The following is a 57,539-nucleotide window of genomic DNA, read 5'->3' on the forward strand; positions in this document are numbered from 1 at the left end:
GCAATCTCCGATCTTCACGTCGCCTATGGCCAGAGCGAGGTGCTGCACGGGCTCAACGTGTCAGTCGCGGCCAACGAAATCGTGGCGATCATGGGCCGCAACGGCATGGGCAAGACCACGCTGATGAAGTCGCTGATGGGCATCTTGCCGGCCAAGAGCGGCTCGGTGACCATGGATGGCACCGAGCTCAACAAGCTCGAAAGCTATGAGCGCGTGGCCAAGGGCCTCGCCTATGTGCCGCAAGGCCGCATGATCTTCTCCACCATGACGGTGAAGGAGAACATCGAGACCGGCCTCGTCGTGCACGGCGAGTCCGAAGTGCCCGGGGATATCTACGAACTATTCCCGGTGCTCTTGGAGATGAAGAACCGCCGCGGTGGCAATCTGTCCGGCGGCCAGCAGCAGCAGCTCGCGATTGCGCGGGCGCTCGCGACCAAGCCGAAAGTGCTGCTGCTGGATGAGCCGACCGAGGGCATCCAGCCGTCGATCATCAAGGAGATGGCGCGCACCTTGAGGCGCATCCGTGACGAGCGCGGTCTCTCGATCGTGGTCTCCGAGCAGGTGTTGAGCTTCGCGCTCGACATCGCCGACCGTGTGCTTGTCATCGAGAACGGCGAGATCGTCCGCGACGATCCGCGTGATGCTGTCGATGCCGCGCAGATCTCGAAATATCTGTCCGTCTAACCAAGGCAAGTAAAAAGGGGAGCTTTTGATGCCAGAGACACTCATCAAGGTCGATCTCACCAAATCGGCTTACGACAACGACATGGTGCATAACCGCTGGCACCCGGACATCCCGATCGTGGCGTGGGTCAATCCCGGCGACGACTTCATCATCGAGACCTATGACTGGACCGGTGGTTTCATCAAGAACAACGATTCCGCCGATGACGTGCGCGACATTGATCTGTCGATCGTGCACTTCCTATCCGGCCCGATCGGCGTCAAGGGCGCCGAGCCGGGTGACCTCCTGGTCGTCGATCTCCTCGACGTCGGTCCGCTCAAGGAGAGCCTGTGGGGATTCAACGGCTTCTTCTCCAAGCAGAATGGCGGCGGCTTCCTCACCGATCATTTCCCGCTGGCGCAGAAGTCGATCTGGGACATCAAGGGCCTCTACACCTCGTCGCGTCACGTGCCCGGCGTGAACTTCGCCGGCCTGATCCATCCCGGCCTGATCGGCTGCCTGCCCGATCCAAAACTGCTGTCGACCTGGAACGCGCGCGAGGCCGAACTGATCGCGACCAATCCGACCCGCGTTCCTGGGCTCGCCAATCCGCCGTTTGCGCCGACCGCGCATGCCGGCCGCGCCAAGGACGACGTCAAGGCCAAGATCGGCGCGGAAGGCGCGCGCACCGTGCCGCCGCGCGAGCATGGCGGCAATTGCGACATCAAGGATCTCTCGCGCGGCTCGAAGATCTACTTCCCGGTCTATGTGCCCGGCGGCGGCCTCTCGATGGGCGACCTCCACTTCAGCCAGGGCGACGGCGAGATCACCTTCTGCGGCGCGATCGAGATGGCCGGCTGGCTGCACATCAAGGTCGATGTCATCAAGGATGGCGTGGCGAAATACGGCATCAAGAATCCGATCTTCAAGCCGTCGCCGATCACGCCGAACTACAAGGACTTCCTGATCTTCGAAGGCATCTCGGTCGACGAAGCCGGCAAGCAGCATTACCTCGACGTTCACATCGCCTATCGCCAGGCCTGTTTGAACGCGATCGAATATCTGAAGAAGTTCGGCTACTCCGGCGCGCAGGCCTATTCGATCCTCGGCACCGCGCCGTGCCAGGGCCACATCTCCGGGGTCGTCGACGTGCCCAATGCCTGTGCCACGCTATGGCTGCCGACGGAGATCTTCGACTTCGACGTGATGCCGTCGTCGGCCGGGCCGATCAAGCACATCACGGGCGACATCCAGATGCCGATCTCGCCGGACAAGTAACTCCCTGCGCAACGAGGTGCGGGACGGCGCGTATTTGCCGCCCCGCATCCGCCGCGAGTTTTCAAGTTTGATCGCGCAAGGAGGAAAAATGCCTGTCTACGAATATCTCTGCAACGAGTGCGGTCCGTTCAAGGACATGCGGCCGATGTCCGAATGCGACCTGCCGCAAGACTGCCCGCAATGCGAAGCGCAATCGCCGCGCGTCATCCTGACCGCGCCGAGCTTCTTCTGCATGCCTTCCGACAAGCGCAAGGCCCATGTCGTCAACGAGCGCAGCGCGCATGCACCGAAAACGCTCGACCAGTACAAGGCCTCACACGGCCCCGGCTGCGGCTGCTGCACCGGCAAAAAGCCGGCGCGCCTGATGACCAAGAGCAAGACTGGCGCCAAGGGCTTTCCAACCGCGCGCCCCTGGATGATCAGCCATTAGAACTCGGTTAGTGGCGCGTAGCGCGCAGCTCCAGTGTCGGTTGGGTGATCCTGGCGACGAACCCTTCGAAGCCCACCACTCTCTGCCTGGCCAGTTCGCCGTGGAGTTTGCGGATCTTCTCCGACTCGGCGACGAAGGTCTCGAAAGCCTGCTTCGCAAATTCCGTCTGAAGCTCAAACACCTTGTCGAGCGAGCGGACGGCCGCGAGCTTCTCCAGGAAGCATAAGGTTTGGTTCAGCGATTTCCTGGTATAGTCGCTGTAGGCATCGGCGATCGTTGCTACGCTGACGGCGACGGGCTCGGCCGCTACGATGGGAAGGGCGGGGACGGTATCAGTTGCGGAAGCCTCAACCGACGCGCTTTCGATCGACGCGACCGGTGTGCTGATCGGCTCGTTGAACTGAATCTCCTCGCTGATCTGCTCAGGTTCATTGATCTGTTGTTGGGCGCCCTCCAGTTGGACCGCCACGGGCGCCGGCTCGGGAACTTGTTGTGCGCGGGCTTCCTTGCTCGGCACAGTCTTCTTGCGCTGCTGTCCTGTCTTCCCCTTGCGCTGGCTGGATTTTCCGACCGGCTTATTCCCATCCGCACTCAACATTGGAATCGCTCCGGATATCAAATATCAATTGATCAGCAAGCCTCCGTCGTGTTTGCGCTGGATTCGCGGTTGGGCTTTGTTCTTCGCGTGGCAGTCATGTGGTGACATTTGGAAGGAGGGGCGCCGGCGGCCATCTCGTGCCCATTTCCGGCTGCGTTGGGGCACGGGAAGGTTTGTTCTCTTAAGCACGGCTCATATACTGGGCAGCCACCGCGGCGCCGTCACCGGAGCCCAATAAGAGGTCGCGCGAGTTCTCCGTGGGTCAATGGTCCAGTAGGGGAGTTGGTAATGCGGCGATTGAGGGGTCGGCGAAGGTTCAAATCTTTGACGATGCTGGCGGTTGAGGCCAATCATGTGATTGCGCTGCGGCTGATGAAGCTGATGTTGGGTGGCAGAGGAGCCCGGCGCGAGGCCGAACTCTTGATCAGCGAAAAGATCGATGCGGCCGTCGAAGCCGGCACAAGGTTAATGTCTGGAGCTTCGGGAGATGAAATAGTTCGTCGTTATCGACGGCGCGTAGCAGCGAATGCGAAGCGTCTCGGCAAATCGAACTTGGGTCCCCTAAAGCGAACACGGCGCCGACGAAAGTAGCCGACCAATCGCCGCCATGCGCGTCTGCGCCGGCCGCTGCTGTGAAGGGTTTCGGATGCCGGCCGCCGAGCACGCGGCGCCGTCCTTCACGCGGCCGGCATCCGAAACCCTTCACAAAGTGCGACTTGGCGGAAGGCAGCTCGTGGCGCAAACCGGATTTCGCAAACCGACCCACTGCTGCAAGGGCTGAAAGCGATGTTACAGTTACGATAGCGTTGTGCCGTCGCGCCGCGCTACGATCCGCCGATGGACTGATGGTAGTCAGCAGTTGGGAATGTCAGGAGCGGGAGCATGAAGGCAATTGCACTGGCGGCCGTCCTGCTCACTGCTTCACTTGCGCCGGAAATCGTACGCACCACGGCCCAGCAAGTCGCGAGCTGGCAAATGTCGCATTTTCATGAAGTACCCCAGGCGCCTGAAACAGATTGGACACGCGCCGCCTTCTATATCGGTCTCGCAAGATGGGCCGCGACACCAGGTCAGATGAAGTACTTCGACGCGATCCGCGAGCTTGGAGAACGCACCGGTTGGCAGATCGGCAACAGCGACTGGGCGCCCCCGATCTACCTTGCGGACGATCATGCCATCGGGCAGGTCTACATCGCCGCCTATGATCATTTCGGCGATCGGCGCATGATCGAGCCGACCGTGCAGCGGCTGGAATATATCCTGCAGCACCCACCACAGGTCTCGCTCGAATTCGACAACGCAGAGTGCCTGCAGCGATGGTGCTGGTCTGACGCCATCTTCATGGGGCCGGCGACATGGTTCGGCATTGCGCGCATCCAGAAGGACCAGCGCTTCCGCGATTATGCCGACAGGGAATTCTGGGCCACGAAGGACTTCCTATTCGATAGCCAGGAGCACCTGTTCTACCGCGACAGCCGCTTCATCGGGAAAACTGGCGCACATGGCGAAAAGATATTGTGGGGCCGCGGTAATGGCTGGGTGCTCGCTGGGCTTGCCAACATCCTGCGAGAGCTTCGTCCCGGCGACCCGCTGCGCGAGAAATACGTCAACCTGTTCGTCGAGATCGCAGATCGCGTAGCGAGCCTGCAGCGCCCGGATGGCTTCTGGTCCACATCGTTGCTCGCTCCGCCCGAGGTAGGCACCCCGGAATCCAGTTGCACTGGATTCCTGACCTACGGCCTTGCCGCCGGGGTGCGGATGGGACTTCTCGACGCAAAGCGGTTTAGTCCAGTAATTGAACAAGGCTGGCGGGCTCTGGCATCGGCGACGGTCAACGGCCGGCTCGGCCGCGTGCAGCAGATTGGCGACAGGCCGGACGCCGTTCAGATCACGGACACCCAACTCTACGGGTCTGGCGCTCTCTTGTTGGCTGCATCTGAACTAGTCCACTAACATCACATCATCAGAAGGCGGCATGTGCACGACGTGTGCACCGGGAAATCAACAGAAATCTACTCTCGGCCAATTTGAAGCAGTGGCGCTCTGCATGTTGTGTATCGGCTGTTCTCGCGCGCGATTGGCGTGTGAAGATCGATCGCGAGACCAGGTCGTGTCCCCTCTCAGGGGTCTCATCCCGCAAGAAACCCGCCGTCCACCGCGACCACCGTACCTGTCGCATATTGCGAAGCCGGCATGCAGAGGAAGGCGACTGCACCGGCAATATCTTCCGGCTGCCCCCATCGCTTGAAAGCAGTGCGGTCGGCAATGCGCTGATAATGAGCGCGATCGGTGCGGCCGGCGGCGTTGATCGCTGTCTCGACGTAGCCGGGCGCAACCGCATTGACACGAACGCCGTCCTCAGCCCAGGCCAGGGCCAGCGCCTTGGTCAGCATCACGACGCCGCCCTTGCTAGCGCAATAAGCGGGAATCCGCGGCAGCGCCAGCGTGGCGTTCATCGAGGCGATGTTGACGACCGATCCCTTGCTGTCCGCGAGCAGGGGGCGGAATGCCAAACAGGTCCGGAACGTGCCGGTGAGATTGACATCGAGCACCTTCATGAAGGTCTCGATCTCATATTCCTTGTCGCGCGCCAGAATGCCGGCGCAATTGACCAGCGCATCGACGCGGGTGTGTCGTTGGGCGAAGGACGTCACCTCGGCATCATTGGTCACGTCGAGCGTCGCGAGCGTGAGGCCTGCGCGCGGCTTGAGGAGGGATCGCGCGAGATCGGCGTCATTGACGCCAGTTGCGGTCACCGTCGCGCCGAGATCGCAGAACTGGTTGCTGATGGCGGCGCCGATATCGCCGGCGCCGCCGATCACGACGGCATGGAATCCGGGGGCCAAATCAAAATTGGAATTCATCGGGATCATCATTCTTCAGGGGTTTGAAGGCGGCGCCGTGGACTCGCGGACCACCAGCGAGTAGTCGACCTCGTGGTGCATGATGGTCTGCTCGCCCGCGAGACTTCGGACCAGATATTCGCCGGCGCGCTGCCAGGTTTCGCCGGTGGGAACGTGAATGGTGGTCAGGCTCGGCCGCAAATGGCGGCTCCAGTCGAGATCGTCGAAGCCGACGACCGACAGGTCACGCGGCACCGAAAATCCGCTGCGCTCCGCCTCGAGCAGAACGCCATAGGCGATGACGTCGTTACCGCAGACGACGGCCGTGGGCCGGTCCTCCAGACTGAGGAGATAACGCGCCGCTTCCCGCGCATCGTCGAGCGTATAGGGCACCTCGACATGCCATTGCGAAGGCAGCGCCAGCCCGGCCTCAGTCAACGCGCGGCGAAAGCCGGCAACGCGCGCGCTGGCGCGGTCATTGTTGCGCTGGAGCGCGGACACTATTCCGATCCTGCGATGGCCAAGCTCGATGACATGCGTTGCGGCACGATGGGCGGCGGCTTCATTGTTGGTGCCGACGCAAGGGTAGGGGCGGTCCGGCTGATAGATGCCGACATTGATGAAGGGCACCGCATTGTCGGCAAGCAGCTTGCGCAGCCCTTCGTGATGGCAGTCGCCGCGAAGCACGAGGCCATCGACGCCGCGGCCGATCAGATTGCGCGCCTGTTGCAACTCGACGTCGAGATCATAGCCACTCGTGGTGAGGAACAGCATGTAGCCCACCGACGAGAGATATTTTTGCAACGAGGCGATGCCGCGCGCGAACATGGTGTTGTCGATCGTGGGCACGATTGCGCCAAACGTACGCGATCGTCGCGACGACAGGATGCGGGCCGGCGCATGCGGGATGTAACCGACGGCTTCGATCGCCTGCGCGATGCGCGCACGCAAGGACGGACTCACCGCGTCGGGATTGTTGAGTGCACGCGAGACGGATGCCGTCGACACGCCGGCTCGTGCCGCGACGGCGCGGATGCCTTGCTTCGCTAATCTGGCGGCCGGCAGATCCATGAATGTAACGTTACAGTCGTGGTTCAGGGTGGCAGAGAGAAATTTCTGCAATGATGTCCTACGTTGGGCGAATTGTCCATTGCTTGACAGGAGTGAGATGAGGCTTAGAATGTAACCGTTTTCAGAAAGGCGCTTCAGAAGGGGCGCTGCCGGGTGGGCGGACAAGCCGGGTCAGGGAGGAGTTCAAATGAACGCCAGGATGTTTGCGGCGCGCGTCGCGTTGCCGGTTCTCGCGGTCATCGCTGTCAGCAGCGAGGGGCGTGCGGCGGATTTCGACTGGAAGAAATTTCAAGGCAAGACCGTAACCTTTCTCGTCAACAACAATCCCGTTGCGCAGGCGCTGCTTGCCTACAAGGCCGATTTCGAAAAGCAGACCGGCATGACCTTGAAGGTCGACGGCTACCAGGAACAGCAGATGCGCCAGCGCCTGGTCACGGTGATGAACGCGCATAGCGATGAGGTCGACGTGTTCATGACGCTGCCGTCGCGCGAGGGTGAGCAGTTCGCCGCGACCGGCTGGTATGCCGATCTCTCGGCCATGGCGAAGAACGACGTGGCGAAGGAGTACGATCCGGCCGGACTGAGCCAGGCCCTGCTCAAGGCGGCGACCTTTGGCGGCAAGCTGACCAGCATGCCGATGAACATCGAGGGGCCGATCTTCTATTACCGTACCGACATCTTCAAGAAGTGCGGCCTCGAGCCGCCGAAGACCATCAAGGATGTCGAGGCGGCTGCGGCGAAGATCAAGGCTTGCGACAGCTCGGTCACGCCGTTCGTCTCGCGCGGGCTGAAGCCGGCCGTCGCCTATACGTTCAGCAACATGCTGCACAATATCGGCGGCAGCTATATCGCCGGCGGCAAGTCAAACCTCTGCTCGGTCAAGGGCAAGGAGGCGCTCGACACCTACAGCCGGCTGCTGCGCGACTTCGGCCCGCCCGGCGTCGTCAACTACAGCTTCCAGCAAATTTCGGCGCTCTATCGCGGCGGCCGGGCCGCCATGTCGTTCGAATCCTCCAACGAGCTGCGCACCGTGATGGACGGCGGTGCTCGGCTCAAGGATACCGCCCTGATCCCGTTCCCGGCCGGCGAGGCCGGTCAGGTGCCGACCGTGATCGGTTGGGGCATGGCCGTCTCCTCGCACAGCAAGCAGCCCGATGCGGCCTGGTACTTCGTGCAATGGGCGACGAGCCCGGCCGTTCAGAAGAAGATGGCGCTCCAGGGGATTGCGCCGCCGCGGCCGTCGGTCGCCAACGATCCTGAATACCGCAAGTGGATCGACGAGGAGCCGGTGCGGAAGGAGTGGCAAGCGGCGCTCGACGTGCTCGCAACGAAGGGCTCTTCCGAGGTCGGCTATCCCATCGTCGCCAACCCGGAATCGCGCGAATTCATCGGCCAGGCTGTGCAGGATCTGATCCTGAAGCAGAAGACCGTCGACCAGGCTTGCGCAGACGCCGACAAGGCGCTCGACGCGCTGATCGCGCAGAAGTAACGGCACGGAACGCCTGCCGCCTTCACGCGGCTGGACCCTCATTGGATCAAGGAATGTAGGCATGTCGGACGCGGCTGCGACATTGACGCAGGACCGGCAAAGGCTGGAACTGTCGGCGCTCTCGGCGCCGGCGGTGATCTTCACCGTCGCGATGATCGCGTTTCCGGTGATCTATACGGTGTGGCTCGGCTTCCAGAGCTTTTCGTCGACCGGCAAGCAATCCTTCGTGGGCTTGGCGAACTATGCAAAGCTCGTGTCCGACCATGAGTTCTGGAACGGGCTCTGGGTGACCATCGCGCTTTATGTGCTCTCGCTGGCGCTGCAACTCGTGTTAGGCGTCTGGCTGGCGCTGGTCCTGTTCCACGCCAAGCGCCTGCCGGGCATCGTGCGCTCGCTGTTCATTTCGCCCTTCATGATGCCGCCGGTGGTGGCTGGCATGATGTGGATTGTCATTCTCGATCCGTCGTTGGGGGCGGCCAACTATATCCTGCAATTTCTCGGCCTGCCGCCATCGGAGTGGCTAGCGTCGCCGACCTGGGTCATTCCGACCTTCGCGCTGATCGATACCTGGCAGTGGACGCCTTATGTGGCGTTGATCGTGCTTGGCGGACTGCAGTCGCTGCCGCCCAGCGTCTACGAGGCCGCGCAGATCGACGGCGCGTCCGCATTCAAGACCTTCCAGCGGATCACGCTGCCGCTGCTGTTGCCGACCATCGTCACCGCGGCGATCCTGCGCAGCGTCGATTTGCTGCGCTTCTTCGATATCATCTACATCACGACGCAGGGCGGCCCCGGCAATGCGTCGAACACGCTCAACATCTATGGCTTTCGGGTCGGCTTCGAGTTCTTCAACATCGGCTATGCCAGTGCGCTGATGCTGACCTTGACCGCGATCGTGTTCGGCGCAGTGCTCGCCTGCAACCGCCTGCGCGGCGCGGTCGCCTGGTAGGTGAAGCGATTATGGATGCGTCCACCACCGACCGCTGGATCCGCTGCCTCAACCTGCTGCAGCTTGTGCTGGCGGGCATCATCATCATGACGCCGACGGTCTGGATGGTGTTGTCGTCGCTCAAGCCCTCCTTCGAGGTGACGGCCTATCCGCCGACATTGGTCTTCACGCCGACGCTGAGCAATTACGTCGAGCTCACGAAAACCACGCCGTTCCTGAGCTACGCCCTCAACAGCCTCATCGTCACCATCGGTTCAACTGCGCTCGGATTGTTGTTCGGTATCCCGGCGGCCTTCGCCGTCTCGTGGACGCGGATTTCATGGCCGGCGATCCTGACGCTCGCGGCACGCATGGCACCGGGTACGCTGTTCCTGCTGCCCTGGTACGTGATGTTCCGGCAGGTCGGCATGATCGGCTCGTACACCGCACTGATCCTCAGCCACGCGGTGATTACGCTGCCGATCGTGATCTGGATCCTGCTGCCGTCGTTCGACGCCATCCCGCGCAGCGTCTTCGAGGCGGCACAGGTCGACGGATGCAGCGTGACGCGGATTCTCTGGCGGATCGCGCTGCCTCTGGTAGCCTCCGGCATCGCCGTCTCGGCGATCCTCGCCTTCGTGTTCTCGTGGAACTACTTCCTGTTTGCGCTGGTGCTCTCCAACGGCGACACCAAGACGCTGATCGCGGCAGCCTTCAATTTCATCGGTGAAGGCTCGACGCAATGGGGCGCGCTCATGGCCGCGGCGACGCTGATCGCATTGCCGCCGCTGGTGCTGGCGGCTCTCGTTCAGCGCTGGCTGGTGTCCGGGCTGACGCTCGGTGCGGTGAAAGGCTAGGTATCTCATGAACGTATCACCACGTCCGAATTCGATCATGCAGGCGGCGGTCTTCCATGGCCACGACCGCATCACCATCGAGCGTGTGGCGATGCCTGATGTCGGGGCAGGTGAGGTGCTGGTGCGGGTCTCCCGCACGGCGCTGTGCGGTTCGGACTTCAAGCTCTGGCACAAGGGTGCCGAGTTCACCGCGGGCCACGAGATCTTTGGCGTGGTCGAGCAGCCCGGCCACCGCCTGCATGGGCGCCGCTGCGCCGTTTACATCCCGCTGCACTGCGGCCACTGCGCCGCCTGCAAGCGCGGCGATACGCAAATGTGCTTGGAGGTCTCAAGCCTGATCGGCTGGAACAGGCCGGGGGGCTATGCCGAATATGTGCCGGTGCCGGAAAACTGTCTGCTGCCGGTGCCCGATGACATCGAGGATAGCCTCGCGCCGCTTCTGCTCGACGTGATTGGCACGTCCGGTCATGCCGTACGGTTTGTCAGTCGCGTCGTGCCACCGAGCGATGCGGGGCCGGTTCTGGTGATGGGCGCGGGCCCGGTCGGACTAGGAGTCGTGCTGGTGCTTCGCAGCCTTGGCTACGACGAGGTTTATGTCGCAGATCCGAATGTGACGCGCTTGAAGATCGCGCAGTCCTTCGGCGCCAAGGCGCACCCGGTCGGCGAGACGTCGAAGCGCTTCGCCCTCATCATGGAGTGCTCCGGCGCGCATGTGGCACGCAATCTCGGGATCGAGCTCGTGTTGCCACGCGGCGCGCTGGTGCTGGTCGGCGAAAATGCGGCGCCCTGGACCATCGAGGAAGGCAAGGTGTTCCGCCGCAAGGATTTTTACATGATCCGGACCTTCTATTTTCCGGTCTCGGATTTCGAGCCGAACATCGCGCTGTTGCGGCAGTACAAAGACGAGTATCGCGTGCTCGTCGATGGGGAGTTCGGTCTTTCCGCGCTGCCCGAGAATTTCGCGCGCTTCGCCAGGGGCGAGCTCATCAAGCCTGTGCTGGCGCTGGACTAGTGATCATGGCCTCGATCTCGATCCGCAATCTCGTCAAGCGCTACGGCAATTTCACCGTGATCCCGGATCTCAATCTGGAGATCGCGGACCATGAGTTCGTCGTCTTCGTCGGCCCATCCGGCTGCGGCAAGTCAACCCTGCTGCGGATCATCGCGGGCCTCGAGCCGATCACGTCCGGAGACCTCTACATCGGCGACAAGCGCGTCAACGGCGTGCAGGCCGCGCAGCGCGACATCGCCATGGTGTTCCAGGATTACGCGCTCTATCCGCACATGCGGGTCTACGACAACATGTCGTTTGCGTTGGAGTTGCGGGGAACGCCGAAGGCGGAGATCGACGCGCGGGTGAAGCGCGCTGCGGCGCTGCTGCACATCGAGCCGTACCTCGATCGCAAGCCGAAAGAGCTGTCCGGCGGGCAGCGCCAGCGCGTTGCGATGGGACGCGCGATCGTGCGCAATCCCAAGGCGTTTCTGTTCGACGAGCCGCTGTCGAACCTCGACGCGAAGCTGCGCGGGCAGGTGCGTGCCGAGATCAAGGCATTGTCGCAGGAGCTCAAGACCACGATGGTCTTCGTCACCCACGACCAGATCGAAGCCATGACCATGGCCGACCGTATCGTGGTCCTGCAGAGCGGCACGATCCAGCAGTACGACACGCCGGAGACGGTTTACGAGCGGCCGGCCAACCAGTTCGTGGCCGGCTTCATCGGTTCGCCGGCGATGAATTTCTTCCCGGTCGAATGGCGACAGGAGCACGCGATCCTTTCGCAAGGCGGAACGGTGGTGCCGCTAGGCGACGAAACGGCAAACCGGCTGCGGCGTGCCGGCACCGGTGTCCTTGGCATTCGTCCCGAACATTTTGCCGTCGCGGCCGAGACGACCGACGGCATTGCCGTAAGCGTCAGGCTCGTCGAACCGCTCGGCTCGGATACGCTGATTCATTTCGATCTCGCCGGCGCCTCCGCCATCGCCCGGGTCGATCCGTCACTGCGGCCGAAGGTCGGCGATCGCCTCAGCCTCCGTCCGCAACCGGGCAAGACGCATTTGTTCGACGCAGCCAACGGACAGGTCTTGCGGTGAGCTCGCCAGCGAACATCGGAAATCTATCAGCGCTGGCGGACGTCGCGTCCGGAACCCGGCATGTGCAGCTCATTTGCCTCGGTCTGTCCGCGCTCGACCAGGTTTGGCGTGTCGATCGGCTCTTTGCGAGCGGAAGCGAGAAGATCAAGAGCCTGGACTACGCGACCCTCGGCGGTGGCATGGCCGCCAATGCCGCGGTTACCGTTGCGCGGCTCGGCGCGTCGGTCGCGTTCTGGGGGCGGGCAGGGAATGATGCCGCCGGCCACGAGATGCGGTCGGCCTTCGTTGCCGAGGGCGTCGACGTCGAGAATTTCCGGCTGTTTGCCGATGGTCGCTCGTCGGTCTCCGGGATCATCGTCGACAGCTCCGGCGAGAGGCAGATCGTCAATTTCCGCGGCCTCTATCCGGAGGCAGCGGATTGGCTGCCACTGGAGGCGGTCGCACGCGCATCTTGCGTGCTGGCCGATCCGCGTTGGACGGAGGGAGCCGCGACGTTGTTTCGCGAAGCCCGCGCGCGAGGCATTCCGACGGTGCTCGACGGCGACATGGCCGATGCCAAGGTGTTCGAGCGGTTGCTTCCGCTGACGGACCACGCGATCTTCTCCGAGCCCGCGCTGACCTCCTTTGCCGGCTCGGCCAAGGATCAATCGCTCGCTGCACTCGCGCGCTACGGCTGCCGTGCCATCGCGGTCACGCGCGGGGAGGACGGCGTGAGCTGGTACGAGAGCGGCCGCCTGCATCGGCAGGCCGCCTTTGCCGTCGACGTCGTCGACACTACCGGCGCGGGCGACGTCTTTCACGGCGCCTATGCGCTTGCAATCGGCGTCGGCCTCGATGTGCGCGACGCCATGGCGTTTTCGGCAGCGACGGCTGCGATGAAATGCCGCCACGCGGGCGGACGTAACGGAATCCCCACCATCAACGAGTGTCTTGCATTCATGAGGACGAAGCCATGAGAACGATTGGAAAGAACCGCGGCCTGGCGCGTTTGGCTGACCTAGATGGTCACTTCCGCATGGTCGCGCTGGATCAGCGGCCGCCGCTGTTCGATGCTATCGCGAAAGCGAAGGGGATTACGCGGGACCAGGTCGAATACTCCGACGTCACGGCGGCGAAGCGTCTCCTCGTGGAAAACCTCGCGCCGCATTGCAGCTCGATGCTGTTCGATCCGAATTTCGCGGTGCCGGCTGCGATCGATCTCCTGCCGCCACGCTGCGGTCTCATCATGACCCTCGAAGAGCACCGCGTCGAGGAAACGCCGGGCGGACGCAAGTCGAGGGCGATCACCAACTGGAGCGTGGAGAAGATCCGCGCCATGGGCGGCGACGCCGTCAAGGTGCTGGCGTGGTACCGGCCGGATGCCGACCCCGCGGTAAACGAGCATCAGAAGCGCTTTGTCCGCGAGGTCGGGCAGGATTGTGACCGCCACGACATTCCCTATGTCCTGGAGCTATTGGTATACCCGTTCCTCGGCAGTGCCAATCACACCGCCGACTACGTGGAAGCGCCGGGCAAGCTTCCCGGTCTCGTCATCGAGAGCGTGCGCGAGTTTGCCAAGCCGGAATATGGCGTTGATCTCTTGAAGCTGGAGAGTCCGCTTGCCGCCAACAGTCTGCCCGCCCGCGACGGCAGCGCTGCGGCGAAGGCCGCGCAGAAGGAGTTCGATGCGATCGGCGATATCTGCCGCGACCGGGGCATCCCCTGGGTGCTGCTGTCAGGCGGCGCCGCGCCGGAGAAGTTCGAGCGCGTCCTCGACTTCGCCTATGCCGCGGGCGCGGGTGGATTCCTTGCGGGCCGTACGATCTGGCTCGATGCCGTGCTGAAGAACTTCCCCGACCGCGCGGCAGTCGCTGCCAGCCTGCGCAAGGATGGCCTCGCCGTGCTCGAGCGTCTCAACGATCTGACGACGGCCAAGGGAACCCCCTGGAAGGCTCGCTTTCCGGTGTTCACCGACATCAAGCAAGAGGGCGACTTCGCGCGCGCCTACTGAGACTACGACGATTGAGGGCACAGTATTACAGCGGCCGCAAGGAGCGCGTCTCATTGGTATTTACGAGCGCCAGGTCGCGATCGTGGTCTTCAGAGCATCAACGGTACGGAGCACGGTGCTCTCGGAACGCCGCCGCCAACGCCCTTAGGGCTGCCCGCGACCGCTGGTCCGTCAAGGACGAATGGAGCACCACTTCGGATGAGGGAAGCGGAGGAAGGCCAAACCGCTCGCCGACATCGATAGTGCCGGCAGGCGCTATCCGATATGACAGAGGGGCGATTGCCAGCCCTGCCGCGACGGCGGCATGGACAGCGGAAGAACCGCCCCCAAGAAACACTTCGGTCCATGTTATGCCCGCCGCATCGAGCGCATGTGTTGCTATGTTACGGACGCCGCAGGTTGGAGTCAGCGCAGCCAGGCGCAGCGGCTCTCCCTGTCGGTGCTCGAACCCTTGCGCCGCGAACCAGCCAAAACGCTCGTGTGCCAGCGTCTCCCCATCCCGGCGATCGTCCTCGCGCTGGATGATCGCGGCATCGAGCCGTCCCTGATCGAACAGGTCCAGAAGTTTGCGCGAGCTATCGAGTTGTACTTCGATCGTCAGCTTCGGATCGTGGGCGTGGAGCCGTGCCAGCAAGTTCGGAACCTCCGGCCCTGCGACATGGGCAGCAATGCCGAGGCCAAAGTGTCTCGGGGGCGCATTGAGTCCGGCAACGGCGCGCTCGTGAGCCGCGATAAATTCCCGAGCCCCCTCCAGAAAGGCAGCCCCTTGCGCCGACGGCCGCACCGATCGGGGAGTCCGCTCGATCAGCCGATGCCCGATGCGATCCTCAAGCCGTTTGAGCTTCACGCTGATTGCACCCTGCGTGGTGCCCAGAGCTTCGGCCGCGCGCGTGAAGCTCTGCAGGTCGGCCACCATCACGAAAGCTCTTACGGCATCCACATCGAGCGAGAGCATTCCATTATCCGAATTTGTTGTCTCTGAAATCTATATTGATCCGGTTTTGTTGTAGTCAAGGGCCCCCTATGTTCGGCATCTGACGTGGGCGGCGAACCCGAGACCCGAGTTTCTTCGATCGAGCGAACCTCCTGCCTGCATGTCAGCGATCGGCACCAGGCTTGGAGGTGAAAGTCATGACGATTTCAGCAACACAGCGAAACACCGTCGCCCTGGCGGCCGTCTGCCTCGCGTCTCTCATGTTCGGGCTGGAGATTTCCAGCGTTCCGACGATTCTGCCGACGCTGGAGACGGTGCTGCATGCCGACTTCCAGCAGCTCCAGTGGATCATGAACGCCTATACGATCGCGGTCACGACTGTGCTGATGGCGACGGGCACGCTTGCAGATCGTTACGGCAGAAAGCGTGTCTTCGTCGTCAGCATCGTCGTCTTCGGCATGGCCTCCCTGATCTGCGGCTTGGCGCAGGACGCCCTCGTTCTCATAGTGAGCCGGTTTCTTCAGGGCATGAGCGGTGGGGCGATGCTGATCTGTCAGGTTGCCGTTCTCTCCCACCAATTCCGGGGGGGACCGGAGCGCGCACGGGCCTTTGCCGCCTGGGGCATCATCTTCGGGATCGGCCTCGGCTTCGGTCCGATCATTGGCGCGGCGATCGTCGCGATCTCCAACTGGCAATGGGTGTTCTTGGTCCATGCCGTCATCGCCGCGGTCACCACTGTCCTCGCCGAGGCCGGGGTGCAAGAATCGCGCGATCCCGACGCGAAGCACCTTGATATCGTAGGCATCGTGACGCTCTCGACGTCGGTGTTCTGCGTGGCCTTCTATATCACACAAGGGCCCGACCTGGGCTTTTGGAGCCCGACAGGTTTCGCCATCATTGCAATCGCGGTCCTGAGTTTCGCAGGCTTCGTGCTGGCCGAGACGCGCAGCACCCGCCCGATGTTCGACTTCTCCGTTTTCCGGGTTCGGACCTTCTCGGGCGCTCTCCTGGGATCGATGGGCATGAACTTCAGCTTCTGGCCTTTCATGATCTATCTTCCGATTTTCTTCCGAAGCGCGCTCGGTTACGGCAATGTCGCGGCCGGCCTGGCGCTGCTCTCCTACACGCTGCCGAGTCTCGTGGTGCCACCATTTGGCGAGCGGATCCTGCTGCGCTTCGGGGCCAGGATCGCCATCCCGACCGGACTTTTCGTCATCGGCCTTGGCTTCATGTTGATGTGGGCCGGCAGCGGCGTTGAACAACCCAGTTGGTTGACGCTGCTGCCTGGTTGTTTGCTTGCGGGCATCGGGCTGGGGCTGACCAACACGCCGGTGACCAACACGACGACCGCATCGGTATCGAGCACGCGCGCCGGCATGGCGTCAGGTATCGATATGAGCGCTCGGATGATTTCGCTGGCGATCAACATCGCTCTGATGGGCTTCATCCTGATCGCGGGCATATCCTCCTGGCTGAGGAGCGCGCTTCCTGCAGTGCTTGATGCACCGCGCCTGCAACGTCTTGCAGAAAGGATAGCGGGCGCGAGTGCCCATATATCTGACTTCCCGGAACTGAACTCCCTGCCGGCGGCGGACACTGCTGTGCAAGACGCACTGGTTCATGGCTTCAGGTTGGTGATGCTCTATGGAGGACTCTCGGTGTGGATCCTGGCTCTGTCGAGCTTCCTGATCTTCGGCCAAAAAGCGGTTGTTCCGACAAAGAGAAAAACTACTGTAGGTGCAACGTCGGTTTGATGGTCTTGTCGGAATGCGTATTGATTTTCCTCGCAAATTGTACGCTTCTCAATTAGTGGCTCCGTTATGCCGTGCAAGGAATGGCAATAAAAATGTCTCTCCGACGGCAGATCCGTCGAAAAAGAGATTTACTGCTCTCTGGCGCACGAGACGGATGGAAGAATGGTACGTCGAACTGCACTAGCGACGGATCTGGCCTGCGTTCTCGTCGCCTCATTGTTGCTGGCATGGAGCAGCGTGTGCGTGCTCGCCCAGCCGAGGAACGAGACCACGCAAGGCGGCGAGGAGGTGGTCTTTGATATTCCGTCGCAGCCGCTTGCGGCGGCGCTCAGCGCTTATGGGGCAATAGCCGGCGTGCAGGTTCTCTATGAGACGGCCCTGGCCGCGGGCAGGCCGCGAACAATTACAACGCCGATGGCTCGGTGGCCTATGTGGCCGGCGCGGTGTTGCCGGCCGCCGTAACACTGGGGGCCGGTATGCGGCTCGGCGCCGGCACCACGTTGCGGACGCCGGTGGCCGTGGCCGCGCTGATTTGGCCTAAGGCCGTTGCTCTGCCGGTAGAGATGACCGTCGCTGCCCCGATCCAACTCGCGCGCGGATCGTTGATTCCGTCGATGACCTGGATCGAACTGCCGGGTAATCAGCCGGTCAACCTGCGCCCGGTCGTGAACGGGGTACAGGGTCGCAACTGGGCGGTCGCGCCGATGCTGGGCGCAGGCGCGCTGTCATGGGGTCTGCACCTGGTGGCCGGCGCCGACCTCGGCTCGGCAGACCGGCGCGCGCTGAACCCCGCTTCCGCCGGGGCCATCAAGCTGGCCGACACGCACGCTGTCAAAGGGTTTGTGGCGGCGGAGTCGATCGGTGGCATCAAACTCCTCTACCGGTCAGGCAACGGGTTGAACGATGCCTTCGATCCGCGCGGTATCGATCCGTTCATCGCGACATCCTCAGACGCGCGATCCGGCATCACATTGGTGCCCGGCGACTCCGCAGTTTACCTTGAAACCTCGGGTGATCTCGTGCTCGGCGGGGTCGGTGATCCGGGCCGCTCTCAGACACCCAATCAGTCGGCCTTCTCCGTGGGCGGGATGAACTATCCCGGCGGCGGAGTGAACTGGTTCACGCTGTGGACTGATCACACCGCGATCAACCTGATCTCCGCCGGCGGCAACCTCACGCCCACCACCTCGTCGTCCGAGATCCCGTATCGGAACAGCGATCACAACGCTGCGGACGGATCGATCACCTATCCGTCTATTCTCCGCGTGGCGGCGCTGGGCGGCAATATCTATTACGGCGTCAACGCATTGTCCTACATGCGAAACGACCCCAATATCGTTCCGGCCTTCGTTACCCTGGCGCCATCGACTCACGGTGCATTGGAAATGCTTGCCGCAGATTCGATCTATGCGGGGCAATACTCGTTCAACATGTCCGGTTCCGGCGTGGCTTTGCCGACGCCGTTCAATCCGGCCTTTATTGGCAGTGGGGCAGGATTCCCGGTCATCAAGGTGAGCAACACCTTGCCCGGTACAACGCCGTTGGCTCTGTTTGCCTTCGGGCCTAACAGCGCCGTGATCGGCATCAGCCGCGACCCGAACGCGGATGCTATCCGCTTCTACGCGCGGGAAGGAGACATCGTTGGCCTCAGCACGGGCGAGACCCTCATTTCCAGTTCCGTGGAGGCCCGATTTGGTACAACGCCGCAGCCCCCGTCATGGTGCGCGCGGGCCGCGATATCGTCGGCGCGGGCCTTGCGCCCGGCGTAACGAAAATAAGCGCGGTGGGAGGGTTCAATTCGCGCGGCAATCTGATCGTGCATAATAACCCGAATGACATATCGATCGTGTCCGCTGGCCGCGACATCGTGTTTGCCAATTTCGATATCGCTGGTCCCGGCGTGTTGGAAGTCTCGGCGGGACGCAACCTGTATCAGGCCGACAAAGGCTCCATCACCAGCATCGGCCCGATCGCAATTGATGATAAGCGACCTGGCGCCAGCATCCTGATGCAGGCGGGCGTTGGCACGAACGGGCCGGACTATGCAGCACTGACGACATATCTCGATCCGGCCAATCTTGCGGTGACGGGCGTGCCGTTGGCTGATCAGGCCGGCAAGGTCGCCAAGACCTACGAGAAAGAGCTGGCCGACTGGCTCAAGGAGCGGTTCGACTTCGCCGGCACCGTCGAGGAGGCGAGGACGTATTTTGCCGTGCTTGCACCGGAGCAGCAGGGCAGCTTCCTGCGCCAGGTGTACTTCGCCGAGCTGAAAGCCGGTGGCCGCGAATACAACGATCGGCAGAGCTCGCGCTACGGCAGCTACTTCCGCGGCCGTCAGGCCATCGCCACGCTGTTCCCGGAGCGGGATGAAGCGGGCAATGTCCTGCAGCGGGCCGGCGACATCATCATGTTCGGCGGCTCGGGCGTGCGCAGCAATTTCGGCGGCGACATCCAGATGCTGGCCCCGGGAGGCCAGATCGTGGTGGGCGTCGAGGGCCAGGTGCCGCCTGCGTCGGCCGGCGTGCTGACGCTCGGTCCGGGTGGCATCCAGATGTACTCCAAAGGCTCGATCCTGCTCGGCCTGTCGCGCATCATGGCGACCATGGGCGGCGATGTCCTCGCCTGGTCGGCGGAGGGCGACATCAACGCCGGCCGCGGCGCCAAGACGACGATCGGCTATGTCCCGCCGCGGCGCGTCTACGACGATTACGGCATGGTGACGCTGTCGCCGAACGCTCCGTCTTCGGGCGCGGGCATCTCCGCCCGCAGCGTTATCCCCGGTATCCGAAGCGGCGACGTCGACCTGATCGCGCCGCTCGGCACCATCGACATCGGCGAGGCGGGTGTCAGCGGCCGCAACGTCAACCTCGCGGCGTTGCAGATCATCAACGCCGCCAACATCCAGGCGCAGGGCAATGTCACCGGCGTGCCCACGGTGCAGGCGCCGCCGGTCGCGGCATTGTCCACCAGCAGCAACCTGACGGCGGCGACGCAACAGGCTCAACCAATCGCGCCCAGCACCAACGACCGTCCGTCGATCATCATCGTCGAATTCCTCGGGTTCGGCGGCGGCGACGGGACCTCGCCGGATGGCGGTGAGGAGCGCCGTCGACGTGACCAAGGTCGACAGAGCTACGATCCGACGAGTTCGGTCCAGTATGTGGGCGTGGGGCAGTTGACGGACGATCAATTGCGGAAACTGACGCCGGAGGAGCAGCACCGGCTCGCCCGCCAATAGTCGGCGGACCTGCGCACGAACGTGTCGTTGAGGCTGCGGCTCGGCCTCAACGGACGCAACTTCAATTTGTTGTTGAATCGCGGAAGCTGGCTGATATCGGCAAACGGAAGCCAGTCGAACACTCGCTTGGCCGGCCGACATAGCGTCGAGCGCCTTACGCCTTGCACCATGCGGATGATTGAGGAAGGTAACGCAAGTTGGTTCGGTGCGGCGAAGGCGGTAGCGCTCCCGCGCCGCCGAAGCAGACGCTGCGCCCCCATGATGGGCTGGAGCGAGAATTCAAATTTTTCAATTGGTTAGTGGGCAGCATGTGCACGACGTGTGCACCGGGAGATCCCTCGTCCTGCAACCGCCATATCTCGATCAGGCCGCCTGGGTTTTTGCCAAACAGGCAGCCTTCTATCGTGTCGAGCTTCAGCAGGGCCAGCAAGGAGGATGGTGCTGTCGCGTAAATCCGATAGCGGCATCGTTTCCTTGTAGCTGGCCGTTTGCTCGTCAGCGCAAACCATTGGTGGTCCTGGCCGGACACCGAGCAGAACGAATCTGCTTTGCCTGAATCGGCCGTCACCGAACGTGCATTGCAGAAGACTCCGGCGTGTTTCGAATAGGCTCGTCGGAGCCCGACGCCAAAAGGGGCCGTTGTCGTGGGCGAGGCGATCTGTATTTCCCGGCTGGAATCGGGCCTAAATAGTAAAATAATATTACTAGTCAGGGCCTTCCTGGCGTGAAATATTGGCTTAGCTGCCTCAAACGAGCAGCCCGAAGGTGCCATGCCACCGCTACGCCGGCGGAGAGCACCCGGAAACAAGCATTTCGGGAGAACGCGCCTCATGCCTCTCAAAGCCTTTCGTGCAGCTATCGTTACGTCGCCAACCTCGTGGCGCGCATCCTGCCGTTCGCCTCGATCGCGCTGCAGCGGGCAATGACCGCGGTGGCGCATCGCTCGGCGGTCGCCAGTGCTGGGGCAAACCCATGACTTCGCAGCTTGTCGTGATTCCGACGCGGCGCGCCCATTCTAATCATGCCGAGGTGGCCCGCAGCATTGGCACTGACATCATCGCCGGCCGCTATGCGGAAGGGACCCGGCTGCCCGGTGACGCCGAACTCACCGCGATGTTCGGTGTCTCACGCCCAGTGCTGCGCGAGAGCGTGAAGACGCTGGTGGCCAAGGGGCTGCTCAGCACCAAGGCGCGGGTCGGCACTGTCGTGCGGGAGCGCGGCGCGTGGAACATGTTCGATGCCGATGTGCTCGCCTGGCATCTCGACGCGGGCATAGACAAGCGTTTCCTCGGCGACCTCGCGGAGATTCGCCTGGCGGTCGAACCGCGGGCGGTGGCGCTCGCGGCAGCGCGACGCTCGGAAGCCGATATCTTGGAGCTTCAGCGCAGCCTCGATCGGATGCGGCGGGAGGCCTCGGACTCCGTCGGCTTTGCCGATGCCGACCTTGCCTTGCACATCGCCGTCGCCAACGCATCCGGCAATTTGTTCATGCGCTCGATCGGTCATGTGATCGAGGCGGCGTTGCGCGCGTCGTTTCTGCTCAGTGCGCCGCTCGAAGCGGGCGATCGCGAAACCGTGCTGCTTTGGCATCAACGCATCGTCGACGCCATCGCGGTGGGCGATGCTGAAACGGCCGCGGCGGCCATGATCAAGGTCATCCACAACGGCATGCGCCGGCACGAAGGCACGGCAAAGGCGAACTCATCGGCTCAAGAAGCACTGTCAGTTGAAGCGCGGGAAGGACCATGACAGCACCGCGTGTCGCTATTGTTGGCTTCGGCAAGATTGCGCGGGATCAGCATATTGCCGCCATCGCCGCGACCGATGGGCCGGGCCGACGCCGGATCGTCGAAGTGTTCGAAGGCTGAGCCATGGCCAACACAGCCCCACGCATTGCACGGGATGTCTTCGGCACGCTGGCGGACGGTCGTCCGGTTGAGCGCGCGGTGCTTCTGGGTGCACGGGGCTTCGAAGCGCATATCATCACCTATGGCGCGGCACTTCAGGCGCTGATCGTGCCCGATGCGCAAGGTGCGTGCGACGACGTCGTGCTCGGCCATGACGATCTCACCGGTTACTTGAACGTGCGGGGCTTCTTCGGCGTTACGGTCGGGCGCTACGCCAATCGCATCGCCAACGCCCGTTTCGAGATCGATGGCGAGGTCGCGCGGCTTGCGGCCAATGACGGCGCGCACGCTCTTCACGGCGGGCCAGAGGGCTTTGACCGAAGGCTCTGGCAGATTATCGAGATCGAGGACGGCGCCGAGCCCATGGTTACGCTTGCCTATGTCAGCGACCATGGTGAAGAGGGTTATCCCGGCCGGCTCAGTGTTGGGGTCACCTATCGGCTGACCGGCCCGACGGAGCTGTCGGTGCGCTTCGAGGCATGCGTCGACCGTTCGACGATCGTCAACCTGACCAATCATAGCTTCTTCAATCTCGAAGGCGCCGCGTCCGGCCTGGCCATATTGGATCATCGGCTCACGATCGCTGCCGATCATTTCCTCGCGATCGATTCGGGCGCGATTCCGTTGCCGGGGCCGCCGCGCGCGGTTGCCGATACGCCGTTCGATTTCCGTAGCCCCACACCGATAGGAGACCGGATCCGCCGCGACGATACCCAGCTGCGCTACGGCCGGGGCTACGATCACAACTTCTGCCTCGACGGCGCCGGCGAATTGCGCCTTGTTGCGCGGCTCGAAGCGCCGCGGTCGGGGCGAATCCTCGAGCTCCTGACCGATCAGCCCGGATTGCAGGTCTACTCGGGAAACTATCTCGACGGGTCGATTGCCGGGAAACGCGGCCGGCTCTACCGGCAGTACGACGCGATCTGCCTCGAACCGCAGATCTGGCCCGACTCGCCCAACCGGGCAGACTTTCCAAGCGCGCAGCTGGCGCCCGGCTCCGTCTATCGGCACCACAGCGTCTACCGCTTTATTTCAGCAGGCAGCCTGACATGATGGAGCAGGTGCCGACTTCCATCCTATGCGCGGAGCGCTGCCATCTCGGCGAGGGGCCGACCTACGACGCAGCGACCGATACTGCCTGGTGGTTCGATATCCTCGAGGGCAAGCTGTTCGAGGCTCACCTCGTGAGCGGACAAGTGCGCATCCATCGTCTCGGCAAAATGGCCAGCGCGCTTGCACGCATCGATGCCGAACATCAGCTGATCGCGGCGGAAGACGGTCTTTATATCCGCTCCATCCGCGACGGCGCTATGACGCTCTATCGTCCGCTCGAGGCCGACAATCCGCGCAGCCGATCCAACGACGCGCGGGTGCATCCGTCCGGAACGTTCTGGATCGGCACGATGGGGAGAAAAGCCGAGGCTGGTGCCGGCAGCATCTATGCGCTCCATTGCGGCGAAATCTCAAAGCTATTCGCCAATATCACCATTCCTAACGCGATCTGCTTCTCGCCTGACGGCGGGATCGGTTATTTCGCCGATACAGCCAAGAATGAGCTCTATCGCGTGGCGCTCGATCCCGCGACCGGTCTGCCGCGCGGCGCGCCCGAAGCTCTGCTAGAGCATCGCGGCATTGGCGGCCTTGACGGTGCCGTGGTCGATGCCGATGGCTTGATCTGGAACGCGCGCTGGGGCGGCGGTTGCGTCGACGTCTACAGTCCGCAAGGTGAGCACCTGCGCTGCCTGCACGTTCCGGCGCGGCAGGCGAGCTGCCCGGCCTTCGTCGGGCAGGATTTGTCGCGCCTCCTGGTTACCTCGGCCTGGCAGGACATGGATGAGGCGGCGCGTGCCGCCGATCCGGATCACGGGCGCACGTTCGTCCTTAAGGTCGCCGCGCACGGCCGCGCGGAGCCGGATATCAGGCTCGCCCGCTTTTAGGAGATCTTCGACGACCAAAACCGCACCGCAACGAGAAACGTTCCTAAAACCGAAGGGAGTGAAACATGCTCAAGTTGAAGACGACGTTCCGTATGCTCGCGCTGGCGTGCCTCGCCGCCGCGATATGTAGCAGCGGCGCGCTTGCGCAGAAGGCGACGGTCGGCATCGCCATGCCGACCAAGTCGTCGGCGCGTTGGATCGATGACGGCAACAACATGGTCAAGGTGTTGAAGGAGCGCGGCTACGGCACCGACCTGCAATACGCGGAAGACGACATTCCCAACCAGCTCTCCCAGATCGAGAACATGGTGACCAAGGGAGCCAAGGTTCTGGTGATCGCGGCGATCGATGGCTCCACGCTCTCGGACGTGCTGAAGCAGGCCAAGGCCAAGGGCATCACGGTGATCGCCTATGACCGCTTGATCCGCGACACGCCGAACGTCGACTACTACGCGACCTTCGACAATTTTCAGGTCGGCGTGCTCCAGGCGCAGTCGATCGAGCAGGGGCTTGGACTCAAGGAGGGCAAGGGTCCGTTCAACATCGAGCTGTTCGGCGGCTCGCCCGACGACAACAACGCGTACTTCTTCTACAACGGCTCGATGTCGGTGCTGCAGCCCTATATCGACAGCGGCAAGCTGGTCGTCGGCAGCAAACAGATGGGCATGGACAAGGTCTCGACCTTGCGCTGGGACGGCGCGACCGCGCAGTCCCGCATGGACAATCTGCTCAGCGCCTTCTACGGCAAGAAGCGTGTCGATGCGGTGCTGTCGCCCTATGACGGTCTTTCGATCGGCATCATCTCCTCGCTGAAGGGCGTCGGCTACGGCACGCCCGAGCAGCCAATGCCGATCGTCAGCGGGCAGGATGCAGAGGTGCCGTCGATCAAGGCGATGCTCCGCGGCGACCAATATTCCACCATCTTCAAGGACACACGTGATCTCGCGAAGGTGACGGCTGACATGGTCGATGCGGCGCTCAGCGGCAAGGAGGTCCCCGTCAACGACACCAAGACCTACAACAACGGCGTCAAGGCGGTGCCGTCCTATCTGCTCAAGCCGGTGGTGGTATACAAGAGCAACTGGGACGGCGTGTTGATCGACAGCGGCTACTACAAGCGCTCGCAATTCGAGTGAGCGGATGGCGTCCGGCAGGCGTGCAGGGTCACGCCTGCCGGACAACATCTCGCCTGAGGAACTCTGCTGCAGGATTTGATCTGATGACGGCAATGCTAGAAATGCGCGGCGTCAGCAAGAGCTTTGCGGGCGTACAGGCGCTGCGCGACGTCAACTTCACCGTCGAGGCCGGCGAGATTCACGCGCTCGTGGGTGAGAATGGCGCCGGCAAGTCGACGCTGATGAAGGTGCTCAGCGGCGTCCATCCTTACGGCGACTATGAAGGCACCATCGTCTTCGACGGCGAAGAGCGGCGCTTTCGCGACATCAACGATTCCGAGGCGCTCGGGATCATCATCATCCACCAGGAGCTCGCGCTGATTCCGCTGATGTCGATCGCAGAGAACATCTTTCTGTCGCATCCGCCGGCGCGGTTCGGCGTTATCGACCGCGACGCGGTATATCGGCGCACGCGGGATCTGTTGACCCAGGTTGGCTTGCGCGAGTCGCCGGATGCGCTCATCACCGATCTCGGGGTCGGCAAGCAGCAACTGGTCGAGATCGCCAAAGCGCTCTCCAAGCGTGTACGTCTATTGATCCTGGACGAGCCCACTGCCAGTCTCAACGAAGCCGATAGCGCAGCGTTACTGGACCGGCTTGTGGCCTTCCGCGAACAGGGCATCGCTTCGATCCTGATTTCGCACAAGTTAAACGAGGTCGCCCGCATCGCCGACCGCATCACCGTCCTGCGCGATGGCCGTACCGTCGACTCGCTCGACTGCCGGACCGAGCAGGTGGAGGAAGACCGCATCATTCGCAGCATGGTCGATCGCGATCTCGCCCATCGCTTTCCGCCGCGCGAGGTCAGGATTGGGCACCCCGTGCTCGTGGTGGACAACTGGTCCGTGCATCACCCGCTCCATCCGGAGCGCCAAGTGATCAAGAACGTCGGCTTTCACGTGCGGCATGGCGAAATCGTGGGCATCGCCGGCCTGATGGGCGCCGGACGCACCGAATTCGCCATGAGCCTGTTCGGTCGGGCGTGGGGCTACAATATCAGCGGGCGTGTGCAACTGGACGGCCGCGAGGTCAGCCTTGCGACCGTCTCCGCGGCGATTGACGCGGGCCTCGCTTATGTGACCGAAGACCGCAAGCAGCTCGGGCTGATCCTCGCCGACGACGTGCGCAAGAACATCACGCTCGCGAGCCTTTTCCAGGTAGCATCGCGATGGGTCATTGACGACATCAGGGAGCTGAAAGCGGCGAGTGACTATCGCAATCGGATGCGCATCCGGTGCTCCGATGTCTACCAGGAAACCGGCCATCTCTCCGGCGGCAACCAGCAGAAGGTGGTGCTGTCGAAGTGGCTGATGACGGACCCAAAGGTTCTGATCCTGGACGAGCCGACCCGCGGGATCGACGTCGGCGCGAAGTATGAGATTTATTGTATCATCAACGAATTGGCGGAGGCCGGCAAGGGCATCGTGGTGATCTCCTCGGAAATGCCGGAGCTGCTTGGAATTTGCGATCGGATCTGCGTGATGAACGACGGCGCCTTCGTCGGCGAATTCGCCGCCGCGGACGCGACGCAAGAAAAGATCATGCGTGCGATCATGCGCAACAAGGCCGTACAAATCGTCGTCGAACATAACAAGATGCAAGCGGGTGGAATGCAGCCATGACCGACAAGACGGTTTCACTTCCAGAGCAGCGCGGGCACGCTGGATTCATCAAAAACAATCTGCGCAATTACAGCATGCTGCTGTCGCTGTTCGCGATCATGCTGTTCTTCCAGTTCATGACCGATGGCACGCTGCTGCAGCCCCTCAATCTCACCAATCTGGTGCTGCAGAACAGCTATATCGTGATCATGGCACTGGGCATGCTGCTCGTGATCGTCACCGGCCATATCGATTTGTCGGTCGGGTCGGTGGCCGGCTTCATCGGGGCGGTCGCCGCCGTGCTGATGGTTCGCTATCACGTCGATTACCCCGCGGCATTCATCGCCTGTCTGCTGGTCGGCGCGTCGATCGGGGCGGCGCAAGGCTATTGGGTGGCGTATTTCGGCATTCCATCCTTCATCGTCACGCTGGCAGGCATGCTGGTGTTCAAGGGGCTTGCGCTTGCGCTGCTACAGGGGCAATCGGTTGGACCGTTTCCGCCGACCTTCCAGAAACTGTCGTCGGGATTCATTCCGGAGCTGCTTCCCGGGGTCGGGACGCTGTATCCGACCTCGCTGTTTATTGGCGCAGTGCTGGCGCTGGCACTGGTCTATGCCAGCGCGAAGAGCCGTGCGCGCGAGCAATCGCATGGCATTGAGGTCGAGCCTTATGCGTTCTTTGTCGCGAAGAGTGCCGTGCTAGCGGGCGCGGTGCTCTATTGCACCTACTTGATCGCTTCGCATCGCGGATTGCCGAACGTCCTCGTGATCATGACCGCGCTGATCGCGCTCTATGGTTTTCTCACACGGCGAACGGTGATCGGCAGGCAGATCTACGCCGTGGGCGGCAATGCGAAGGCGGCAAAACTGTCGGGCATCAAGACCGAACGGCTCACCTTCCTCACCTTTGTCAACATGGGCGTCCTGGCCGCGCTGGCCGGCCTCGTCTTCGCCGCGCGCCTCAACACGGCGACGCCGAAGGCCGGCGCCGGCTTCGAACTCGACGTCATCGCCGCCTGCTTCATTGGCGGTGCTTCCGCCTATGGCGGTGTTGGCCGGGTCGGTGGCGCCGTGGTCGGTGCTATGATCATGGGCGTCATGAACAATGGAATGTCGATCCTTGGCATCGGGATCGACTACCAACAGGTGATCAAGGGATTGGTGCTGCTCGCAGCCGTTTGCGTCGACGTCTACAACCAGCGCAGGTGAGGACGGACCGTTCTTGGGGCAATGAGCACGCCAAGCTCGACGGAACTTCGTCATGCGGAGCATCAAGGACCGTAGCGCAGGCAAGCCACGATGCCTGGTTTGAAGCGCGGTCGGAATCTCGACAAGATCGGGCAATGGTCGGGTGACACGTCCGAGCTGTTTTTCGAGGATGTGCAGATTCCCACCGAAAACTTGCTCGGGCCACAACATGGCGGCTTCGGCTGCCTCATGGGCGAACTGGTTCAGGAGAGGTTGAGCATCGCGGTCGGAGCTCAGGCAGCAGCGCAACGCGCTTTCGGCCAAATACTGGAACGAGGTTGCGCCGGAATGGATTCACGATTCCGATAGCGAAAACAATGAAGCTGTTGAGCGCCTATTAAAGGCCGACCGCCCCCGGGCCGCCTTCTCCTGCATCCGGTATGAGCCGCAGAAACTCGATGCGCAGGTCCTTTATCGTTTGCTGCTCGCCATGGCGCAGGGCGGCGGCGAGCCGCCCGGGCATTACATGCTGGAACACTACCATGTCGAAGCGGCCTTCAAGAGCCTGAACGGCAGCGCGGCACTGACCCTCGATCAAAAGGCGGGGTTAGAGTTCGCCTACATCGATGCATTGGCGCGGCGTTGGGAGCGAAGGAAAGATGCGTATGGCATCCCGAATCTGGAACGGTATATCGAAGCGCACCCCGAACAATTCGCTCAAGCGATCGCGTGGACTTACAAGCGCAACGACGGGGCTACCGATCCCCCCGAATTGCAGGTTTCGCCCGACCATGTGAAATCGATGGCCGAACGCAGCTATAAACGTTTGGACGCACTGCACCGGATTCCCGGGCACGATGAGCTTGGCGAGCTGAAAGCAGAATACCTGGCGAAGTGGGTTGCGACTGTTCGCCGCCTCTGTGCAGAGCTGGGGCGCGCCAAGGTCGGCGATACCTCCATCGGCCGACTCTTGTCCGCCGCCCCCATCGGCAAGGACGGTGTGTGGCCATGCGAGCCAGTCCGCGATGTCATGGAGGATGTCCAATCCGAAGAGATAATCCATGGCGCTCATACCGGCGTGTATAATTCACGCGGTGTTCATTGGCGCGGCGAAGGCGGCGATCAGGAGCGCGATTTGGCAGAGAAGTATCGCAAATGGGGCGAGGCGCTCCAAGTTTCGCATCCCTTTGTGTCCTCAAAGCTCCTGATGGGACTGGCTGCGACCTACGATCACGAAGCAAGCCGTGAGAACATGGCTGCTGGGATTAGGCGTCGCATGCGCCAATGACTTAGAGGGTTTCCGTGGATCGATGCAGGTAGAAAAAAGAGAGATAGGCGACGATCCCAACTGGGGTGCTACTTTGCATGGGGTTGTTTTCGATATTTTAGTTGGATCAGACGGGCAAGGTTATCAAAAGCATCATGTTGCATTGAACCGGCGTTGTGGGTAAGCAATTGAGATGGAATGGAAATTCTCTGTCGCCCCCATGATGGATTGGAGCGAAGGTTCAGGTTTTTCAATCGGTTAGTAGGGTGCGTGTGCACGACGTGTGCACCGGGAGATCAAGGAAAATCTAGCAACAACCAACGTCAGCTGGCTGAACTGAACGCGCTGCAGTCTCAGCGGCAGGCCGGTCCTGTTCGACGATCATGGCTTGCCGCTTCTGATCGACCTCGTGACGGTGACGACCGACACGCTGTCGTCGAAGCGGCCGGAGCTGCTGAAATTCCTGCAGGCGAGCCGTCGCGGATGGGCCGAAAACTTCGCCGATCCCCTCAAATACCCGCCGCTCTACCATGACACCTGGTTCAAGGGGACGGGATCGACGGTGGGGGCAGAGAACTTCTTCAACGCGATGCAGCCCTCGCTCATGAACCATCCGAAGGGGTTGTTCACGATCACGGAGGAGGTGATCGAGCAGAACCTGAAGTCGCTGAGCAGCGTCGGCATCACCGGACGGAAGGATATGTTCGACACCAGTCTTCTGGCCGAGATCTGACCTTGGCGGCCGAGGGATGACCATGCCGCGTGTCGCCAGCGACCTTCCGGCCAAAGCAGGGATCACGATCCTTTGCACGCTTGGCGTTGCCGTGCCTGGGAGGCCCTGGGGCATGTACCGGTCAGCGGCGTGAGGATTTTCGCGCCGCTTTCCGTGGTGGTCGCGGACGTCGGCGCCAATTCCGATCTGTACTGGGGTCATGTCGCGGCGACGGCCGCGACATCGACCTTCGGCTTCCTGATCGGCACGTCGATTGCGTCGGTCGCCGCACTGGTCTTCTGCCTGTTCCCGACGGTCGAGCGCCTGTTCCGTAGCGTCAACATCGCGCTGTTCGCCGTGCCGGCGATCGCGATCGGACCGCTTCTCGTGCTGTTGCTCGACGGCCGCTGGCCGCAGATCGTGCTGTCCGCGACCATGATCTATTTCCCGACGATGGTCTCGATGCTGGTAGGGCTCCGCGACATCGATCCGCGCCATCAAGGCCAATGGTGGTGGAGAGATCACTTTGCTGCGCTCTATCCGCCTGCGCAGCGCCATGCCGGGCGTATTAGCGGGATTGAGGGTGGCTGCGTCGCTATCGGTATTGGGCGCGATCCTCGGCGAGTTCGGCTCCGGAGAGCGCTGGGGCCTCGGCACCTTCCTGCTCGGCTCGCTCGGTCAGTCCGATGCCGACAGGCTCTGGGGGATCAGCATGGCCGCAGCGGCCCTGGCGCTGACCGGTTATGGGCTTTTCTCGCTCGGGTCTTCGATGGTCGGTGCGACGATCCCGGTCACCGTGGCGGCGGGCCGCATGCCGGACGAACTGCATGGCCAGGACGGCGAGGCCGACTTCAAACGCTATCTTATGGTGATTGCATCGGTGGCGCTGCCGTTCGTGCTGTGGTGGGCCGTGCTGAAATGGGCCGACGTCAGCCCGATCGTCGCGCCGCGACCCTGGGATGTCGTATCCTACCTGACCTTTGCCGACGGATCCGATGAAGCGAGGTCGGCGCTGCTGCATGCCGTGGGGCAGACCATCCCGATGGCGCTGCTCGGCCTGTTCGTCGGGCTCGGCATTGCGTTTCTGCTAGCCGCACTGTCGGTGGTGATGCCGGGATTGCTCAAGGTGATCCTGCCAGCGGCCATGGTGTTGCAGAGCACGCCGCTGGTCGCCCTCACACCGATCGTACTTCTGCTCCTGGGCAGGACCATTTCGGCCTGCATCTTCATGGCCGTGGTGGTGGTGGTGTTCTTTCCGGCCTTCGTCCTTCTGGTCCAGGGATTTGCCGTCGTGCCGCGCGCAGCGCTTGAAACCGTCGAGGTCTATGGCGGCGGTCCGATCCAGAAGCTGAGGTTCATCTCGATCCCGTATTCGTTCCGCTACATCGCGGCGGCCGCGAAGCTGGTGGCGCCGCGGGCGCTGCTCGGCGTCATGATCGCGGAGTGGCTCTTGACCGGCACGGGGCTCGGCAACCTCATGGATGTCTCGCGCGGCTCGCTCGACTACGGCATGGTATGGAGCGGGGCCGTGCTCAGCATCATGATCTCGGTGCTCGCCTATCGCGGCGCCGACCTGCTCGAGCGCTCGATCCACGTCGGTCGCGCGGCATGAGCTCATCTCAACGCCTGTGGCTGCGGGATCCGACGACCACGGATCATCTCTTCGTATTTCCCGCCGACATGCCCGACGCTGTTGACATCGAGGTCGAGGAGGCCCGCGCGCTCGGAATCAGGATGGCGTTGACTCGCGGCGCGATCGATCTCGGTTTCGAGGAGGGCGGCATCGCCGACCGCAGGCTGATGCAGGATCACGACACCGTGCTGGCGGATTACGAGCGCGTCCTCTCGCTCTATCACGATCCGCAGCCCGGCTCGTTTACCACCGTAGCCCTGGCGCCCTGCGCCCCGTTCAACGTCACACGCCGGATGATGGTCGAGACCGCGGCGCTCGCCGCGAAGCATGACCGCAGGCTGCACACGCATCTTGCGGAAACCGAAGACGAGAACGACTACTGCCGGCAGCAATTCCGCTGTACGCCGGTGGAATATCTCGAGGATTGCGGCTGGCTATCGAACCGGACCTGGCTCGCGCACGGCGTTCATTTCAACGAGGACGAGATGCGCCTGCTTGGCGGACACGGAGTCAGCGTCTGTCATTGCCCGACCTCGAACATGCTGCTGGCGTCCGGAACGTGCCGGACGGTCGAGCTGGAGGCGTCGGGGTCTCCGTCGGTCTCGGCGTCGACGGCAGCGCCTCGAACGACAGCTCCAACATGATGGAAGCCGTCCGGCACGCGATGCTGATGGGGAAGCTTCGCTATGGCGCCGAAGCAGTGACGCATCTTGACGCCCTGCGCTGGGGCACCCGCGGTTCCGCGGATGGCCTGGGACGGTTCCTTCTCGACGATCTGAGGTTTTCGGGCGCTGGAGATCCGCTCGCGGCGCTCGTGCTGTGCGGGGCCCACAGCGCCGACCGGGTGATGGTCGCCGGACATCGGCGTGTCGTCGATGGCCGACCGGTCGATATCGATCTCGCACGGCTCCGATCGATGCATGGCGAGGCCGCCAGGGCCTTTCTTTAGGCAGCGTCGCCTGCACTCGCTATCAAAGTGGTCAAATCGCGAGCAAAACTCTTCGTTCCTTGTTGATCTTTCGATTGCTATTGTGGCCCAGATGGGTGCCCACACCACCACGACGAACGCGATCAAATCCGAACGGAAGCGGCCATCGTCAGATTTCTCACGACGAGGGGACCGCTCGGGCCCCTGAATTGCTTGCTTCATTGAACGTTCAGTAAAGTAATTTGATAAACACGTGGCCATGGCCAACCTTCGGGCTCTCCTGTTGTTGGGATGGGCTGGATTGCTCCTGCCGGGCGACATCGGCGATCAAGATCGGCACCATATTTTCGAGCATTTTGCCGCATCGCGGTCGTGCCGCTTGCGCGCGCCGACGTCGCAAATCTTTTCGTTAGGGCTGCGAGAAACCGGCTTGACGGCCTCAAAAATTTAGTAATACGTTTAGCATTATAAAAAAGCTAAACATCGCGCATCGAACCGATGCGTGGGAGGAGCCCAAGCCGTTCCGGGCCCGTTTTCCGGACATGGTCCGTCTCGTTCTCCACCCATCGCTCCTCAAACTCAGGGTCTTGGCGTCGTTCCGGCAGGGCGCGCCGAGCGGGTTAGATGCTTCAACGAGAGAGGAAACGGATATGCGGACATTCAATTGGCTAAGAAGCTCGGCGGCAACCGCGGTCCTCGGGGCGGCGCTGCTGGGGATATTTGGCGGAGGCGAAGCCGCAGCACAGAGCAAGCAGCTCACACTGTGCTGGGCGGCATGGGATCCGGCCAACGCGCTGGTCGAACTCGGCAAGGACTTCACCAGGCAATCCGGCATCGAGATGAAGTACGAGTTCGTCCCATGGACGAGCTATGCCGATCGCTTCCTCAACGAGCTCAATTCCCACGGCAAGCTCTGCGACCTGATCATCGGCGACAGCCAGTGGATCGGCGGAGCCGCCGAGAACAAGTGGTACGTCAAGCTCAACGATTTCTTCGACAAGGAGAAGATATCGATGGACGACTTCGTCCCGGCGACGGTCGTGGGCTATTCCCAATGGCCGAAGAACTCGCCGAACTATTGGGCGCTGCCGGCCATGGCCGACGCGGTCGGCTGGACCTACCGCAAGGATTGGTTCTCGCGGCCTGAAATTCAGTCCGCGTTCAAGGCCAAGTACGGCCGCGACCTGGTGCCACCGAAAACCTACGACGAGTTGAAGCAGATCGCGGAGTTCTTCCAGGGCCGCGAGATCGACGGCAAGAAAGTCTATGGCGCCTATATCTTCACCGAGCGCGGCTCGGAAGGCATCACCATGGGCGTGACCAACGTGCTCTATAACTACGGCTTCAGCTACGACAATCCGAAGAAGCCGTACCAGATGCAGAGCTTCGTCAATTCGGCCGATGCCGTAAGGGGGCTCGAGTTCTACAAGGAGCTCTACAAATGCTGCACCGCTCCCGGCATGACCAATGCTTACATGCAGGAGGGGCTGGATGCCTTCAAGTCCGGCCAGGTGGCGATGCAGATGAACTGGTTCGCCTTCTTCCCGGGCCTCTACAAGGACCCGAATGTCGGCGGCGACAAGATCGGGTTCTTCGTCAATCCGGCCGGCCCGAACGGACACTTCACCCAGCTCGGCGGACAGGGCATCTCGGTCGTCGCGACCTCCGACCGCAAGGACGACGCGCTCGCCTACATCAAATGGTTCGCGCAGCCCGCCGTGCAGCAGAAATGGTGGCAACTCGGCGGTTACTCGGCCCTTAAGGCGGTCGTCGATGCGCCCGACTTCCCAAAGAGCGCAGCGTTCGCACCGCAGTTCCTGGAGTCGATGGGAATCGTGAAGGACTTCTGGGCCGAGCCGTCCTACGCGCAACTGTTGCTCGACATGCAGAAGCGGGTGCACGACTACGTCGTCGCCGACAAAGGCACTGCGCAGCAAGCGCTCGATCTCCTGGTCAAGGACTGGACCAAGGTCTTCAAGGAGCAGGGCAAGCAGGTCGCGTCGCAATAGACACGGCAATCGCATTAACTGAACTGGTTTCCCCGGGGGACGTGCCTCGGGGAAGCCGAACCAGCCAGCCGATGGACCAGATGACGACGATCCTTCAACCTGATCATGCTACGATGGCAGGCATGAGCGAGCCCGCCAAATCTCGCGCCACGCGGCGCGCGCGTGGCCTTTCGGACCGAACCATGGCGTGGCTGTTCGTTGCGCCGACGATCGCCCTTTTGCTGGCGATCAACATATTTCCGCTGGTGTGGATGATCCGACTGTCCTTCACCAGCCTCAACCTCAGCATGTCCTATCTGCCGCTGCGGTTTGTCGGGCTCGACAATTTCACCGACATCCTTACCGACGAGGACGTCTGGTTTCGGCTCCAGACCACGGCGCAATTCGTGATCTGGTCGGTGGCACTACAGGTGGTCATCGGCTATGGCCTGGCGCTGTTGATCAACCGCCAGTTTCGCGGTCACAGCTTCTGGACCACGATCATCCTGCTGCCGATGATGCTGTCGCCAGCGGTGGTCGGCAACTTCTGGACGCTGCTGTTGCAGCCGCAGATCGGGCCGTTCAACTACGTGATCAGCCTGTTCACGGGGGTGCCGCCGAGCTCGTTCAGCATGACCGGGCAGGTCTCGCTCGCGCCCTGGACCATCGTGCTGGTCGACACCTGGATGTGGGCGCCCTACGTCATGCTGATCTGCCTCGCCGGGCTTCGCTCCATTCCCGACTACATCTATGAGGCTGCCGAAGTCGATCGCGCCTCGGCCTGGCGGCAGTTCTGGTCGATCACGCTGCCGATGACGGTGCCGTTCCTGATGCTCGCCGTGCTGTTCCGCGCGATCGAGAACTTCAAGATGTTCGACATGGTCAACCTCCTGACGTCGGGAGGCCCGGGATCGACCACCGAGCTCGTGTCGATCACGCTCAAGCGCGCGGCATTCGAGAAATGGCGCACTGGCTATTCGTCCGCGCTCGCCATCATCCTGTTCGTGACCGTATTCGGTGCCGCCAACATCTATGTCAAAGCGCTCAACAAGGTGAAGCAACGATGACCGCTGCCCTCGCCAAGTCCACCGCTCACTCCATCGTCGAGGCCTCGCCGCGTTCAAAGGCCGTGGCCGGCAGCCTCGTCATTCTCTACGCCGTGATCACTATCCTGCCGCTGCTCTGGATCGTCGCCACCGCGTTCAAGTCGCAGAGCGACGCCATCGCCTACCCGCCCAAGGTGATCTTCGAGCCGACGCTGGAAGGCTACGTGAACCTGTTCACCGTGCGCACCCGCCAGACGCCGGATTTCATCGCCAAGCTACCGCCGCCGGAGACCTGGTACGATAAGCTCGTGCGCCAGCACGACATGGTCATCGCCGGACCGTCGAAGGTCGTGCCGCGCTTCGTCAACTCGCTGATCATCGGGTTCGGCTCGACATTCCTGGCCGTCTTTCTCGGCACGCTCGCGGCGTACGCATTCTCGCGATTCCGCATACCCCTGGCTGACGATCTCCTGTTCTTCATACTGTCGACGCGAATGATGCCGCCGGTCGCGGTCGCGATTCCCATCTATCTGATGTACCGGCAGCTCAACCTGACCGACACCAGGCTCGGCATGATCCTGCTCTACACCGCCGTGAACGTCTCCCTCGCGGTCTGGCTGCTGAAGGGGTTCATCGACGAGATTCCGCGGGAGTATGAGGAGGCCGCCCTCGTCGACGGCTACACGCGGCTCCAGGCGCTGCGCAAGGTGGTGCTGCCGCAGGCCGTCACGGGAATCGCGGCAACCGCGATCTTCTGCCTGATCTTCTCGTGGAACGAATATGCCTTCGCGGTTCTCCTGACCAGCGGCGAGGCGCAGACCATGCCGCCCTTCATTCCCTTCATCATCGGCGAGGGCGGGCAGGACTGGCCGGCCGTTGCTGCCGCGACCACGCTGTTCGTCGTTCCGATCGTCCTGTTCACCGTGTTGTTGCGCAAGCACCTGTTGCGCGGCATCACCTTTGGAGCTGTACGCAAATGAGCGGGTCTGCGGTTGCCAAAAGTGGAGTGTCTCGCTGGTTCAGTCGTGGGCCTTGGGAGGCCGGTGCGATGACCCTGATCGGGGGCGGCATCATCATGCTGGTGCAGCCCTGGTCCATCGATCTGTACAGCTATTCCTTCGTGACGATCCTTGCCGGCACGATTGGCTACGTCATCGTCAGCCATTTTCCGGAATAGGGCGGTCAACATGGCACAAATTCGCGTCGAAAACCTGCGCAAGTCGTTTGATCAGTTCACGGCCGTGCAAGGCTCGAACTTCACGATCGACGACGGCACCTTTTTCGCGATGCTCGGACCCTCCGGCTGCGGCAAGACGACCACGCTGCGCATGATTGCGGGCCTTGAACTGCCGACCGAAGGAAAGATCCTGCTCGACGGCGAGGACGTGACCTTCCGGCGGGCGGCGGCCCGCGACATCGCCTTCGTCTTCCAACTCTTTGCGCTCTATCCGCACATGAATGTCGCTGACAATATTGGCTTTCCCCTGAAATGCCAGGGCATGGGCCGGCGCGAGGTTCGCGAGCGGGTGCAGGAGACGACGCGGCTCCTGCGGATCGAGCATCTCTTGTCGAGCAAGACTTCAAAGTTGTCGGGCGGCGATCGCCAGCGCGTCGCGCTTGGGCGGGCCATGGTGAGGCGGCCCAAGGCCTTTCTGATGGACGAGCCGCTTGGGGCGCTCGATGCCGAGTTTCGGCATCTGATGTGCGGCGAGCTTCGCGACCTGCACGATCGCATCGGCGCGACTACCGTCTACGTAACGCACGACCAGCTCGAGGCGATGTCGATGGCGGACCGGATTGCCGTCATGAACAAGGGGCGCGTCGAACAGATCGGCTCGCCGCAGGAGGTCTATGACCGGCCCGCAAGCATGTTCGTGGCCGATTTCATCGGCTCGCCGCCCATGAACTTTTTGCGCTTTGAGGGCGGCTTGAGGTCTGGTGATCGGGCCATCGCCTTCTATGACGCCAGCATCGCGATCCCGGAAATCCGCGAGGATCGCGCCACTGCTCCGCTGGCGCTCGGGATACGTCCGGAGCATATCCGCTTCGCCGACGCAGCACCCGTCCGTGGCGAGGTGTTCGGCGCGGAATATCTCGGCACCACGCAGATTGTCACCGTCGACACGGCGCATGGACGCGTCGCGGCGCGGCTGCCCTCCAACGCGTCGGTGCGGATCGGCGAGACGGTGGGTCTCGAATTCCACTCCGAAAGGCTGGCGTTGTTCGATGCCAGCAGCGGCCTTGCGATCCGGACCGCCAACGAGGGGAGCGCCTGCCATGGCTGACGTCATCCTGCGCAACATCACCAAGCGCTTCGGTACGGTGGAGGCGGTGCGCGAGCTCTCGCTGGCGATCAATGACGGGGAATTCCTGGTTCTGCTCGGTCCGAGCGGCGCCGGCAAGACCACGACGCTGCGGCTGATCACCGGGCTCGAGACCCCTGACGCCGGCTCAGTCATGATCGACGGCCGCGACGTGACGCATGATCCGCCGGGATCGCGCGATATCGCCTTTGTCTTCCAGCAATATTCGCTGTATCCGCATCTCACGGTCTATGACAACCTGGCGTTCCCGCTGCGCTCGCCCGCGCGGCGCGTGCCGGGGCCCGTCATCCGCAAGCGCGTTGAACAGACGGCGGAGCTGTTGCATATCGGAAGCAAGCTGAACAACCGCGCCACCCGCCTGTCCGGCGGCGAGATGCAGCGGGTGGCGATCGGCCGTGCACTGGTTCGCGATCCCTCGATCTACCTGATGGACGAGCCGCTCTCGTCGCTGGATGCGAAGCTCCGTTCGGAGCTGCGTATCGAGCTCAAGCGCATCCAGCTCGAACTTGGCGCGACCATTCTTTACGTGACCCACGACCAGGTCGAGGCCATGACGATGGCCTCCCGGATCGGCGTGATCAAGGATGGCCAGCTCCTTCAGCTCGGCACGCCGCGGGAGATCTATGAAAGCCCCTCCAGCTCCTATGTCGCCTCGCGTCTCGGCACGCCGCAGATCAATTTCCTTCCCGCACGTCTCTTGTCCGACGTGGCGGTGCCGCCGGAAACGGAGACCGTCGGCATCCGTACCGAGCATCTGAAGGTCGGTGCGCGCAATGGCGGGCGGATGGTCGGCCGCGTCCACCGTGTCGAGCACCTCGGCGAACAGAATCACGTTCATCTGGACTATAAGGGCGAAATGCTGGTGACGCTTGCGGATCCGCATCAGCAGCCGCTAGAGGCCGGTCAGGAGGTCGAATTGCACCTGGTACATCCGCTCTATTTCGATCGCGCGGGGCAACGCATCCCCGCGGTAATTCACTAGAGGGTCAGGTCGATGTCGCTGCAACCCGAGACGTTCAAGTCGTTGATCAGGGTGGCCGCAGAGCAGGTCATCGCCAGTGCGCCGGAGCTGACGAGCCTGGATCAGGCGATCGGCGATGGCGACCACGGAATCAACATGAAGCGCGGATTCGAAGCGGTTCTAGGCAAGCTCGATGCGATCTCCGCGCAACCGCTCGACGAGGCGCTGAAGATGATCGGCAAGACCCTGGTGATGACGGTCGGCGGCGCGTCCGGGCCGCTCTACGGGAGCTTCTTCCTCGCCGCGGGCGAAGCGCTCTCGCACGACAAACACTTGCCGGACGACCTCGCGGACGTCTTCGGCAGCGGCGTGAACGCGGTGAGCGCGCGTGGCCGCTCGCAGGCCGGCGAGAAGACGATGCTGGACGTGCTTGTTCCAGTCCTGGAAACGCTGAAGACGGCGGCCGGTCAGCCGGATCTGATCGCGCGGGTCCGGGCCACCGCCGCTGAAGCGGTCGAGCGGACCGTGCCGATGCAGGCCACCAAGGGGCGGGCGTCGTTCCTTGGATCGCGCAGCATCGGACACGTCGATCCCGGCGCCCGCTCGAGTTGCGTTCTCGTGCAGGCGGTCTGCGCGAGCCTGGAGCGATGCCAATGACGGAAACCGTGGGGATCGTGATCGTCTCGCATTCGAAGGACATCGCCAAGGGCACCGCCGACATGGTGCGGCAGATGGTCGGCAGCGAGGTCAGGGTGGCGTTCTGCGGCGGCAATCCCGACGGCGGATTGGGCACCAGCGTGTCCCTGATCATCGACGCCATCAACGATGCCTGGTCCGCCAAGGGCGTCGCGATTCTCGTCGACCTGGGCGGTGCCGAAACCAACAGCGAAATGGCGGTCGAGATGCTGGAGCCTGCGCGGCGCGATCTCGTTGTCGTATGCAACGCGCCGATTGTCGAGGGGGCCGTGATGGCGGCAGCCGAGGCGGCAGGCGGTAGCTCACTGGCCCAGGTCAAGGCCGTGGCCGAGGAACTCTCTGCCGACTGAGACGTCGGCGAAGAAGAATGGAATTTGAGCATGCTGGACAAAGCGGACGGACAGATCTTCACCGACAATGTGCGCCTGGTGCACGCGGTGGGCATGCATGCGCGCCCGGCGGTCAAGCTGACCAAGCTCGCCAAGAAGTTTCAGGCCCAGATATCCGTTCGGGTCGCAGGCGCGGCGGATTGGATCAACGCCAAGAGCGTGGCCAAGATTATGGCGATGCGCGCGGCGCACGGCAGCACGATCGAGATCAAGGCGTCGGGCAGTGATGCGGAGGCCGCCGTCGCGGCGCTGGTCGATCTGATCGCAACCGATTTTCCAGACGGGACATCGTAGCATGCAGGGTGGCGCGACCGGATTGGCCTACCGCGGCAGAACCGCCTCGATCGGATTTGCCCATGGCCCGCTTGTCCGTGTCGACGCGGACACCAACGGCGAGCGTGTCGCGGGTAACCTCGTTGAAGAAGCGCTTGCCCTTCGCGCTGCGATTGACGCGGCAAGCGGGCAGATCGCGGATCTCGCCGGGATCGCCGGCGGCGAGGCTGCGCAGATTCTCGAATTCCAGGTCGCGCTCCTGGAGGATGAGGATTTTATCGAAGCGATCTTCGCATCGATCGGCGATGGCGATCCGGCGGATGTCGCATGGCGTTCGGCGCTCGACGCGCAGATCGCGGACTACAATTCGGCCGCGGACGAATATCTGAAGGCGCGCTCCTCGGACCTTACGGACCTGCGCGACCGCGTGATCAACATTCTGCGGGGCGGTGGGGGCCAGGCGCTGAAGATTCCGAGCGGTGCCGTCGTTTGCGCCGACGATCTGCCGCCCTCGCGATTCCTGGAGATCGACTGGTCCGGCGGCGGCGGGCTCGCACTCTTGCGCGGCAGTCCCACGAGCCATGTCGCGATGTTGGCGCGCGCGCGGGGCATCCCGATGGTCGTGCAGCTCGGCGCGGTTCCGGATATCGGAGCCACGGCGCTGCTCGATGGTGAAGGTGCGACGCTCGAACTCGATCCCAGCGCCGAGCAGGTCCGCCTGTTCGAGAAGCGGCGCGAAAGCCATCGCAAGAGCAGGGCGTCTGCCCGTGCGATCCTGCGGCGGCCGACGGCATCGTGGCACGGCGAGCGGATCAAGCTGTTTATCAACATCCAGCGCGTCGACGATCTCGAGCATGCCGACGCGCAATATGCCGATGGCATCGGCCTGATGCGCACCGAGTTTCTGCTGACGGAGCGGGGCGGTTTGCCCGATGAGGAGACACAGTTTCAGGCTTACGATGCGGTGCTGCGTTGGGCCGACCGGCGCCCGGTCACCATTCGCACGTTTGACGCGGGCGGCGACAAGCCGGTGCCCGGCTTCACGCTGGATGGCGAAGCCAATCCGTTCCTCGGGGTTCGGGGCTTGCGGCTTTGCCTGGCCCGGCCCGAGATTTTTGCCATTCAGCTCCGCGCGCTGGCACGGGCCGCTGTGCGCGGAAACCTCAAGGTCATGTTTCCGATGGTCACCTCGGCGGGCGAGCTCGAGGCGGGGCGGAAGCTTTTCACCGATGTCGTGCAGTGCTTGCAGGCGGACGGCATTGCCGCGATGCTTCCCGAGCTGGGAATCATGGTTGAAGTCCCGGCGGCGGCCCTGGCTATTACGAGCTTCAAGGCCTCCTTCTTCTCAATCGGCTCGAACGATCTCGCGCAATATGTCCTTGCCTGCGATCGTTCCAATGGAGCGCTCGCCCCCTTGATGGACCCGCTGCATCCGGCGGTGCTTGAACTGATCGCGCGGACCGCCGAGCATGGGCGGCGCGCCGCGATCAGCGTCAGCCTATGCGGCGACATGGCAAGCGATCCGCGTTGCCTTCCCGCATTGCTGAACTGCGGCTTGCGCGAGCTTTCGGTGAATGCGTCGGCGCTCGCGCAGATCAAGCAGACGATCGACCGGCTGAGCAGCGGAGGTGGCCTTGGCTGACACGGCGATCGATGAGCAGGCGGCAGCCGGCGCTGTTGCGGTTTACAAGCGCATCTTCAAGGAAGTGCTGGAGAGCCGGCCGTCGGGCATGCGGCTGCGTCTGGCGCACGCCATGGGGAAGAACCGCAGCTTCGTGAGCCAGATCAGCAATCCCGCCTATCCGGTGCCGATACCCGTGCAGCATCTCAATACGATCTTCGATGTCTGCCACTTCCCGCCGCAGGCGAAGGCCGCCTTTCTTCGCGCCTATGCGCGCGCGCATCCGCGCCGGATCGGTCGGCTGACCGAAGGACCGCACGAGCGGACCTTGGCGCTGCATTTGCCCGATCTAGGCAGCGCCAAGCGCAACGCTGAGCTCGATGCGCTGCTCCAGGAATTCGCGCGGCGCCTGATTGCCATCATGCGGGAAAAATAGGCGTGGGGCCAAGGGGGAAGCGGGGAGGAGATAATGAAGAAGTTCATCAATTCGGTCGACGGCGTGCTCGCGGAGAGCCTGGACGGACTTGCGGCCGCGCATGCCGATCTCGTCGCGCTCGGACCGGAGCGGAAATTCGTGCGGCGCCGTGAGCTGAACCCAAAAAAGGTCGCGCTCGTTTCGGGCGGTGGCAGCGGGCATGAGCCGCTGCATGCAGGCTTCGTCGGCTATGGCATGCTCGACGCCGCCTGCCCGGGACAGGTCTTCACGTCGCCGACGCCGGACCAGATCGTTGAGGCCGCGCAGGCTGTTTCCGGTGAGGCCGGTGCGGTGTTCATCGTCAAGAACTATGCGGGGGACCGCATGAACTTCGAGATGGCGGCCGAGATCGCCGAGGGCCGCACGGCCACCATCGTGACGGATGATGACGTCGCGGTCGAGAACTCGACACACAGCATCGGGCGCCGCGGCGTAGCCGGTACGCTGATCGTCGAGAAGATCGTCGGCGCGGCCGCCGAAAAGGGCGCCGACCTCGAGGGCTGCGTTGCGCTCGGCGAGCGCGTCAACGCGCGCACACGTTCGATGGGCGTGGCGCTGACAAGCTGCACGGTCCCGGCCGCGGGCACGCCGACCTTCTCACTCGGCGAGGACGAAATGGAGATGGGGGTCGGCATTCACGGCGAGCCGGGACGTCGGCGCGTCAAGCTGGAGCGGGCCGATGCGATCGCGGACGAGATGACGACTGCCATCGCGCAGGATCTCGACGCGCGTGACGGGGCCGAGGCCCTCCTGCTCGTTAACGGATTTGGCGGAACGCCGACGATCGAGCTGTATCTGATGTATAACGCGGCGCGCCGGATGCTCGAGAAGCGCGGCCTGCGCATCGCTCGCTCGCTGGTCGGCAGCTTCGTCACCTCGCTGGACATGGCCGGGTGCTCGCTCACCGTAAGCTTGCTCGACACTGAGACGACCGCGCTCTGGGATCATCCCGTGCGCACGGCGGCATTGAAATGGTGATCGCGGTCGTGAGCGATAGGTGATCGCTTTCGCCCCGGCGGCTTTGCCTGAATTCGCTCGCGTTTATCGCGCTTCGATAAGATGTAGCCTTAGACAAGAGGTGATCGTGCCGGCCGGCCGCTGTCGGCGCGAAGCTGACCGCTATTGACCAGCCTCGATCTTCTTGGCTGGAGCTGGCTCAAATTGGCCCATGATGGATTGGAACGAGAGCTTAGATTTTTCAATTGGTTAGAAGGCGGCGTGTGCACGACGTGTGCACTGGAAGATCAAGAAAAATCTATTGAGAGCCAGTGTGGGTGATCGTTCTTTGGAAGTGATGTGAGGTCCATAGAAGTCTGGGCGGCGTACAGAGTTGGGTCGAAAGGGCAGGATACTCGCGTGCGGCTTAAGAGCTGATCGTGATCGTTACGAGTAAAGCTTCGTGTTTCGCCGATCGTGCCGAGTTCTGCAGATCGCGGTGAGGAGAAAAAATACTATCGGTGGTTCGATTCCCTCCCTGGGCACCAAGTCCGCGCTAGGCTGCGATTTTGTACGATCGCGACCGCTATGGTTGGCGGAAGAATCGGCTTGAACCAAGTGCACTCTCGCCGGCGTCCAATCAATGATGAGGACGAGCCTGCGTGTACATCGCCTCGGCGCGGTGACTCCCAAGCTTTGGGGCGACCATCTCTGGAGTCCGGGCTATTTCGCCGCCTCCTGCGGAGGGACGCCGATCGCCATTGTTCGGCAATATATCGAGAACCAAAGGCGCGCCTTGACCCGGCCTTGAAGGACCGGGTTTGTCGCGGATGCGTTTTTAGACGGTGCGAGGCAATGACGGGCCCCCGCAACTTACGTGGAATACCCTGCTATTGCTCGTGAAAGGCATGGTGAAAGCTGTCCCTAATCGGCTGCGTGATATAGCGGAAGAAGCTTCGCTCCCCAAGCTGCACCATCGCCTCAACCGGCATTCCGGGCGTGAGATGGACGTTGGGAAGACGATCAAGCTGGTCCCGATCGAGCAGGATCTGCACTTTGTAGTAGTTGTTCTTTGTCTGCTCATCGGCGGTGGCGTCGGAGGCGACGAAGGTGACGCGGCCGGCAACGAACGGCACCAGGCGCTGCTTGAACGCCGGCAGACGCACCTGTGCTTCAAGGCCGGGATACACCACATCGATATCGTTCGGCGAAAGTTTCACGTTCGCCACCAGCCGGTCGTGCGATGGCACCAGTTCCATCACCGTATCGCCGGGCCTGACCACGGCGCCGACGTTGAACACCCGCATGCCAAGGACAGTGCCGTCCTCGGGCGCCACCACGTCGCGGCGCACGGCGACGTCCTGCGCGGCGCGCAATTTGTCCTCCACCTCGTTCAGCTTGGTGCTGGCCTCCCGCATGTCGTTCGAGACATCCTGTAGCCGCTGATCTTGAATCTGCTTCATGGATGAACGGGATTCCGCGATGGTGGCGCGCGCGCGTTGGATCTGTCCGCTCAGGTCGCCCAGCGTCCCCTCCAACCCGGCTTGGCTGCGCTGCAAGGCCAGCACAGTGGACAGCGTCGCCAGGCCCTTTGTCAGCAGCCCCTGCTTGACCTCGGTCTCGTGCCGTATCAATTCGAGCTGTTGCCGGGTAGCCCGCTGCTGCTGTTCTGCCGATTCAATGACGCCTAGCTGCTGATCGACCCGGTCTCGGAGTACGGCAATCTGGCTTTTCAGGCTGACCGTGCGCGCCTCGAACAGCGCGCGCTGCCCGCTGACCGCATCGGCGGCGCGCAGGGCGTCGAAACCTTGCCCGCTCGCTGCAGCCAGCAGATCGTCAGGAAAGCTTATATCGCTTCTGCCGGCCGCCTCTGCGTCAAGTCGGGCCAATTGTGCCAGCAATGCCCAGCGCTGGGCTCGCGCCGTCTCGGCCGTCGCGCTCGCCTGCACGTCGTTCAGCCGCATCAGCACCTGACCGGTCCGCACATGATCGCCGTCGCGCACGGTCAGTTCCGCAACCGATCCTCCCTCCTGATTGGCGATGATGCGACGCTGGCCCTCGACCTCGATCGCGCCCTGCGCGATCGCTGCTTCCGCCAGCGGAGCGGAGACGGACCAGGCGCTGAAGCCGCCGATGAAAACCGCCATGGCCATCAATCCGAGCAGGATCACGCCGCGTGTCGACGGATGAGGCGCCTCCATCAACGGTAGCGCGGGCGACGCAATCGACCGGGCGGGGCTGTCAGCAACGATGGCTCGTTCGGAGGGGGACGGGAGAGCTTGGGTCATGATGCAACACGGTTCGGTTCGCCTCGGGCGGGTGCCGCGACCCTGGCGATGCGAGGTTCGGTGATTGTCGGGCGGTTGTCGGGCGCCGGCTGGGCGATGACGCGGTTCAGGACCTCGACCCGCGGCCCAAACATTTCGACCGCGCCATCCCGCATCAGCAAGACCAGATCGACATGCCGCACCAGACGCGGACGATGCGAGACCAGGACCACCGTGGTGCCGCATGCCTTGAGCTTCCCCAGCGTATCGGCCAGATTGGCCTCGGAATCGCCGTCGAGATTGCTGTCGGGTTCGTCCAACACCACGAACCTCGGATCGCGGAACAGGGCACGTGCCAAGCCGATCAATTGCCGCTGTCCGCCGGAGAGATACTGACCGTTCTCGCCGATCTCGGTGTCGTAGCCGCATGGCAGCCGCAGGATCATGTCGTGGCAGCCCGCAAGCTGCGCGGCTCGGTAAACCTGCTCGGGCGAGGCGTCTCCCATCCGTGCGATGTTGCGGAACACCGAACCCTCGAACAGCTCGACAGACTGCGGCAGGTAGCCGACGTAGCGGCCGAAATCCTCGCGCATCCAGCGATGGACGTCGGCGCCATCGAGGCGAACGGTGCCGGCGCTTGGCGCAAGCGTGCCGATCAGCATCTTGATCAGGGTAGTCTTGCCGGCTGCCGACGGGCCGATGACGGCAAGACTGTCACCCGGAGACAGCGCGAACTGCACACCTTTGACGATCGGCGACGTCGAACCCGGCAAGCCGTACGTGACGCGCTCCACCGAGAGGCGGCCGACCGGGGTCGGTAACGGCCGGCCGGGCGGACGAAGACGAGGCAAGCTGAGGAAGTGCTGCAAGCGAAAGAAAGCCTGCCGGGCCTGGACAAGCTGCTTCCAACCGCCGATCAGCATTTCTACCGGCGCAAGCGCCCGGCCCATGATGATGGAGCCGGCAACAGTTGCGCCCGATGTCAGATCGTGCTGCAGCACCAGATAGCAGCCGGCGCCCAGGACGGCGATCTGCACCCCAAGGCGCGCGAACTTGGCCGTGGCCAGCAGCAAGGAGGCTCGCTGCGCCGCGCGCCGCTGCGGCGGCAGCATTTCGGCCACCCCCTCCTGCCAGCGGCGCATCACTGCCGGCAACATGCCCATGCTGTCAATCACCTCCGCATTGCGCGCGATGCTGTCAGCGCGACGTTGCGAATTGGCCGCCGCAACATTTGCCTCCTTCATCAGGCGCGAGGTGGTCAGCTCGTTCAGCAAGGTGAGAATGAAAAGGACGATCGCTCCTGCGGTCGCGATGCAACCCAGCACCGGATGCAGGGCGAAGATCACGGCGAGAAAAACCAGCACCCAGGGAAGATCGTAGAGGGCGAGCAGAGCAGGGGAGCCGAGGTAGCCGCGGCAAATGGCGAGATCGCGCAGCGCCTCCATGCGATAGGAATGACCAGAGAGCACGCTCTCGATCGCTCTCGCAAAGCCCTCCGGCGCGGCCTTCCGCTCGACCCAGGTCGCAACACGCTGCAGGGTCTGATTGCGCGAGATTTCCAGAATGGCCAGCAACAGGATGGACGCGCCCGCAATCAGCGACAGATAGAGCAGCGTATCGACGTTGTGCGTCGTCAGTACGCGGTCGAAAATCTGCATCATGTAGATCGGAATGGTGAGCTGCAGCAGGTTGACCATGCCGCTGAACAGGCCCACCACCAGGAATTGCAGCTTGCAATAGCCGATAGCGCGGCTGAGGATTGTCTCGCTTTTCCCGTGCGGATCAATCGCCGCAAGCTTCGACATCGGCTTCATATGCGACGCCCCCCCCATTTTCCAACCCCGACGTCTTCGTCGTGATATTCGAGCCTCGGGGCTCTCCTGCCGTACGTGACAGGCACGGCGACTTCAAAATCCGTCCAGTACAGTCGTCCACCTCAAAGAGAAGGACGACTGTATCCGGCAGAAGCGCTGTTATCTCGCTCCAAGGACAGGCAATCCCGAGTGGACTTAGCTCAGGACGAAGTCGTGGTGAGAAAGGTCCGCGGCGTGAACGCCCTGTAACGTCACATCCCCAGCGGCGCCGAGGTCCAGCACGGCGCCGTTGGCGGTGTCGTGCACGTGCGCAAGCGGATCAAAATTGGGGCCGAAGCCCGACAAATTGATCACGTCGTTGTTCACGTCGAAGTCCGTGATAGCGTCGTGCCCGCCTTGCGACATCTGGAAGGTGAAGGTATCCGCACCGCCATTGCCGGTCAGGATGTCGTTGCCCACACCGCCATCGATGCGATCCGCGCCACTGCCGCCGATAATGGTGTCGTTGCCTTCGTCGCCGAACAGCTTGTCGGACACCGCACCGCTGCCTAAACTGGATGCCTGGATGAAGTCGTTGCCGGCATCGCCGTGGATCTCGGCAGCGGCCTGCCCGCCGAGCGGCGGATTGAATGCGGCCACACCGGTGATCCTATCGTTACCGGCTCCCCCATGAACCACGTCACCGAACGTCTCAGTCCACTGTACGATATCGTCGCCGTCACCCGCATCGGCAAAGCCGTGCTCACCCATATGGTCGATCACGTCGTTGCCAAGGCCGCCGAAGATCTGATCGTGGCTGCCGCCGCCACTGATGTGATCGTCGCCGTCACCGCCATCAAGGCGGTCGGTGCCGCCATTTCCAATGATGGTGTCATTTCCGGTACCGCCTTCGATACGGTCGTTACCGTCGCCGCCGGTCAGGGTATCGTCGCCGGCATCACCGAAGATCTTGTCGCCTGCCGTGGCGTGCGCTGCATCCGTCGTAAACGCGGAGATGATGTCGTTGCCGTCGCCGCCATGGCTTTCGTCGGACGCGGTATCGGAACCGGTGATCCGGTCGTTGCCTTCGTCGCCGAAGACGACGTCTCCGACTGCATCATTCCAGGAGATGACATCATCGCCGGCACCGGCGTGAACGACATCGTGTCCCATCATCTGGTCGACGGTGTCATTACCGTCGCCGCCGTAAACCAGGTCGTTGCCGGCTCCGGTGCTGATGTGGTCATTTCCCGACCCGCCATCGAGGTAGTCGTTGCCGCCTCCACCGTTGATGGTATCGTTTCCGGTGCCGCCTTCGATGTGATCCGCGGCATCGCCGCCGATCAGCGTGTCATTGCCGCCGTCGCCGAACATCCGGTCGCCCGCCGTGGCGTGCGCGGCATCGGTCGTGAAGGCCTGGATGAAGTCATCGCCGTCGCCGCCGTGACTTTCATCGGACGCCGTGTCGGAGGCGATGATCCTGTCGTTGCCGCCATCGCCATAGACGATGTCTCCGACCGCGTCATTCCAGGAAATCGTGTCGTTGCCGTCGCCGCCATGGACAACATCATGACCGGCCATCTGGTCGATGGTGTCGGCGCCGTCCCCGCCGAACACCGTATCGTTGCCGGCTCCTGTGCTGATGTGATCGTCGCCGTCGCCGCCATCGAGGAAGTCGTTGCCGCCATTTCCCATGATGGTGTCGTTACCGGTGCCGCCCTCGATGTGGTCGTTGCCGTCGCCGCCGATCAGGGTGTCATTGCCGGCGTCTCCGAAGATCTTGTCGCCTGCGGTGGCGTGCGCGGCGTCGGTCGTAAAAGCCTGAATGAAGTCGTTGCCGTCCCCGCCGTGGCTCTCGTCGGCCGCCGTATCGGAACCGATGATCCGGTCGTTGCCCTCATCGCCGAAGACGACATCACCGACCTTGTCGTTCCACGAGATCAGATCGTCGCCCGCGCCTGCGTGGACGACGTCATGACCGGCCATCTGATCGATCGTATCGATGCCGTCACCGGCGAATACGACATCATTGCCCGCGCCGGTGCTGATGTGGTCGTTTCCCGATCCACCTTCGAGAAGATCGTTGCCGTTGCCGCCGGTGATGACGTCATTGCCTGCACCACCAAGGATATGGTCGTCGCCATCACCGCCGTTGAGCGTATCATCACCATCATCGCCTGACAGCGTATCGTTGCCGCCGTTGCCGTCAATCGTATCGTTGCCGGCAAGGCCGAAGATATGATCCGGCCTATCGGTGCCGGTCAGGATATCGTCGCCGTTCGTTCCCGTAAGATCAGACATGACGCGTTCTCCCTGTCAAATGTGGGCCTCAGCGGGTTGCAGGTTGACGAGAGTCCTGCGCTGCCCTCAACCGACGCCCTCACGTATTGGTAAGCTTTCTTTTCGGAGAGTTCAGGGGCGATATGGTTGCATCTGTAATGCGGGGAACAGATTGCTGTAACCAAACTGTAACGTCGTTTCTCAAGGCGAGACGAGGGTCTCATCCGAACTGACGGCGTGATTGATCATGAACAAACGGCATGACGGCAAGTCACGTCGCTGTGCTTATTGGGTCGGGTTCGTCGTTGAGTTTGAGACGTCCCGAGGCTGCCAGATCCATCGCAGCAGCTAATTCCGAGGTGCCCACGCGGCGCTTGCCGGGTCGTTACGATCAGCAAGGACTTGCTGAGTCGCTTCTATCGTGGCGCGCGGCTTCTTGCGCCCGATCTTGCGGACGACCGTATAAAACGCTGGCGTAAACAGGAGTCCGAAGGCGGTCACTCCCAGCATTCCTGCGAACACCGCAGTGCCGAGCGATTGACGCATTTCCGAGCCTGCCCCGGTGGCGACCACGAGAGGTGCGACACCGAAGATGAACGCCAGCGACGTCATCAGGATCGGTCGCAGCCGCGTGCGCGCGGCGGTGACGGCGGCCTCACCGGGCGTGGCGCCGGCTTCCTCGGTCTGGCGTGCGAATTCCACGATCAGGATCGCGTTCTTGGCGGCGAGTCCAACCAGCACGACGAATCCGATCTGCGCGAGAACGTCGATCGCCATGCCGCGCATCAAAAGACCCGTCACGGAGGCAAGCAGGCACATCGGAACGATCATCACCACCGCGAGCGGCAGATTCCAGCTTTCATATTGCGCGGCAAGCACCAGGAACACGAACAAGGCTGCTGCGCCGAACACCAGCAAGGACGAGGTCCCCGGCTGTTGCTGCTGAAACGCAAGCTCGGTCCATTCGAAGCCGATGCCTGGCGGCAGCACCTCGTGCGCCAGCTCCTCCATGCGGTGCAGCGCAGTGCCGGTTGCGACCCCAGGCGCCGCTACGCCCATCACTTCAGCAGCCGGGAAGAGATCGTAACGCGGCACGCGATAGGGCGCGTTCTCAGACTTCAGCCGCGCCACCGTGCCCACCGGCACCATCTCGCCGGAGGTGTTGCGCGCCTTCAGCCGCGCGATGTCGTGCGGATCCTGGCGGAACGAGCCATCGGCCTGCGCGATGACCTGGTAGGTGCGGCCGAGATAGTTGAAGTCGTTGACATATTGCGAGCCGAGATAGACTTGCAGGGTGTTGAAGACGTCGGTAGGCGTCAGCCCGACCTTCTCGGCCTTCTCTCGATCGATATCGGCGTTGACCGCCGGCGAGCGTGTCCCGAACAGCGTGAAGACGCCGGCGAAACTCGGATCCTTGTTGGCGGCTGCGACCAGCGCCTGCGCTGCTTTCGACAGTGCCTCCGAGCCGAGGCCCGCGCGATCCTGCAGCATCATCTTGAAACCGCCGGCATTGCCGATGCCCTGCACCGGCGGGGGCGGAATCGTCAGCACATAGGCTTCCTGGATCACCGAGAGGCGCTTGCGCAGGTCGGCGAGCACGCTCGGTGCGGTCAGGCCGGGCACGTCATGGTTATAGAGCGATGGCAAGCCGGAAAAGATCGTACCGGCATTGGAGGCGATGGTGAAGGTGGTCGCATCCAGTCCTGCAAACGGCGCGACGTGCTCGACACCGGGTGTGGACATGATGATGTCGATCGCCTTCTTGACGACCGCCTCCGTGCGATCGAGCGAAGCGCCGGGCGGCAATTGCACGACAGTGATGAGATAGCCCTGGTCCTGCTCAGGGATGAAGCCGGTGGGCGCGCGGGCGAACTGGAAGCCGGCGACGCCGATCAGCGCGGCATAGACCACGAGCACGACGCCGGTGATCTGCACCAGCCGCCGCGTCAGCCGTCCATAGCCTGTCGACAGCCACTCGAAGCCCAGATTGAAACGCGCAAATCCAGCCTGCACCAGGCGAAAGATCAACGGGCCGCGCGGCTTCTGGCCGTGCTCGTGGGCCTTGAACAGCACCGCGCACAGGGCCGGGCTCAGGGTCAGCGAGACGAAGCACGAGATCAGGGTCGACACGGCGATCGTGACCGCGAACTGGCGAAAGAATTGCCCGGTAATGCCCGACAGGAAGGCCGAGGGCACGAACACAGCGCATAGCGTCAGCGCAATCGCGATCAGCGCACCGCCGACCTCGTCCATGGTGACATGGGCAGCCTGTGCCGGGGTCATGCCGCGTTCGAGATTGCGCTCGACATTCTCCACCACGACGATGGCGTCATCGACGACAATGCCGACCGCGAGCACGAGGCCGAACAGCGACAGGTTGTTCAACGATATTCCGAGCACGTAGAGGAAGACGAAAGTGCCGACCAGCGACACCGGGATTGCAATCACCGGAATGATCGCCGCGCGCCAGCTTTGCAGGAACAGGAACACGACGCCGACCACAAGGAGGATCGCGATGAAGATGGTCTTGATCACCTCGTCGACCGATTTGCCGACGAAGATGGTGGGGTCGTAAATGATCTTGTACTGCAGGCCGGGCGGAAAATCCTTGCCCAGCTTCTCCATTGCGTCGAGCACTTCGTGCTCGACGGCGAGGGAATTGGCGCCCGGCTGGGCGAAGATCAGGAGCGGCAGGCCCGGCTCGCGATCCATGTAGGCGGACGATCCGTAGTCGGAAGCGCCGATCTCGACGCGGCCCACATCGCGCAGCCGCGTCACGCGGCCCTCGGTGTCCGACTTCAGGACGATGGCGGCGAATTGTTCTGGTGTCGACAGGCGCCCAAGCGTCTGCACGTTGATCTGATAGGCCTGCTTGGAGGCGACCGGCGGCTGGTTCAGCACGCCCGCCGAAACCTGGACGTTCTGGGCGCGCAGCGCGGCAAGCACCTCGCTTGCGTTCATGTTATGCGCCGCAACCTTGTCGGGATCGAGCCAGATGCGCATGGCGTATTCGCGCCCGCCCTGCATCTGCACATCGCCGACGCCCGGTAGCCGCGCCAGCACGTCCTTTACGTGCAACGTCGCGTAATTCGAGGTGTAGAGCAGGTCGCGCGACGAGTCGGGCGAATAAAGATGTACCGCGAGCAGGATGTTCGGTGTCGACTTGCGCACCTGCACGCCGAGCCGCTGGACGTCTTCCGGCAGCCGGGGAAGCGCATCCTGCACCCGGTTCTGCGTGAGCATCTGCGCGACGTTGAGGTCGGTCCCGATCCGAAACGTCACGGTGACCGTGAGCTTGCCGTCGCCGGTGGACTGGCTGCTCATGTAGATCATGTTCTCGACGCCGTTGATCTCCTGCTCGAGCGGTGTCGCCACCGTGCGCGATACCGTCTCGGCAGATGCGCCGGGATAGGTGGTGGTGATCTGGACCGTCGGCGGCACGATCTCCGGATATTGCGAGATCGGCAGGATGGCGAGCGCGCCGAGGCCGATCAGCGTCAGGAAGACGGAGAGGACAGTCGCAAAAATCGGCCGGTCGATGAAGCTATGGGTCACGGAGAACGCTCCTGTCTTCTCGGTCCTGGTCTCTAGCCTTGGCCGTCAACCTTGGCCGTCAGCGGCAGCGTCGTAATGGATGGCGCCGTCTTGCGGCGCGACCTTGGTGCCGGGAATGGCGCGCACCAGGCCGTCGATGACGACGCGGTCGCTCGCCTCGAGGCCCGACTGGATCACGCGCAATCCGCCGCGAAGATCACCGGTGGTCACGATCTTTGGTTTCACGGTCGCATCAGCGCCGACGGTCATGACCAGCCGCTGCGACTGGTCGAGCATGACGGCGGCGTCCGGCAAGAGATAAACCTGCGTCGGCGGGGCGATCGCAACCCGCAGCCGCGCGAACTGGCCGGGCGCCAGGAACAGATCCGGGTTAGGCACGGTGGCGCGCGCATGAATGGTGCCGCTGGAGCGGTCGAGTGCATTGTCGATGAAGTCCAGCGTGCCTTCGCGGGCGAACCTGTTCTCGTCGCTGAGGCTGATCGCGACCTTGTTGGCGAGCGGACCGCCAACGCGGGCGCGCTCTCGCGAGAATGTCAGGAAATCGGATTCGCTCATGTCGAAATCGAGATAGAGAGGATCGAGCGAGACCAGCGTCGTGAGCAGCGTGGTCGGACTGGTTGCAGCACGGCTGCCCGCGACCAGGCTTCCAATCGAAACCTGGCGCGCGCCGATGCGTCCCGTGAACGGTGCCCGTACGCGGCAGTATTCAAGGTCGAGTTCCGCGTCCCGCACCCGCGCCTTGGCGTCTTCGACTGCGGCCCGGGACGCATCCTGGTCGTTGGTGCGCTGGTCGACCGTCTCCTGCGTTGCGAACTCGTTGCGCTTGAGCGATTGCGCCCGCGTAAGCTGGTTGCTGGCGAGTGCCACGCGCGCCGTTGCGGTCACAAGCGCAGCTTGCGCCTGGGCCAGCCTGATCTCGTAGGGCCGCGGGTCGATCACGAAGAGGAGGTCGCCCTTGTGGACGATCTGGCCGTCCTTGAAATGAAGCTCGGTCAAGATACCGCCTACCTGGGCCCGCAATTCAACCCGGTCGATGGCCGAGAACTGTCCGAGGAAACCGACCCTGGTATCGACCTCGCGCTGCAAGGGCTGGCTCACCGTCACCGGCAGAGGAGATGGCAACGCCGCCGCCTGGTCACCTTTGCGAGGCGCGAAGCCGAGGTAGACAAAGAGTGCGGCAAGCACCGCTATCGCAGCGATTGCGGCCGTTCTCCATGTCCGCCGTCGCGGCGCCGGCTGCTTCAGCGGTTCTCGTTCAATGTTCGAATGATCACTGATCTGATCCATGAGGCTACCATCGGTATTTGCCATGCCGCCTTGAATCGGGCCGAAGCCTTGCTGGCCTACCGAACCACACCGGCCAGTCCAGATTTCGGGGGAGGTTTCGCGGCAGTTGTTTCGGAAGCGGATAAGTTGTGTTCGGGGTTGATATTTGGAGAGGGAACTCCAATATAGTTTGGCGGATATAAACTCAGGGAGGCGCCGTTCAAGGATTTTTGGAGCGATGACACCAAAAATAAATCAGCAGAAGAAAATTCAAGCAAAGAGCGCTCAAGACGAGAGGCGTGGCCGTGGCCGGCCGGCCGTCTTCGATCGTGCCGCCGCGCTGCAAGAGGCGATGAAGCTGTTCTGGGAACGCGGCTATGAAGGCACGTCGTTCAACGACCTGATCGCCGCGATGGGGATCAGCGCGTCGAGCTTCTACAACTCGTTCGGCAGCAAGGAAGAACTCTATTGCGAAGCCACGCATTCCTTTCTCGAATGGTCGGGCCAATGGTTCTTCGCCATCCTCAATGATCCCTCGATCGATACCAGGACAGCCTTCGCGCACCTGTTCGAGGCGACCGCAGAAGAGTTCACCCGCGGCGATCACCCGCTCGGCTGCATGATCTCGCTTGCTGGCACACATTGCTCACCGGGAATGAAGAATATTCGTGACATGATGGCCGAGCATCGCGCTTTTTCGGAAGGCGCGATGGCCGCACGCATCCGGAAAGGCGTGATGGAGGGCGACGTAGCCCAAGATGTCGATTGCGAAATGCTGGCCGCCTATTACAGTGCGGTGGCGCGCGGGCTTGCGGTGCAAGCGCGCGATGGGGCCGCGCGTGAGAAATTGTCTGAAATAGGCCGGCTGGCCATGCGTGCCTGGCCGACGGCAAAGAGCGACGATCAAGGCTCAGCCGCGGTTGCCGCTGGTCGGTCGCGTGATGTCTGACTATCGCGCGATGTTCCGGATTCGAGACAAGCCTCTGTGTGCCCGAGAGAGTCGAAAAGCTGGCAGATCCGCGATTTCCGGATTTAGATCTTGAGTTCGATGACTGAAGACGAGCCTCTCGATGAGATTTCAATGATCGAAGCTCGGCTCGAGCAGCTTGCCGAAGTCGCCGAGCGGTGCAGAAAGATCATTTTGGCTTCGAAGGCGGCAATCGCGGGCGGCATCGCATTGCTGATCGTTATGATGTTCGGCCTCTTCGGACCTGATCAAGTCGCTCTTATTGGATCAGTCGCCCTGGTGCTGGGCGGAATCGTATCGCTCGGATCGAATGTCAGTACGTTGCAACAGACGGTAGCCGACATAAGCGCCGCAGAGTTGCTCCGTTCTGATCTGATCGGCAGGATCGACCTCAAACTGGTTGGTGAGAGCACACGAAGCTGAGTTGCGCGCCCCCCGGGTGGGTCAGATGCCGACGTTACGGCCGAACTCAAGCTGGTTTACATCTGGAAGCGGACATTGGCCGCTCCCGTGGCTAGGCCGGCGACGGGCCAATCGCTGCCATGACCAGATGAGCTGACGGTGTGCGCAGTCCGCCATCCTCAATGACGGCGACTCCAGCGAAGAGCTACCCGCTGGCAAACGTCGCTACGATCTGTTGTGTCATGACGATGAAAGCCCTGGCGGCTGCCGAACGGTAAGCGTTGCGACGGCGAAGCCGCGCGGCGCGCCTGGGCTCGAACGCAGGTTTCATTTTCACGGCGGACAGACCTGAGCCGCCGACGTTCTCCGGAAGGATGGTCGCGAGGTCGGTCTGGCGGATGAGTTCAAACAGCGTCAGGTTCGAGTTCGCCTCCGCGTCAATTCGCGGGCGCAAGCCTTCATTCCGGAAATAGCGGTCCACAATCCGGCAGATCGCCGAAGCCGATTCCGAGGTCCTGTGTGCACCGAAAACCTGATCCGAGTGTGATGCCGCGTTGGAATCGCTAAGCTGGCATGATGATCGGGCTGTTCCGCTTCGCTCGGCCGTCCTGGCCTCGCCATTCAAGTCGAAGTTGCGGCTTGAAGCCGAGAACGCGGTGCTCCGACAACAGTTAATTGTTTTGCGGCGCAGATCGCGCGGTCGCGTTCGGCTCACGAACCTTGATCGCTGGTTCTGTGCCCAGCTGTATCGGTGGTTTCCAGCAATCCTACAGGTTCTCACAATCGGCCGGCCCGAGACGCTCGTGCGTTGGCACAGAGCCGGATTCTGCTGCTACTGGCGTTGGAAGTCGCGCCCACGGGGAGGGCGACCGCAGATCGGAACGGAGCTGCGCGTCTTGATCCGGCGGATGAGCGTCGAAAATCCGCTTTGGGGCGCGCCTCGCATCCACGGCGAACTGCTCAAGCTCGGGTTTCAGGTCGCGCAGTCGAGCGTCGCGCGATACGAACTTTATTGTAGTTGAACGGTGCGCGCGTTCAGTGGAATTTTTTCAATGAGATAGAAAGTGGCGTGTGCACAACTTGTGCACCGGAAGATCAAGAAAAATCTATTGATGACCAATTTTAGCAGTCGAGTCCTCGATGGGGGAAACTGCATGAGGACCATGAACCCCAGGCATCGTAGATGGGGGGCGCTTGCCGCGCCTTAGTGAAGGCTTGGCTACGATGCCTATGAACATCCATTTGCGCCTGAATGCACCATCAGCGTCTCCTGGACGAGAGTTGCCAGCATCAGCCCATCGCGGTCATGAACACGTGCGATCGACAGCCCGCGACCGCCTTCCGCGCAGGGACTTTCGGTCTCGATATGCATCCAGGCGTCGGGGGAAAACGCGCGATGAAACCAGATACAGTGGTTGAGGCTCGACACATAGAGCGGCTCGCGTGATTGTAGATCGCGAAGATGGCCGCCTACGCTGCTGAAGTTCAGCCACCAGTCCGACAGATACGCAAAGACCGCGGCTTGCGTCGTCGGACCGCGGACAAGCGGTCGCTTGCTCCTGAGCCAGAAGCGCAAGCGCGGCTGCGCAGTCGCGGCCGAGAGCTGGCGCTCGATATCAGGAATACGAAAATCCATACTGGGCTTGATATGCGGAGAGTAGGGACCGAGCGGCCGCAATTGCTGCATGAGGGCGGTCGGGATCGTGGCGAGCGCGGGCAAGTCATCGGGATTTTCCGACAGCGCCGGCGAAGACGCACCATGTCGCGGCCCGGGCTGCGGCGCGCAGA

At 62.6% G+C, this 57,539-nt stretch carries 52 protein-coding genes and 2 pseudogenes (2 of these 54 cut by a window edge); 42 read left to right on the plus strand and 12 right to left on the minus strand.

The features are described 5' to 3' along the window. From urtE to OZ411_RS08425, 3 genes are all read left to right on the plus strand, one after another. On the plus strand, nucleotides 1-684 hold the 3' portion of the coding sequence (gene urtE, locus OZ411_RS08415; RefSeq protein WP_282527552.1) for an urea ABC transporter ATP-binding subunit UrtE. The gene continues 6 nt to the left of window position 1, outside the view; 684 of the gene's 690 nt are visible here — the last part of the coding sequence; the start codon falls outside the window, past its left edge; it ends in the stop codon at nucleotides 682-684. 28 nt (nucleotides 685-712) lie between these two features. Continuing rightward, on the plus strand, nucleotides 713-1,942 hold the full coding sequence (gene fmdA, locus OZ411_RS08420; protein ID WP_282527553.1) for a formamidase: 1,230 nt from the start codon (nucleotides 713-715) through the stop codon (nucleotides 1,940-1,942). An 88-nt stretch (nucleotides 1,943-2,030) separates the two neighbouring features. Further along, nucleotides 2,031-2,372 (plus strand): zinc ribbon domain-containing protein, encoded by a 342-nt coding sequence (locus OZ411_RS08425; RefSeq protein WP_130580549.1) that lies wholly within the window; start codon nucleotides 2,031-2,033, stop codon nucleotides 2,370-2,372. Nucleotides 2,373-2,379: 7 nt separating this feature from the next. On the opposite strand, the gene OZ411_RS08430 is transcribed toward OZ411_RS08425, so the two are convergent. Then, a complete protein-coding gene (locus OZ411_RS08430; RefSeq protein ID WP_282527554.1) occupies nucleotides 2,380-2,970 on the minus strand; it encodes a phasin family protein in 591 nt (196 codons plus the stop codon). 882 nt (nucleotides 2,971-3,852) lie between these two features. Here OZ411_RS08430 and OZ411_RS08435 point away from each other — a divergent pair. Then, nucleotides 3,853-4,923, plus strand: a complete 1,071-nt coding sequence (locus tag OZ411_RS08435) for a glycoside hydrolase family 88 protein (RefSeq protein ID WP_282527555.1) — start codon at nucleotides 3,853-3,855, stop codon at nucleotides 4,921-4,923. 176 nt (nucleotides 4,924-5,099) lie between these two features. Here the strand turns inward: OZ411_RS08435 and OZ411_RS08440 are convergent, their stop codons facing one another. Continuing rightward, nucleotides 5,100-5,834 carry an SDR family oxidoreductase gene (locus OZ411_RS08440; RefSeq protein WP_130578560.1) on the minus strand — a complete coding sequence of 245 codons (735 nt, stop codon included), beginning with the start codon at nucleotides 5,832-5,834 and terminating at the stop codon, nucleotides 5,100-5,102. 15 nt (nucleotides 5,835-5,849) lie between these two features. After that, nucleotides 5,850-6,884: a LacI family DNA-binding transcriptional regulator gene (locus tag OZ411_RS08445; RefSeq protein WP_282527556.1), complete on the minus strand. Its 1,035-nt coding sequence runs from the start codon at nucleotides 6,882-6,884 to the stop codon at nucleotides 5,850-5,852. A gap of 187 nt (nucleotides 6,885-7,071) precedes the next feature. On the opposite strand from OZ411_RS08445, the gene OZ411_RS08450 reads away from it, so the two are divergent. The 7 genes from OZ411_RS08450 (at nucleotide 7,072) to OZ411_RS08480 (ending at nucleotide 14,239) form a co-directional block, all read left to right on the plus strand. After that, on the plus strand, nucleotides 7,072-8,373 hold the full coding sequence (locus tag OZ411_RS08450; protein ID WP_282527557.1) for a sugar ABC transporter substrate-binding protein: 1,302 nt from the start codon (nucleotides 7,072-7,074) through the stop codon (nucleotides 8,371-8,373). Between the two features lie 61 nt (nucleotides 8,374-8,434). Next, nucleotides 8,435-9,322 (plus strand): sugar ABC transporter permease, encoded by an 888-nt coding sequence (locus OZ411_RS08455; protein ID WP_130578563.1) that lies wholly within the window; start codon nucleotides 8,435-8,437, stop codon nucleotides 9,320-9,322. Between the two features lie 8 nt (nucleotides 9,323-9,330). Continuing rightward, nucleotides 9,331-10,158, plus strand: coding sequence for a carbohydrate ABC transporter permease (locus OZ411_RS08460; RefSeq protein WP_349016990.1), 828 nt, complete (start codon nucleotides 9,331-9,333; stop codon nucleotides 10,156-10,158). 7 nt (nucleotides 10,159-10,165) lie between these two features. Further along, nucleotides 10,166-11,170 carry a zinc-binding dehydrogenase gene (locus OZ411_RS08465; RefSeq protein ID WP_282527559.1) on the plus strand — a complete coding sequence of 335 codons (1,005 nt, stop codon included), beginning with the start codon at nucleotides 10,166-10,168 and terminating at the stop codon, nucleotides 11,168-11,170. Nucleotides 11,171-11,175: 5 nt separating this feature from the next. Continuing rightward, nucleotides 11,176-12,249 carry a sn-glycerol-3-phosphate ABC transporter ATP-binding protein UgpC gene (gene ugpC, locus OZ411_RS08470; protein WP_282527560.1) on the plus strand — a complete coding sequence of 358 codons (1,074 nt, stop codon included), beginning with the start codon at nucleotides 11,176-11,178 and terminating at the stop codon, nucleotides 12,247-12,249. Continuing rightward, on the plus strand, nucleotides 12,246-13,205 hold the full coding sequence (locus tag OZ411_RS08475) for a sugar kinase (protein WP_282527561.1): 960 nt from the start codon (nucleotides 12,246-12,248) through the stop codon (nucleotides 13,203-13,205). Before ugpC ends, OZ411_RS08475 begins: the two co-directional genes overlap by 4 nt. After that, nucleotides 13,202-14,239 (plus strand): tagatose 1,6-diphosphate aldolase, encoded by a 1,038-nt coding sequence (locus OZ411_RS08480; protein ID WP_282527562.1) that lies wholly within the window; start codon nucleotides 13,202-13,204, stop codon nucleotides 14,237-14,239. The genes OZ411_RS08475 and OZ411_RS08480 overlap by 4 nt, the downstream gene beginning before the upstream one ends. A 97-nt stretch (nucleotides 14,240-14,336) precedes the next feature. Here the strand turns inward: OZ411_RS08480 and OZ411_RS08485 are convergent, their stop codons facing one another. Then, nucleotides 14,337-15,194: a LysR family transcriptional regulator gene (locus OZ411_RS08485; protein WP_282527563.1), complete on the minus strand. Its 858-nt coding sequence runs from the start codon at nucleotides 15,192-15,194 to the stop codon at nucleotides 14,337-14,339. A gap of 176 nt (nucleotides 15,195-15,370) precedes the next feature. Here OZ411_RS08485 and OZ411_RS08490 point away from each other — a divergent pair, with 176 nt between their 5' ends. The 13 genes and pseudogenes from OZ411_RS08490 to OZ411_RS08550 all read left to right on the plus strand — a co-directional run bounded on the left by OZ411_RS08490 (nucleotide 15,371) and on the right by OZ411_RS08550 (nucleotide 29,972). Next, a complete protein-coding gene (locus OZ411_RS08490) occupies nucleotides 15,371-16,927 on the plus strand; it encodes an MFS transporter (protein WP_282527625.1) in 1,557 nt (518 codons plus the stop codon). A 422-nt stretch (nucleotides 16,928-17,349) separates the two neighbouring features. Further along, nucleotides 17,350-18,696 carry a hypothetical protein gene (locus tag OZ411_RS08495; RefSeq protein ID WP_282527564.1) on the plus strand — a complete coding sequence of 449 codons (1,347 nt, stop codon included), beginning with the start codon at nucleotides 17,350-17,352 and terminating at the stop codon, nucleotides 18,694-18,696. Beyond that, nucleotides 18,645-20,165, plus strand: coding sequence for a filamentous haemagglutinin family protein (locus OZ411_RS08500; protein WP_282527565.1), 1,521 nt, complete (start codon nucleotides 18,645-18,647; stop codon nucleotides 20,163-20,165). Before OZ411_RS08495 ends, OZ411_RS08500 begins: the two co-directional genes overlap by 52 nt. 972 nt (nucleotides 20,166-21,137) lie before the next feature. Next, complete coding sequence (locus tag OZ411_RS08505; RefSeq protein WP_130578575.1) at nucleotides 21,138-21,914, plus strand: FadR/GntR family transcriptional regulator; 777 nt, start codon at nucleotides 21,138-21,140, stop codon at nucleotides 21,912-21,914. Further along, complete coding sequence (locus OZ411_RS08510; RefSeq protein ID WP_282527631.1) at nucleotides 21,911-22,033, plus strand: hypothetical protein; 123 nt, start codon at nucleotides 21,911-21,913, stop codon at nucleotides 22,031-22,033. Before OZ411_RS08505 ends, OZ411_RS08510 begins: the two co-directional genes overlap by 4 nt. Nucleotides 22,034-22,036: 3 nt before the next feature. Continuing rightward, nucleotides 22,037-23,125, plus strand: a complete 1,089-nt coding sequence (locus OZ411_RS08515) for an aldose epimerase family protein (protein WP_130578576.1) — start codon at nucleotides 22,037-22,039, stop codon at nucleotides 23,123-23,125. Further along, nucleotides 23,125-24,009, plus strand: coding sequence for an SMP-30/gluconolactonase/LRE family protein (locus OZ411_RS08520; RefSeq protein WP_282527626.1), 885 nt, complete (start codon nucleotides 23,125-23,127; stop codon nucleotides 24,007-24,009). Before OZ411_RS08515 ends, OZ411_RS08520 begins: the two co-directional genes overlap by 1 nt. A 65-nt stretch (nucleotides 24,010-24,074) precedes the next feature. Further along, complete coding sequence (gene chvE / locus OZ411_RS08525) at nucleotides 24,075-25,145, plus strand: multiple monosaccharide ABC transporter substrate-binding protein (protein WP_130578577.1); 1,071 nt, start codon at nucleotides 24,075-24,077, stop codon at nucleotides 25,143-25,145. An 83-nt stretch (nucleotides 25,146-25,228) separates the two neighbouring features. Then, entirely contained in the window at nucleotides 25,229-26,806 is a 1,578-nt protein-coding gene (mmsA, locus tag OZ411_RS08530; protein WP_282527566.1) for a multiple monosaccharide ABC transporter ATP-binding protein, read from the plus strand. Beyond that, nucleotides 26,803-27,993 carry a multiple monosaccharide ABC transporter permease gene (gene mmsB / locus OZ411_RS08535; protein ID WP_282527567.1) on the plus strand — a complete coding sequence of 397 codons (1,191 nt, stop codon included), beginning with the start codon at nucleotides 26,803-26,805 and terminating at the stop codon, nucleotides 27,991-27,993. The genes mmsA and mmsB overlap by 4 nt, the downstream gene beginning before the upstream one ends. A gap of 93 nt (nucleotides 27,994-28,086) precedes the next feature. Next, nucleotides 28,087-28,287 (plus strand): annotated as a pseudogene (locus tag OZ411_RS08540) (acyl-CoA dehydrogenase); the annotation flags it as partial. 163 nt (nucleotides 28,288-28,450) lie between these two features. Beyond that, nucleotides 28,451-29,260 (plus strand): hypothetical protein, encoded by an 810-nt coding sequence (locus OZ411_RS08545; RefSeq protein WP_282527568.1) that lies wholly within the window; start codon nucleotides 28,451-28,453, stop codon nucleotides 29,258-29,260. A gap of 367 nt (nucleotides 29,261-29,627) precedes the next feature. Beyond that, a complete protein-coding gene (locus tag OZ411_RS08550) occupies nucleotides 29,628-29,972 on the plus strand; it encodes a hypothetical protein (protein WP_282527569.1) in 345 nt (114 codons plus the stop codon). A 197-nt stretch (nucleotides 29,973-30,169) separates the two neighbouring features. Here OZ411_RS08550 and OZ411_RS08555 read toward each other — a convergent pair whose 3' ends face one another. After that, nucleotides 30,170-30,388, minus strand: coding sequence for a hypothetical protein (locus tag OZ411_RS08555; protein ID WP_130578335.1), 219 nt, complete (start codon nucleotides 30,386-30,388; stop codon nucleotides 30,170-30,172). 89 nt (nucleotides 30,389-30,477) lie between these two features. On the opposite strand from OZ411_RS08555, the gene OZ411_RS08560 reads away from it, so the two are divergent. The 15 genes and pseudogenes from OZ411_RS08560 to OZ411_RS08630 all read left to right on the plus strand — a co-directional run bounded on the left by OZ411_RS08560 (nucleotide 30,478) and on the right by OZ411_RS08630 (nucleotide 44,032). Then, nucleotides 30,478-31,563 carry an ABC transporter permease subunit gene (locus OZ411_RS08560; protein WP_282527570.1) on the plus strand — a complete coding sequence of 362 codons (1,086 nt, stop codon included), beginning with the start codon at nucleotides 30,478-30,480 and terminating at the stop codon, nucleotides 31,561-31,563. A gap of 32 nt (nucleotides 31,564-31,595) precedes the next feature. Then, a pseudogene (locus OZ411_RS08565) lies at nucleotides 31,596-32,533 on the plus strand (amidohydrolase family protein); the annotation flags it as partial. Nucleotides 32,534-33,162: 629 nt separating this feature from the next. After that, nucleotides 33,163-34,521 carry an ABC transporter substrate-binding protein gene (locus OZ411_RS08570; protein WP_282527571.1) on the plus strand — a complete coding sequence of 453 codons (1,359 nt, stop codon included), beginning with the start codon at nucleotides 33,163-33,165 and terminating at the stop codon, nucleotides 34,519-34,521. Between the two features lie 122 nt (nucleotides 34,522-34,643). Further along, complete coding sequence (locus OZ411_RS08575) at nucleotides 34,644-35,567, plus strand: sugar ABC transporter permease (RefSeq protein ID WP_282527572.1); 924 nt, start codon at nucleotides 34,644-34,646, stop codon at nucleotides 35,565-35,567. Then, nucleotides 35,564-36,526 (plus strand): carbohydrate ABC transporter permease, encoded by a 963-nt coding sequence (locus OZ411_RS08580; protein ID WP_282527573.1) that lies wholly within the window; start codon nucleotides 35,564-35,566, stop codon nucleotides 36,524-36,526. Before OZ411_RS08575 ends, OZ411_RS08580 begins: the two co-directional genes overlap by 4 nt. 68 nt (nucleotides 36,527-36,594) lie before the next feature. Next, nucleotides 36,595-36,723, plus strand: a complete 129-nt coding sequence (locus OZ411_RS08585) for a hypothetical protein (RefSeq protein WP_282527574.1) — start codon at nucleotides 36,595-36,597, stop codon at nucleotides 36,721-36,723. A 10-nt stretch (nucleotides 36,724-36,733) separates the two neighbouring features. Next, entirely contained in the window at nucleotides 36,734-37,831 is a 1,098-nt protein-coding gene (locus tag OZ411_RS08590) for an ABC transporter ATP-binding protein (protein ID WP_282527575.1), read from the plus strand. Further along, the gene (locus OZ411_RS08595) at nucleotides 37,824-38,852 is read left to right on the plus strand and encodes an ABC transporter ATP-binding protein (RefSeq protein WP_282527576.1); all 1,029 of its coding nucleotides are present in this window, start codon (nucleotides 37,824-37,826) and stop codon (nucleotides 38,850-38,852) included. The genes OZ411_RS08590 and OZ411_RS08595 overlap by 8 nt, the downstream gene beginning before the upstream one ends. 12 nt (nucleotides 38,853-38,864) lie before the next feature. After that, nucleotides 38,865-39,488 (plus strand): dihydroxyacetone kinase subunit DhaL, encoded by a 624-nt coding sequence (gene dhaL, locus OZ411_RS08600; RefSeq protein ID WP_282527577.1) that lies wholly within the window; start codon nucleotides 38,865-38,867, stop codon nucleotides 39,486-39,488. After that, nucleotides 39,479-39,877, plus strand: coding sequence for a dihydroxyacetone kinase phosphoryl donor subunit DhaM (dhaM, locus tag OZ411_RS08605; protein WP_165421070.1), 399 nt, complete (start codon nucleotides 39,479-39,481; stop codon nucleotides 39,875-39,877). Before dhaL ends, dhaM begins: the two co-directional genes overlap by 10 nt. A 30-nt stretch (nucleotides 39,878-39,907) precedes the next feature. Next, a complete protein-coding gene (locus tag OZ411_RS08610) occupies nucleotides 39,908-40,210 on the plus strand; it encodes an HPr family phosphocarrier protein (protein WP_165421071.1) in 303 nt (100 codons plus the stop codon). 1 nt (nucleotide 40,211) lies between these two features. After that, nucleotides 40,212-41,831: a phosphoenolpyruvate--protein phosphotransferase gene (gene ptsP / locus OZ411_RS08615; RefSeq protein WP_282527578.1), complete on the plus strand. Its 1,620-nt coding sequence runs from the start codon at nucleotides 40,212-40,214 to the stop codon at nucleotides 41,829-41,831. Continuing rightward, nucleotides 41,824-42,246 carry a hypothetical protein gene (locus OZ411_RS08620; RefSeq protein ID WP_245475876.1) on the plus strand — a complete coding sequence of 141 codons (423 nt, stop codon included), beginning with the start codon at nucleotides 41,824-41,826 and terminating at the stop codon, nucleotides 42,244-42,246. Before ptsP ends, OZ411_RS08620 begins: the two co-directional genes overlap by 8 nt. 33 nt (nucleotides 42,247-42,279) lie before the next feature. Continuing rightward, nucleotides 42,280-43,263: a dihydroxyacetone kinase subunit DhaK gene (gene dhaK, locus OZ411_RS08625; RefSeq protein ID WP_282527579.1), complete on the plus strand. Its 984-nt coding sequence runs from the start codon at nucleotides 42,280-42,282 to the stop codon at nucleotides 43,261-43,263. A 601-nt stretch (nucleotides 43,264-43,864) separates the two neighbouring features. After that, nucleotides 43,865-44,032 carry a transposase gene (locus tag OZ411_RS08630; RefSeq protein ID WP_282527580.1) on the plus strand — a complete coding sequence of 56 codons (168 nt, stop codon included), beginning with the start codon at nucleotides 43,865-43,867 and terminating at the stop codon, nucleotides 44,030-44,032. A gap of 79 nt (nucleotides 44,033-44,111) precedes the next feature. Here OZ411_RS08630 and OZ411_RS08635 read toward each other — a convergent pair whose 3' ends face one another. From OZ411_RS08635 to OZ411_RS08645, 3 genes are all read right to left on the minus strand, one after another. Further along, nucleotides 44,112-45,392: an HlyD family type I secretion periplasmic adaptor subunit gene (locus OZ411_RS08635; protein WP_282527581.1), complete on the minus strand. Its 1,281-nt coding sequence runs from the start codon at nucleotides 45,390-45,392 to the stop codon at nucleotides 44,112-44,114. 113 nt (nucleotides 45,393-45,505) lie between these two features. Continuing rightward, on the minus strand, nucleotides 45,506-47,302 hold the full coding sequence (locus tag OZ411_RS08640) for a type I secretion system permease/ATPase (protein WP_282527582.1): 1,797 nt from the start codon (nucleotides 47,300-47,302) through the stop codon (nucleotides 45,506-45,508). 195 nt (nucleotides 47,303-47,497) lie between these two features. Beyond that, the gene (locus OZ411_RS08645) at nucleotides 47,498-47,941 is read right to left on the minus strand and encodes a hypothetical protein (protein WP_282527583.1); all 444 of its coding nucleotides are present in this window, start codon (nucleotides 47,939-47,941) and stop codon (nucleotides 47,498-47,500) included. Nucleotides 47,942-47,971: 30 nt separating this feature from the next. Here OZ411_RS08645 and OZ411_RS08650 point away from each other — a divergent pair, with 30 nt between their 5' ends. Continuing rightward, a complete protein-coding gene (locus OZ411_RS08650) occupies nucleotides 47,972-49,462 on the plus strand; it encodes a hypothetical protein (protein ID WP_282527584.1) in 1,491 nt (496 codons plus the stop codon). A 447-nt stretch (nucleotides 49,463-49,909) separates the two neighbouring features. Here OZ411_RS08650 and OZ411_RS08655 read toward each other — a convergent pair whose 3' ends face one another. Further along, nucleotides 49,910-53,116: a multidrug efflux RND transporter permease subunit gene (locus tag OZ411_RS08655; RefSeq protein WP_282527585.1), complete on the minus strand. Its 3,207-nt coding sequence runs from the start codon at nucleotides 53,114-53,116 to the stop codon at nucleotides 49,910-49,912. A gap of 45 nt (nucleotides 53,117-53,161) precedes the next feature. Next, complete coding sequence (locus OZ411_RS08660; RefSeq protein ID WP_282527627.1) at nucleotides 53,162-54,202, minus strand: efflux RND transporter periplasmic adaptor subunit; 1,041 nt, start codon at nucleotides 54,200-54,202, stop codon at nucleotides 53,162-53,164. A gap of 346 nt (nucleotides 54,203-54,548) precedes the next feature. On the opposite strand from OZ411_RS08660, the gene OZ411_RS08665 reads away from it, so the two are divergent. Then, entirely contained in the window at nucleotides 54,549-55,331 is a 783-nt protein-coding gene (locus OZ411_RS08665; protein ID WP_282527586.1) for a TetR/AcrR family transcriptional regulator, read from the plus strand. 99 nt (nucleotides 55,332-55,430) lie between these two features. Further along, nucleotides 55,431-55,772 (plus strand): hypothetical protein, encoded by a 342-nt coding sequence (locus OZ411_RS08670; RefSeq protein WP_282527628.1) that lies wholly within the window; start codon nucleotides 55,431-55,433, stop codon nucleotides 55,770-55,772. 184 nt (nucleotides 55,773-55,956) lie between these two features. Here OZ411_RS08670 and OZ411_RS08675 read toward each other — a convergent pair whose 3' ends face one another. Continuing rightward, nucleotides 55,957-56,532: a LysR substrate-binding domain-containing protein gene (locus OZ411_RS08675; protein ID WP_349016987.1), complete on the minus strand. Its 576-nt coding sequence runs from the start codon at nucleotides 56,530-56,532 to the stop codon at nucleotides 55,957-55,959. 447 nt (nucleotides 56,533-56,979) lie between these two features. Continuing rightward, on the minus strand, nucleotides 56,980-57,539 hold the 3' portion of the coding sequence (locus tag OZ411_RS08680; RefSeq protein WP_349016988.1) for a hypothetical protein. Its footprint extends 19 nt past the window's final position; the window shows 560 of its 579 coding nt (coding positions 20-579); its start codon lies off the right edge, out of view — the gene reads right to left on this strand; it ends in the stop codon at nucleotides 56,980-56,982.

The organism is Bradyrhizobium sp. Arg237L, from assembly GCF_029990105.1.
Taxonomy (GTDB): Bacteria; Pseudomonadota; Alphaproteobacteria; order Rhizobiales; family Xanthobacteraceae; genus Bradyrhizobium.

Excerpts from the sequence above, each read along its gene's own strand:
- fmdA (WP_282527553.1), top strand. The coding sequence starts at position 713 with ATGCCAGAGACACTCATCAAGGTCGATCTCACCAAATCGGCTTACGAC.
- OZ411_RS08425 (WP_130580549.1), top strand. The coding sequence starts at position 2,031 with ATGCCTGTCTACGAATATCTCTGCAACGAGTGCGGTCCGTTCAAGGAC.
- OZ411_RS08430 (WP_282527554.1), bottom strand. The coding sequence starts at position 2,970 with ATGTTGAGTGCGGATGGGAATAAGCCGGTCGGAAAATCCAGCCAGCGC.
- OZ411_RS08435 (WP_282527555.1), top strand. The coding sequence starts at position 3,853 with ATGAAGGCAATTGCACTGGCGGCCGTCCTGCTCACTGCTTCACTTGCG.
- OZ411_RS08440 (WP_130578560.1), bottom strand. The coding sequence starts at position 5,834 with ATGAATTCCAATTTTGATTTGGCCCCCGGATTCCATGCCGTCGTGATC.
- OZ411_RS08445 (WP_282527556.1), bottom strand. The coding sequence starts at position 6,884 with ATGGATCTGCCGGCCGCCAGATTAGCGAAGCAAGGCATCCGCGCCGTC.
- OZ411_RS08450 (WP_282527557.1), top strand. The coding sequence starts at position 7,072 with ATGAACGCCAGGATGTTTGCGGCGCGCGTCGCGTTGCCGGTTCTCGCG.
- OZ411_RS08455 (WP_130578563.1), top strand. The coding sequence starts at position 8,435 with ATGTCGGACGCGGCTGCGACATTGACGCAGGACCGGCAAAGGCTGGAA.
- OZ411_RS08465 (WP_282527559.1), top strand. The coding sequence starts at position 10,166 with ATGAACGTATCACCACGTCCGAATTCGATCATGCAGGCGGCGGTCTTC.
- ugpC (WP_282527560.1), top strand. The coding sequence starts at position 11,176 with ATGGCCTCGATCTCGATCCGCAATCTCGTCAAGCGCTACGGCAATTTC.
- OZ411_RS08480 (WP_282527562.1), top strand. The coding sequence starts at position 13,202 with ATGAGAACGATTGGAAAGAACCGCGGCCTGGCGCGTTTGGCTGACCTA.
- OZ411_RS08485 (WP_282527563.1), bottom strand. The coding sequence starts at position 15,194 with ATGCTCTCGCTCGATGTGGATGCCGTAAGAGCTTTCGTGATGGTGGCC.
- OZ411_RS08490 (WP_282527625.1), top strand. The coding sequence starts at position 15,371 with ATGACGATTTCAGCAACACAGCGAAACACCGTCGCCCTGGCGGCCGTC.
- OZ411_RS08500 (WP_282527565.1), top strand. The coding sequence starts at position 18,645 with ATGGTGCGCGCGGGCCGCGATATCGTCGGCGCGGGCCTTGCGCCCGGC.
- OZ411_RS08505 (WP_130578575.1), top strand. The coding sequence starts at position 21,138 with ATGACTTCGCAGCTTGTCGTGATTCCGACGCGGCGCGCCCATTCTAAT.
- OZ411_RS08510 (WP_282527631.1), top strand. The coding sequence starts at position 21,911 with ATGACAGCACCGCGTGTCGCTATTGTTGGCTTCGGCAAGATTGCGCGG.
- OZ411_RS08515 (WP_130578576.1), top strand. The coding sequence starts at position 22,037 with ATGGCCAACACAGCCCCACGCATTGCACGGGATGTCTTCGGCACGCTG.
- OZ411_RS08520 (WP_282527626.1), top strand. The coding sequence starts at position 23,125 with ATGGAGCAGGTGCCGACTTCCATCCTATGCGCGGAGCGCTGCCATCTC.
- chvE (WP_130578577.1), top strand. The coding sequence starts at position 24,075 with ATGCTCAAGTTGAAGACGACGTTCCGTATGCTCGCGCTGGCGTGCCTC.
- mmsA (WP_282527566.1), top strand. The coding sequence starts at position 25,229 with ATGACGGCAATGCTAGAAATGCGCGGCGTCAGCAAGAGCTTTGCGGGC.
- mmsB (WP_282527567.1), top strand. The coding sequence starts at position 26,803 with ATGACCGACAAGACGGTTTCACTTCCAGAGCAGCGCGGGCACGCTGGA.
- OZ411_RS08555 (WP_130578335.1), bottom strand. The coding sequence starts at position 30,388 with ATGGTCGCGGACAGCACGATCTGCGGCCAGCGGCCGTCGAGCAACAGC.
- OZ411_RS08570 (WP_282527571.1), top strand. The coding sequence starts at position 33,163 with ATGCGGACATTCAATTGGCTAAGAAGCTCGGCGGCAACCGCGGTCCTC.
- OZ411_RS08575 (WP_282527572.1), top strand. The coding sequence starts at position 34,644 with ATGAGCGAGCCCGCCAAATCTCGCGCCACGCGGCGCGCGCGTGGCCTT.
- OZ411_RS08580 (WP_282527573.1), top strand. The coding sequence starts at position 35,564 with ATGACCGCTGCCCTCGCCAAGTCCACCGCTCACTCCATCGTCGAGGCC.
- OZ411_RS08585 (WP_282527574.1), top strand. The coding sequence starts at position 36,595 with ATGACCCTGATCGGGGGCGGCATCATCATGCTGGTGCAGCCCTGGTCC.
- OZ411_RS08590 (WP_282527575.1), top strand. The coding sequence starts at position 36,734 with ATGGCACAAATTCGCGTCGAAAACCTGCGCAAGTCGTTTGATCAGTTC.
- OZ411_RS08595 (WP_282527576.1), top strand. The coding sequence starts at position 37,824 with ATGGCTGACGTCATCCTGCGCAACATCACCAAGCGCTTCGGTACGGTG.
- dhaL (WP_282527577.1), top strand. The coding sequence starts at position 38,865 with ATGTCGCTGCAACCCGAGACGTTCAAGTCGTTGATCAGGGTGGCCGCA.
- dhaM (WP_165421070.1), top strand. The coding sequence starts at position 39,479 with ATGCCAATGACGGAAACCGTGGGGATCGTGATCGTCTCGCATTCGAAG.
- OZ411_RS08610 (WP_165421071.1), top strand. The coding sequence starts at position 39,908 with ATGCTGGACAAAGCGGACGGACAGATCTTCACCGACAATGTGCGCCTG.
- ptsP (WP_282527578.1), top strand. The coding sequence starts at position 40,212 with ATGCAGGGTGGCGCGACCGGATTGGCCTACCGCGGCAGAACCGCCTCG.
- dhaK (WP_282527579.1), top strand. The coding sequence starts at position 42,280 with ATGAAGAAGTTCATCAATTCGGTCGACGGCGTGCTCGCGGAGAGCCTG.
- OZ411_RS08630 (WP_282527580.1), top strand. The coding sequence starts at position 43,865 with ATGATGAGGACGAGCCTGCGTGTACATCGCCTCGGCGCGGTGACTCCC.
- OZ411_RS08640 (WP_282527582.1), bottom strand. The coding sequence starts at position 47,302 with ATGAAGCCGATGTCGAAGCTTGCGGCGATTGATCCGCACGGGAAAAGC.
- OZ411_RS08650 (WP_282527584.1), top strand. The coding sequence starts at position 47,972 with ATGAACCACGTCACCGAACGTCTCAGTCCACTGTACGATATCGTCGCC.
- OZ411_RS08670 (WP_282527628.1), top strand. The coding sequence starts at position 55,431 with ATGACTGAAGACGAGCCTCTCGATGAGATTTCAATGATCGAAGCTCGG.